Genomic DNA, 57,671 nt, shown 5'->3' on the forward strand with positions numbered 1-57,671 from the left:
CGCACCCTGACTCTCAACGCGAGGAAGCATTCCCATGTCTGAACAAGCCCAGAGCAACTTCATTAACGGCCAATGGCTCGCAGGCCACGGCGCCGAACTGGTCACCATCGATCCGTCCAACGGCCGCCGGACTTGGGCCAGCCGCGAAGCGACCGCCGACGACGTGGCCGCCGCCTGCGCCGCCGCGCGCGGCGCCTTCGAGGCCTGGGCGCTGACGCCGCTGGCCGAGCGCGTGGCCATCGCCGCCCGCTTCCGCGACCTGCTGAAGGAGAACGCCGAGGAGCTGGCGCTGCTGATCGCCGAGGAGGTCGGCAAGCCGCTGTGGGAGGCGCGCACCGAAGTGACCACCATGGCCAACAAGGTCGACATCTCGGTGCAGGCCCATGCCGCGCGCACCGGCGAAACCCGCGGCAAGGTGGCGGATGGCGAGGCGGTGCTGCGCCACCGTCCGCACGGCGTGTTCGGCGTGTTCGGCCCCTACAACTTCCCCGGCCACCTGCCCAACGGCCACATCGTGCCGGCCCTCATCGCCGGCAACACCGTGGTGTTCAAGCCCAGCGAATACGCGCCGCGCACCGCCGTGAAAACCGTGCAGCTGTGGGAAAAGGCGGGCGTGCCGGCCGGCGTGGTCAACCTGGTCAACGGCGGCCGCGACACCGGCGTCGCGCTGGGACAAAACACCGACATCGACGGCGTGCTGTTCACCGGCTCCAGCCAGACCGGCGCCGCGCTGCACCGCCAGTTCGCCGGCCAGACCGGCAAGCTGCTGGCGCTGGAAATGGGCGGCAACAACCCGCTGGTGGTGTGGGACGTGAAGGACATCGACGCGGCCGTGTTCATGGCCGTGTCCTCCGCCTTCATCTCGGCCGGCCAGCGCTGCACCTGCGCGCGCCGCCTGGTGGTGCAAACCGGCGCCGCCGGCGACGCCTTCGTGCAACGCCTGGTGGAGGTGGCCTCCAAGCTGGTGGTGGGCGCCTCCAACGCCGAGCCGCAGCCCTTCATGGGCCCCGTGGTCTCGGCCGCCGTGGCCGCGCGCCTGGTGCAGGCGCAGAACGACATGGTGGCCAAGGGCGGCAAGCTGCTGCTGGAAATGAAGCACCTGCAAGAGGGCACGGGCTTCGTCTCGGCCGGCATCGTCGACACCACCGACGCGCAAGGCATCCCGGACGAGGAATGGTTCGGGCCCCTGCTGCAGATCAAGCGCGTGGCCGATTTCGACAGCGCCATCAAGGTCGCCAACGACACCCAGTACGGCCTGGCCTCCGGCCTGATCTCCAACGACGAGGCGCTGTGGAACAAGTTCCAGGCGCTGGCGCGCGCCGGCATCGTCAACTGGAACCGCCCGACCACCGGCGCGGCCAGCAGCGCGCCGTTCGGCGGCGTCGGCAAGTCCGGCAACCACCGTCCGAGCGCCTACTACGCGGCCGACTACTGCGCCTATCCGGTCGCCTCGATCGAGAACAGCGTCCTTGAAATGCCGGCGAAGCTGTCGCCGGGCATGACCTTCTGAGCCAGCCGAGGATCAACCCATGCGCCCAGCACGCGAGTACAACTTCGATGGCCTGGTAGGCCCGTCCCACAACTACGCCGGCCTTTCGTTCGGCAACGTGGCCTCGTTCAACAACGTCAAGAGCGCGTCCAACCCCCGGCTGGCGGCGCTGCAGGGCCTGGCCAAGATGCGCGCGCTGGCGCAGCGCGGTTTCGCGCAGGCGCTGCTGCCGCCGCAGGACCGTCCCAACTTCCGCCTGCTGCGTAGCCTGGGCTTCACCGGCAGCGACGCCGACGTGCTGGCCAAGGCCTACAAGGAGTCGCCGGTGATCCTGGCCTGCGCGTATTCGGCCTCGCCGATGTGGACCGCCAACGCCGCCACCGTCAGCCCCTCGGCCGACACCGGCGACGGCCGCGTGCATTTCACGCCCGCCAACCTGAACAACAAGCTGCACCGCGCCTTCGAGCACACGCAGTCCGCCCGCAGCCTGCGCGCCATCTTCCACGACGAGCGGCGCTTCGCCGTGCACGACGCGCTGCCCGGCACCCCGGCCTTCGGCGACGAGGGCGCGGCCAACCACACCCGCCTGTGCGCGGCCCACGGCGACCGCGGCGTGGAGATGTTCGTCTACGGCCGCGTCGAGTTCGACCCGTCCGCCCCCGCGCCCAAGCGCTTCCCGGCGCGCCACACGTTGGAGGCGTCCCAGGCGGTGGCCAGGCTGCACGGCCTGGACGCCGGACGCGCCGTCTTCATCCAGCAGAACCCGGACGTGATCGACCAGGGCGTGTTCCACAACGACGTGATCGCGGTCGGCAACGCCAACGTGCTGTTCTACCACGAGCAGGCCTTCGCCGACGAGTCGGCCACGCTGGCCTCGCTGCGCGCGGCCATGGCCGGCGCGGGCGCCGAGCTGCAGGCGGTGCGGGTCGACACCGGCGCCGTGGCCGTGGCGGATGCGGTGCACAGCTATCTGTTCAACAGCCAGCTGCTGTCCAAGCCGACCGGCAAGATGGCGCTGGTGATTCCGCAGGAATGCCGCGAGAACGCCGCCGTGGACAGCTACCTGGCCGGCCTGGTGGCCAGCGGCGGCCCGGTCGATGAACTGATCCACTTCGACCTGCGCCAGTCGATGCGCAACGGCGGCGGCCCGGCTTGCCTGCGCCTGCGCGTGGCGCTGACCGACGAGGAGGCGGGCGCCATGCACCAGGGGGTGGTGATGACCGAGGCGCTGTACCACACGCTGGTGGCCTGGGTGCAAAAGTACTACCGCGACCGCCTGGAGCCGGCCGACCTGGCCGATCCGCGACTGGCGCTGGAGGTGCGCGCCGCGCTGGAGGAATTGACCCGGATTCTGGGCCTGCCCGGACTGTATGAGCTGTAAAATCGCGTATTCATCACCATATGGCCGCGGGGCCAACCCCCGCGCCGCAAACAGCGTCGCCACCGTCCAGCCAAAAGCCTCGCGGTGAGACGGACTCAACGTATTGGAGAAGCAACGATGACACAAATGCCCAAAGACCTGCGCAAACAGACGCTGGACCTGATCAACGCCAGCAAGCAGGCCGACGGCGGCCCGGCTGCCGCGCTGATCGGCGCCTGGCTCGCCGCCATCGACGAGGAGGACCTGTCCGGGGTCGCGCCCGGCAGCCTGGTTCCCGTGCTGTGGGAAGGCTTCGCGCAGGCGGCCAGGCGCGGCGGCGCGGGCTGCCAGATCGCCCGGCTGCGCTACGCGGACGGCCGCGGCGGCATGGCGACGGCGTTGCTGATCCTGAACGACGACATGCCCTACCTGGTGGATTCCATCGTCATGGCCCTGCGCAAGCAGCGCTTGATCGCCAACGGCGTGCTGAACGCGGTGCTGCCGGTGGCGCGCGACGCCGACGGCGTGGCCACAGCCGCCGGCGCCGCCGCCGATCCTTCCGCCAAGATGGAATCGTTCGTGCTGGTCCTGCTGGCGGAAGACCTGGCGGACGGCGACCTGGCGGCCCTGGTGGACCGTTTGCAGCTGGTGGCGAACGACGCCGCCGTGGTGCGCCGCGACCTGCCGGCCATGAACGGCCGCTTCAGCTCCGTGGCCGCCGAGGCGGCGGCCGGAGGCGGGGAGGAGGGCAAGGAGGTCGCGGCCTTCCTGGAATGGGCCAGGACCGAGGGCTTCGAGCCCTTCGGCTACGCCTATTACCAGGTGAAACCGGGCGCGCGCGAATTGGAACGCGACGTCCCCAGCCGCGTCGGCGTGCTGCAGGACACCTCGCACCCGGTCTACGGCACCTGCCTGGCCAACATCCCCGGCGACTTCGACACCCTGTCCAAGCGCCCGCACGCGCTGTCCATCGTCAAGGCCGACGTGGAGGGCACGCTGCACCGCGACCAGCAGCTGGACTTCATCGGCGTGCGCCACACGGACGCGCAGGGCGCCATCCTGGGCGAGCACTGCTTCGTCGGCCTGTTCACCCGCGCCGCCTCCATCACGCCGCTGGCGCGCATGCCGTTCGCGCGCGGCCGCATCGCGCAGGTGCTGCAGATCGCCGGCGTGCGCAAGGAGGGCTTCCGCGCCGAGAAGTTCGTCGAGATCCTGGAATCGCTGCCCCGCACCGAGGCCATGGAGGCCGAACCGCAATGGCTGGCCGACGTGTGCGGCGCGGTCGTGTCGCTGTACAAGCAACCGCGCACCAAGGTGTTCGCGCGCCGCGACGTCTACGCCCGCCACCTGAACGTGCTGGTCTACCTGCCGCGCGAGCGCTACAGCTCCAGCGTGGCGCACGCGCTGGCCAAGACGCTGCAGCAAAGCTCGGGCGCGGCCAGCGTCAGCTCCCAGACCCTGGTGGCCGACGGCCCGCTGGCCCGCGTCTACCTGATCGCGCACGCCGCGCGCTACCCGCTGGACCTGGAAAGCGACATCCAGCGCCCGCTGCTGTCGCTGCTGGACGGCTGGCATAACAGCTTCTCGGCCCTGGCCGACGCCGTCGGCGAGGAGCCGCTGCGTTCCAGCCTGCGCAGGGTGTGCGCGACGCTGCCGGTCGACTATGTCGCCAGCACGGCGCCCGCCGTGGCCTTCCACGACCTGGGCGCGCTGCTGCGCAACGGCGACGGCGGCCACGTCGCCGCCCGCGTCGAACTGGCCGGCGCCGACAGCCCGGTGACCACCATCCGCCTGTACTCGGTGGACCGCGTGCCCTCGCTGTCGACCATCCTGCCGGCGCTGCACAACGCGGGCGTGGCGATCGACCGCGAACACACCCACACCGTCAACACCGGCGACGGCCGCCGCCGTTTCGTCACCAGCCTGCTGGTGGACGCGGACAGCGCCGCCAAGCTGGCGCAGCCCGGCGTGGCCGAGGTGGTGCAGGAACTGGTCACCGCGCTGTTCAACAACGAGGCCGAGGACGGCCGCCTGAACGGCCTGGTGATCGAGGGCGGCCTGTCCACCCGCCAGGTGCAGCTGGTGCGCGCCTACGTGAGCTACTGGCGCCAGGCCGGCAGCCGCTTCTCCGTGCGCTACGCGGCGGAAAGCCTGCGCAAGCAGCCCGCCGTCGTCAAGCAACTGGTGGACGCCTTCGAGCAGCGCTTCAATCCGGCCAACGGCGCCGAGCTGCGCGAAGCGGCCAGGGACAAGCTGGCCGCCATCAAGGCCGGCCTGCCCGCGCTGAACCACGCGGACACCGAGGAGATCGTGGCCGGCATGGTGGACCTGATCGGCGCCACCCTGCGCACCAACTACTACCAGAACGATCAGCGGGGCGACAAGATCATCTTCAAGTTCGACACCAGCAACCTGGCGCTGGTGCCGGAGCCGCGTCCCTTCCGCGAGATCTATGTGTTCTCGCGCCGCTTCGAGGGCGTGCACCTGCGCGGCGGCCCGGTCGCCCGCGGCGGCCTGCGCTGGTCGGACCGCATGGAGGACTACCGCACCGAGGTGCTGGGCCTGGTGAAGGCGCAGATGGTGAAGAACGCCGTGATCGTGCCGGCCGGCGCCAAGGGCGGCTTCGTCTGCAAGATGATGCCCAAGGACGCCGTGCGTGAAACCATCGCCGCCGAGGGCGAGGCCGTGTACCGCCTGTTCATCGCCAGCCTGCTGGAGGTGACCGACAACCGCGTGCTGGGCAATATCGTTCCGCCGGCCGACACCGTCTGCTACGACGGCAGCGACCCCTACCTGGTGGTGGCGGCCGACAAGGGCACCGCGACCTTCTCCGACATCGCCAACGGCATCGCCGTGCAGCGCGGCTTCTGGCTGGGCGACGCCTTCGCGTCCGGCGGCTCGAACGGCTACGACCACAAGAAGATGGGCATCACCGCCAAGGGCGCGTTCGAGGCCGTCAAGCGCCACTTCTACGAGATGGACCACGACATGGAAACCACCCCGTTCACCGTGGTGGGCGTGGGCGACATGTCGGGCGACGTGTTCGGCAACGGCGTGCTGCTGTCGAAGCGGATCAAGCTGCTGGCCGCGTTCGACCACCGCCACATCTTCCTGGACCCGAATCCGGACACCGCCGCCTCCTTCGCCGAACGCCAGCGCATGTTCGCGCTGCCGCGCTCCTCGTGGGAGGACTACGACAAGGCGCTGATCTCGCAGGGCGGCGGCGTGTACCCGCGCAGCGTCCGCTCGATCGAGCTGTCGCCGCGGATCCGCGCCGTGCTGGACATCGAGGAAAGCTCGCTGTCGCCGGAGGAGCTGATGCACCGCATCCTGCTGGCGCCGGTGGACCTGTTCTACAACGGCGGCATCGGCACCTACATCAAGTCGTCGGCCGAGACCCACGCGCAAGTGAAGGACCGCGCCAACGACAACATCCGCGTCAACGGCAACGAGCTGCGCTGCAAGATGGTGGCCGAGGGCGGCAACCTGGGCGCGACCCAGGCCGGCCGCATCGAGTTCGCGCTGGGCGGCGGCCGCATCTTCACCGACGCGATCGACAACTCGGCGGGCGTGGACTGCTCGGACCACGAGGTGAACGCGAAGATGTGGCTGGACGTGGAAATGAACGCCGGCCAGCTGGGCGAGGCGGACCGCAACCGCATCCTGAACGACATGACGGCCGACATCGAACGCCTGGTCCTGCGCGACAACACGCTGCAGACGCACCTGCTGGTGCGCGAGCAGCAGGCCCAGTCCGAGGCGGCGGCGCAGGACGGCTACGCCGCGCTGATCGCCAGCCTGGAGGAGGAGGGCGCGCTGTCGCGCGAACTGGAGCAGCTGCCGACGGTGGCCGAACTGGCGCGCCGCAAGGCCGACAACCGCGGCCTGACCACGCCGGAACTGGCGGTGGTGATCGCCAACGTGAAGAACCGCTACAAGCGCATCCTGTCGGCGTTGCCGCTGACGGACGAGGGCTGGGCCGAGTCGGTGCTGAAGCCGTACTTCCCTGACCTGCTGGTCGCCACCCGCAGCGCGCTGGCGCACCCGCTGGCCAACGCCATCCTGGCCACCGTGCTGGCCAACGAATCGGTGAACCGCTGCGGTCCGCTGATGCTGCGCGAACTGGCCGCCGAGCATGGCGTCGACGAGGCCGACGTGATCCTGGCTTGGGGCCAGGCGTGGTCCGCGCTGAACCTGGCGCCGGTGTTCGAGGCGCTGGACGCGGACGCGCTGAAGGTGCCGCGCGCCGTCTCCATCAGGGTGGACGGCCGCACCCGCGGCCTGCAGCGCGCCGTGATCCAGGGCGTGCTGTCGGTGCCCGCCGAGCAGCTGCGCGCGGCCGGCGGCATCGCCGAGCTGACCCGCCTGTTCGGGCAGCCGGACATGCTGCGCCAGCTGGTGCCGGCCGACGGCCGTTCCGAGGCGGACGGCGTGGCCGGCCTGCGTCCCGGCTTCGCCCACGCCTGGAGGGCGGTCGACGCCATCGAGGCGGTGGCGGCCTTCGTGTTCGCCGCGCTGTCGGTCAAGCGCCCGGCCGGCATGGACCTGCCGGCCTTCCTGCAGGTCGGCCTCGCGCTGCGCCACCAGGCCGGCATCGACACGCTGGAACGCGGCCTGAAGCTGCCCGCGCACAGCCGCTCGCAGGAACAGCTGCGCAGCTACGCGCAGCAGGCGCTGCGCCGCACCCAGCACCGCCTGCTGACGCAAGTGCTGGGCCGCGCCACCAACGGCCATGACGCCGCCGAGGCGGTGGAAGTGGTGACCAACACGCTGGGCCTGTCCGGCTATCCCGCCTCGGCGGACCTGGAACAGGCGATGCTGGACGTGTGGGCGCTGTCCGAGGCGGCCAGCGCCGTGGCGGCGTAAGGCATGGCCGCCGCTGACAACAACGCGCCGCCGGGGCAATTGCCGGCCCCGGTGCGGGCGCTGGCGGAGGCCGATTTCAGCGCCGTCGCGTCGCGCTTCGCGGCGGCCGGCTTCGTCGTGGGGCAACCCGCCGACGGCATCCTGACCATACGCGGCGGCGCCGCCGGCACCGTCCGGCCGGCGGTGCTGGTCTCGGTGGGCGTGCACGGCGACGAGACCGGGCCGATCGAAATCATGGCCTACCTGCTGGACGCGCTGTCGCGCGAGCCGGGGGCGCTGGCGGTGGACCTGATGCTCTGCGTCGGCAACATCGGCGCCATCCGCGCCGGCAAGCGCTTCATCGACGCGGACCTGAACCGCATGTTCCGCGCCGAGCGGGGCACGCTGGCCGGCACCGCCGAAGCGGCGCGCGCCGACGACATGATGGCCGCCACCGACGCCTTCTTCGCCGGCGCCGGCCCGGCGCGCTGGCACCTGGACCTGCACACGGCCATCCGGCCCTCGCACTATCCGGCGTTCGCCATCGTCCCCGAGCTGATCGAGCGGGACGCGCGCGCCACGCTGATAAGCTGGCTGGGCGACGCCGGCATCGGCGCCGTCATCATGAATCCGAAATCGGTGGGCACGTACAGCTATTACGCCGCCGAGCACCACGCGGCGGCGGCGACGACGGTGGAGCTGGGCCGCATCGGCACGCTGGGCCGCAACGACCTGGAGCAGTTCGCCGCCGCCTCGGCGGCGATGGACGCGCTGCTGCGCGGCCGCGCGCCCGCGGTGAAGGGACCGGCGCCGCACGTGTTCAACACGGCGCGGCAAGTGATCAAGCTGAGCGACCAGTTCACCATGGCCTTCGGCAAGGAGACCTGGAACTTCACGCCGCTGCCGCTGGGCGCCGAAATCGCCCGCGACGGCGACACCGTGTACCGGGTCGAGCATGCCGAGGAGCTGGTGGTCTTCCCCAACCCGGACGTTCGCGTCGGCCTGCGCGCCGCGCTGATGGTGGTCCGCGCCGCCTGACATGATCCGGCGCGGCCGCCCGCTGACGGGCCGCCGCGCCGGGTGTATCATCCCCGCACGACTATTCTTCGAAAGGTTGTGCCATGTCCCTAACCATGTACCAGGCTTCCATCCCCGCGTTCGTGCGCGCGCTGAATGTGCTGTCCGCGCTGTTGACGAAAGGCGAGGAGCACGCCGCCGAACACGGCATCGTGCCCGAAATCCTGCTGGGCGCGCGCCTGGCGGACGACATGATGCCGCTGACCGCGCAGGTGCAGCGCGTCAGCGACGCGGCCAAGCTGTGCATCGCGCGCCTGACCGGCGTCGACGCGCCCAAGTTCGAGGACAACGAAACCAGCTTCCAGCAACTGCGGGAGCGCATCGCGAAAACGGTGGCCTTCCTGGAAGGCCTGAGCGAAGCGCAGTTCGAGGGCAGCGATGAGCGCGACGTCACGCTGACCTTCGGCGCCTTCAGCCAGTCCTTCACCGGCCAGGGCTACCTGCTCACCTTCGCGCTGCCGAACTTCTACTTCCACGTCACCACCGCCTACGGCATCCTGCGCGCGCAGGGCGTCAAGATCGGCAAGCTGGATTTCCTCGGCCCCTTCAACTGAGGCCGCGAAGCTCGTCGACCGGCCACACCATCTCCAGCTCCATGCCGATCGACCGCGCCAGGCCGTCCAGGTCCGGAAACAGGGTGGCGTTGGTGATGTTCATGCGGTACAGCGCCTTCATGGCCTCGTCCCGCATGGCCTGCGGCAGCAGGATCTTCTTCAGCAGGGCGCCGCTGTCGCCGTAGTCGAGCAGGATCTCGTCCAGCGGCTTGTCCAGCATGCCGGGCACCACCAGCGTGCCCGATTGCGCCACCAGGCGGCGGTCCATCTCGGTCGGCTCGCCGGTCCAGATGATGGCGTTGGTGTTCGGCTGGAACAGGCGCGTGAAGTTGCCCGGCACGCGCGGGTCGATGCCGTCGCGGTTCATGTCCGGCTTGCCGCGCGGCGCGGCGGCCCACAGCCGCGGCGTGTTGAGCGCGTAGACGGCGGCGTCGCTGGTGGCGTGCTCCAGCGCGAAGAACACCGCCACGAAGGGCGACTTGGTGAAGTCCAGCAGGCGTGTCGGCGCGCCGTGGTGCTGCATCAGCGCCAGGCAGCGCAGCTCGTTGTCCAGCACCGACGGGTCGCCCAGGTAGTTGTGCGCCTTGCGGCGGAAAATGCGGATCGCGCGCTCCTCGCGCAGCCGCCAGCTGTTACGGTCGGGTATGTAGGCGCTCAGGTAGCGCGACAGGGAAGTGAGCAGCGGCCAGCCCGCGTCCTTCTGGCCGCGGAAGGCCCAGCCGTCCAGCTCCGCGATGAGCGTCATGAATTCGTTCCACGTACCGACTTTGACCTCTTCCATTCGCTGTCCTCCCTTGCACCACATTATGCACGGGCCGGGCGTAAAAAAAGGGAAACGCGCCATGCGTTTCCCTTCAGGGGGAGACAACACCGCCGCGCTGACTCGCGGCTGTTGTTGTTATTTGGTCGTCAAGTCGACGAGGTCAGATGCGCGGCGCGGCGCACGCGCGGCTGCCGGGTGGTGGCCGGCACGGCCACCGGCGCGCCGGGCGGCGCCGAACTCAAGGCCGACGTGTCGGGCGCGGTGTAGGGGCTGGGGCCCCGGCCCGGCAACCAGCCCAGGATGGCCGCCGTCGCGACGACGCACAGCAGGATCACGGAGCCCGCCGCGCCGATGGCCAAGGGGTGGATGCGGTTGCTGACGGTCGGGATTTTCTGGATGATCGGCATCTTGGGGCTCCGTATTGATGTGGGTCTTATGCGAGGCTTAAGATTAACGATCAGTCACGCCGCAATCTATACATGGCGCTGTATCAAAAGTAAGCAACTGTAACAGGGGCTCCGGCGCAAAATCCTGCTGGCGGCGCGCGGACAGGCCCTATAATCGCTAGGTTTTTTTGACCGAAACCAAGCAGGGCGCGGCGCTACAAGCGGCGCGCGGCTACACCACCATACAAGGAACGCCTGTGACTCAAACCCTGGTCCAGAAATTGACCCGCACCAAGCCGCTCGTGGCGCACGCCGAGGATGGCGAGACCGGCGGCCTGGCGCGCTCCATCGGCCTGTTTCCGCTGACGATGATCGGCGTCGGCGCCACCATCGGCACCGGCATCTTCTTCACGATGGTGGAAGCGGTGCCCAAGGCCGGTCCGGCGGTGATCCTGTCCTTCCTGCTGGCCGCCATCACGGCCGGCCTGACCGCGCTGTGCTACGCCGAACTGTCGTTCCGCATTCCCGCCGCCGGTTCCTCGTATTCCTTCGCCTACGCCACGGTGGGCGAGTTCATGGCCTTCATCATGGCCGCCTGCCTGCTGCTCGAATACGGCCTGGCGGCCAGCGCCACGGCCATCGGCTGGTCCGATTACCTGAACAACTTCCTCACCAACGCCTTCGGCTGGCACATACCGGACGCGCTGAAAAAGCCCATGATCGTCTCCGGCAAGACCGGCGTGGAGTTCAACCTCGGCCACATCAACCTGCCGCCCATGCTGCTGGTGGGGCTGTGCTGCTTCCTGCTGGCGCGCGGCGCCAGGGAGTCGGCCACCACCAACGCGCTGATGGTGCTGGTCAAGCTGGCCATCCTGGTGTTCTTCGTGGCGATCGCCTTCTCGGGCTTCGACGCGGCCAACTTCACGCCCTTCTTCAATATGGACAACAGCAAGAACATGGCCGGCATGGCCGGCGTGACGGCCGCCGCGGGCACCGTGTTCTTCTCCTTCATCGGCCTGGACACCGTGGCGACGGCGGGCGAGGAGGTGAAGAACCCCAAGCGCAACGTGCCGGTCGGCATACTCAGCGCGCTGCTGATCGTGACCGTGTTCTACCTGCTGGTGGCGGTGGCGGCGGTGGGCGCGCAGCCGGCGGCCATGTTCGAAGGCCAGGAGGCCGGGCTGTCGGTGATCCTCCAGAACGTGACCGGCAAGGCATGGCCCGCGCTGGTGCTGTCGGCCGGGGCGGTGGTGTCGGTGTTCAGCGTGACGCTGGTGACGATCTACGGCCAGACGCGCATCCTGTACGCGATCTCGCGCGACGGGCTGATACCGAGGATCTTCCAGAAGGTGAACCCGCGCACCTCGGCGCCGGTCGGCAACACGGTCATCGTGTCGATCGTGGTCGGCCTGGTGGCCGGGATGGTGGACTCCACCTTCCTGTGGGACATGGTCAGCATGGGCACGCTGACGGCGTTCATCGTGGTGTCGATCGCGGTGCCGGTGATGCGCAACAAGGACAAGATCGCCGGCGTCGTCACCGGCAAGGGCGGCTTCCGCGTGCCCTTCGGCCCCTACGTGATCCCGGGGCTGAGCATTTTCGCCTGCCTGTACATCATGCGCGACCTGTCGGCCACCACCTTCCGCATCTTCTTCATCTGGATGGTGGCCGCGGTGCTGACTTACCTCCTCTACGGCATGCGCAACTCGCGCCTGAACAAGCCGTAGCGGATGGCTTGCGGCGGCTTAGTAGTTGAAGTGCACAGCCCGGCGAACGCCGGGTTTCTTTTTGAGCAGCGACAGCGCTTCCAGGTCGGCCAGGGTGCGGTCCACGGAGGGCATCAGGCAGATACGGGCTGCGATGGCGGCGGCGCCGACGACGGCGGTTAAGAGGGCGATCAGTTCCATGGCTAACTCCTTTTGGCTGGTTGTTGAAGTCAAGTATAGGTGCCCTGACGCCATAACAAAACTTTTCATTTGTGATGCATGGCATTCACAATTTATATAACTAGACTTGCGAATGGCTAGCGATGGCGGTGCTTGCGGTATCATTGATAGCCTTAGAGCAATTGTGATCTGGAGCGGGACATGTCTTTGCGCATCAAACTGATGTTGGCGCTGCTGCTGACGGGCCTGGCGGCCGTGGCGATGGTGGGGGGCCTCACCTATGTCAGCGTCAATTCCAAGTTCGACACGATCCGGCAGAAGCAGGCGGGCGAGCACTTCCACCATTTCATGACGGCCTATCTGGCCAAGTATGGCGACTGGCAAACCGCCATCGCCACCGAATCGTTCGACCGTTTCGTGCAGCGCACGGAGCTTGAGCAGGGCCCGCCGGACGGCGAGCGCGCCAGCGACATGCTGGACCGGATGCCGCCCGCGATCGACATGCAGTCGCATGGCGCGCCGGCGCCCGACGCCGGCCAACCGGCCGCGCAGCCGCCCGCGCAGTCCCCGTCGCGCGGCTATGGCGCGCGTCCCCGGCCACCGGCCGACGAGGCGGCGCGGGACGGCGCTCCACCGCCGCGCCGCGACGGGACGCGGCCGGACCCGCGCGATGGCGCCGGCCCCCAGGACCGTATGCGGCCGCCGCCCAGGGACGGGGACGGCGCCTATTCTCCGCAGGATGGCACGCGGCAGCCGCCATCGGACGGCACGCGCCCCCCGCCGCAGGATGGCACGCGTCCCCCGCCACGGGACGGCGCGTACTCGCCGCAGGATGGCATGCGTCAGCCGCCACCCGACGGCGCGCGGCCTCCGCCGCGCGACGGCATGCGCCAGCCGCCGGAAGGCGGCCGTCCACCGCCGCCGGATGGCATGTACCCGCGGGATGGCGCCCGCCCACGGCCACCCGAGGGCGAGCGGCCGTCGCTGGATGGCCAGCGCGGCGCCGAGGGCCCGCAACAGGCTTTCCCGCGCATCCGGCGCGCCGCCTACGACACGCCGGCCGACACCCGCGCCGCCATCGTCAGCGACACGCCACGCGCCGCGGCCGCGCTGGCCGACAGCCCTCCGCCGCAAGAGCCGCCACGGGCCGGCGACGACCAGCCGCCGCGTGACGGCCGCCCGCCGCGCGACGGCCGGCCTCCCCGCGACGACGGCCGCGATAACCGCCGCGGCCCGCCGCCCTTCCGCTTCGTGCTGGCCGACCAGGACTACAAGGTGCTGCTGGGCGCCGGCCTGTACACTGTCGGCACCGAGCTGCCCGAGGCGGCGCGCGGGAAAACGCGGCCCATCGTCGTCAACGGCAAGCAGGTCGCCCACGTGTCGGCCGAGGGCGTGGTCACGCCGAGCAAGCAGGAACTGGAGTTCCTGGACGCGATGCAGTCCTCGCTGATGGCGGGCGCCGCCAGCGCCGCCGCCCTGGCCCTCGGCCTGGGCCTGCTGCTGAGCCGTGGCCTGAGCGGACGCCTGAGCAGCCTCACGGGCGCGGTGCGCGCCATGCAGGGCGGCTCGCTGCGCCAGCGGGTGCCGGCGCACGGCAAGGACGAGGTGGCCGCGCTGGCCAGCGCCTTCAACGACATGAGCGAACAGCTGGCCCGCAGCCACGAGGAATTGAAGGCCTCGCACCAGACCATCCTGGAACAGGCGGAGCAGCTGAAGGAGCTGAGCATCCGCGACGCGCTCACCAGCCTGTACAACCGCCGCCACTTCGACGAGCATGCCTGCACGCTGTACAACCAGGCGGTGCGCCACAAGCGTCCGCTCAGCCTCGTGATCGGCGACATCGACTTCTTCAAGAAGATCAACGACAACTTCTCGCACGCCACCGGCGACGCCGTGCTGCGCCACGTGGGCGCCATCCTGCGCAAGCACGTGCGCCTGAGCGACCTGGTGGCGCGCTACGGCGGCGAGGAGTTCGTGCTGGCGCTGCCGGAAACCGACTTGCCGCAGGCCGCCGCGCTGTGCGACAAGCTGCGCAAGCTCATCGAGTCCCATCCCTGGCACGAGGTCCATCCGGACCTGAAGGTCACCATGAGCATGGGGGTGTACGCCGACTACGCGGTGGGCACGGCCGAGGCCATGCTGCAAAAGGCCGACGAGCTGCTGTACCGCGCCAAGGAGGCGGGCCGCAACCGCGTCTGCCACGCCTAGCCGCCCGGGGCCCAGCTTGGCCCATGCCCGCCCGCGCGCCCCAACATGGGGCGCCGCGTCAACCTTCTCGATATGAAAAGCACCATCATGGTGCGAAATCCATTCCCCTTATCGTGCCGCTCCCAGCGCCGTCCCCTGGGCGGCCGCTGGCACGCCGTTTGCATGACAAGTCGCAGCGGGAGGCGCAGCGGACCACGGGTCGGCGAGACGCCTCTGAGCATGGAAGCTAGGGTTCCGGTCGCCGTCGCGCGATGCCTGGTCCGAGAGCAGCCGGCTCCGTCCCATTAAGGCGACGGGGCTCCACGGAGGGATAAAAGCCCGGGAGGTCATCACCACGCGTGATGCTCGCCTCCCGTCCTTTTACTCATTCGGGAGCCAACCATGCAATCACGCCTGCAATTCAGCCCATTCCTGCGCATCGCCGCCGCATCGCTGTTATCCCTCACGCTGGGCCTGGGCGCCCCCCGCGCGGCGCACGCCGAAGTCAAGGTGGGCCTGTCCGACTGGCCGGGCTGGGTGGCCTGGTACGTGGCCGACCAGAAGGGCTACTTCAAGAAGCACGGCGCCAAGGTCAAGCTGGTCTGGTTCGCCAACTACACCGACTCCATCGCCGCGCTGTCCGCCGGCCAGCTGGACGCCAATTCGCAAACCTGGTCCGACACCATGACGCCGCTGGCCAAGGGCGTGCCCGTCAAGACCATCCTCGTCAACGACAACTCCGCCGGCAACGACGCGCTGATGGTGAGCGCGAAGATCAAGTCGATCGCGGACCTGAAGGGCAAATCCGTCGCGCTGGAGCAGTTCAGCATCTCGCACTTCGTGCTGGCCAACGCGCTGGCGCGCAACGGCATGGGCATGAAGGACGTGAAGGTGGTCAACCTCACCGCCGGCGACGCCGCCTCCGCCTTCATGGCCGGCCGGGTGGACGCCGCCGTGGTGTGGAACCCCTGGGTCTCGCGCATCGAAACCAGCGGCAAGGGGCGCGCGTTGTTCACCTCCAGGGACATGCCCGGCCTGGTGCCGGACCTGCTGGTCGCGCACGGCAAGGCGCTGGGCGACCCGGCCAAGCGCGCCGAGCTCGTGGGCATGATCCGCGCCTGGCTGGACACCGAACAGTTCATCCGCACCAACCCTGCCGAGGCGGTGCGCATCATGTCCAAGGTGGTCGGCATGAAGCCGGACGAGTACCAGGTCTTCATGCCCGGCACGCGCTTCTTCGGCGCCGCCGACGTCGGCGCGGCGCTGGACGCGGGCAAGCCGCAGTCGCTGGTGGCGGTCGGCCCCGTCATCCACAAATTCCTCAGCGAGAACAAGCTGGTGGATGGCGCGGTCGATTACGCCAAGGGCGTGGACGCCACGCTGCTGGCCGACGCGCTGAAGAAGTAAGCCATGCGCGATTCCCACTCCGACAGCCCGGGCGCGCCCGCGCGCGCGACACGCAACCGCCGCTCGCCGTGGGCGGTGCGCGGCGGCCTGCCGCGTTCCAGCGCGCTGGCGCTGGCGCTGCTCGGCTTCCTGCTGCCCTTCATCGCGTGGACCGCCTTGTCCACCAGCGGCTGGGTCGACCCCGTGTTCCTGCCCACGCCGATGAAGGTGCTGCTGTGCGTGCGGGACTGGCTGTTGGTGGACAACCTGCTGGGCGACATCGGCGTCAGCATGGGCCGCGTGTTCGGCGGCTTCCTGCTGTCCGCCGCCGTGGCCCTGCCGCTGGGCGTGACGCTGGGCGCCTACGCCCCGGTGCGCGCGCTGCTGCAGCCGCTCACGGACTTCAGCCGCTACCTGCCCGCCGTCGCCTTCATCCCGCTCATCATGCTGTGGGTGGGCATCGATGAAAGCGCCAAGGTGGCGGTGGTGGTGGTGGGCGCCTTTTGCCAGATGGTGCTGCTGATCGCCGACGACATCGCCCGCGTGCCCGACGCCCCCATCGAGGCCGCCAAGACCATGGGCGCCACCGACGGCGAGGTGGTGCAGCACGTGCTGATCCCCGCCGCCCGTCCCGCCATGCTGGACACGCTGCGCTCCATGATGGGCCTGTGCTGGACCTACCTGGTGGTGGCCGAACTGGTGGCCGCCAATTCCGGCCTGGGCTACTCCATCCTGAAGGCGCAGCGCTTCCTCCAGACCGACAAGATCTTCGCCGGCATCCTGCTGATCGGCCTGGTGGGCCTGCTCACCGACCAGGCCTTCCGCTGGCTGCACCGGCGCGCCTTCCCCTGGCACCACCTGCGGAGCTGAACATGAAAACCGCCATCGACATCAAGATCGGCATCCGCCATCTCGACAAGCACTACGGCGCCGGCGCGCGCCGCACGCACGCGCTGCGCGACGTCTGCCTGGACATCGCCGCCGGCGAATTCGTCACCCTGGTGGGCGCGTCCGGCTGCGGCAAGTCCACCTTGCTGCGCACCCTGGGCGGCCTGGAGGAATACGCCGAGGGCGACATCGTCTGCAATGGCGCCAGCGTGGACGGCCCCGGCCCGGACCGCGCCATGGTGTTCCAGAGCTACAGCCTGTACCCCTGGCTCACCGTCACGCAGAACATCAAGTTCTGCCGCCGCCTGAAGCACCACCGCGAGGATGCCACCTCGGCCGACGTGGAAATGGCGGCCGGCCGGGCCGAGGCGCTGGTGGCGCTGATGGGCCTGGGCCACGTGGCGCACGCCTATCCGGCCGAACTGTCCGGCGGCATGCGGCAGCGCGTGGCGATCGCCCGCGCGCTGATGATGCGGCCCGACGTGCTGCTGATGGACGAGCCCTTCGGCGCGCTCGACGCGCAAACGCGCGAAGTGATGCACGACCTGATACGCCACGTCTACCTGCTGGAAAAGACCACCGTGGTCTTCGTCACGCACGACGTGGAGGAGGCGATCTACCTCGGCCAGCGCGTGGTGGTGATGGCGCCGCGTCCCGGCCGCATCGACTCCATCATCGACATCCCCTTCGGCGCGCGGCGCACGCAGGAACTCAAGCTGGCGCCGGAATTCACGGACCTCAAGCGCCAGGTGCTGGAGCGCATCCGCGCCACGTCCGGCATGCGGACCGACCTGGAACAGCTGGAAAAACTGACACGCAACATCACCCTATCCGGAGACTGACATGACTGAGAACAAGAACACGCTGTGGACCGAGACGGTGCCCGGCGGCGGCCACTGGTCCTACCGCATACGGCGCGGCACCACGCTGCGCTTCACGGACCTGGAGGGCGGCGCCAACGTCGCCATCCTGCTGTACCGCGCCGACGAGCGCCTGGAGCGCCTGAACCTGCAGGACACGCTGAAAGCCCAGCACACCGCCCACCTCACCGCCGGCAACGTGCTGTACTCGGACATGGGCCGCATCCTGGCCTCCATCGCCGCCGACACCGTGGGCTGGCACGACCCGCTGTGCGGCGTGTCCGACGCGGCGCTGGTGCGCGCCCGCCACGGGGACAAGCGCTACCAGGAACACCGCAACGCCATGCACCGCAACGGCAAGGACAGCCTGCTGATCGAGATCGGCAAATGGGGCCTGGGCCTGCGCGACCTGGTCCCCAACGTGAACCTGTTTTCCAAGGTGACGGTGGATGCAGAGGGCCGCTTCCACTACGTGCCCGGCAACTCGCGCAAGGGCGACAGCGTGGACCTGCGCTTCGAGATGGACACGCTGCTGGCGCTGTCCACCGCGCCGCATCCGCTCGATCCCGCGCCCGAATACGCGCCGAAGAAGGTGTCCATCGAGGCGTGGGAATCCGGCGTCGCGCCGGCGGACGACATCTGCCGCCTGTCCTGCCCCGAGAACGGGCGCGGCTACCACAACACCGAACTCGCCCACCGATAGGAGACCGGCATGACCACACTGCTCGAAAGCCCCCGCGATTCCGCCAGCGCCGTCCTGGACCACTACCTGCCGGCCGGCGAACCATGGCTGCACAAGGTGAAGCGCGGCCAGGTGCTGCGCATCGTCGACCTGGAAGGCAACCAGGCGGTCGACACCATCTTCTACAACGCCGCCGACACCGCCGAGAGCTACAGCGTGACGGACACCCTGCAGCGCCAGGGCGGCATCTACCTGAGCACCGGTTCGGTGCTGTACTCGAACCGCGGCCGCGCCATGCTGAGCATCGTGGCCGACACCTGCGGCCGGCACGACACGCTGGGCGGCGCCTGCGCCGCCGAGAGCAACACGGTGCGCTACGCCGCGCAGAAGAAGTTCATGCACAGCTGCCGCGACAACTACCTGCTGGCGCTGGCGCACGCCGACATCGGCATGGGCAAGCGCGACATCGCGGCCAATGTGAACTTCTTCATGAACGTGCCGGTGACGCCTGAGGGCGGACTGAGTTTCGAGGACGGCCTGTCCGCGCCCGGCAAGTACGTGGAGCTGCGCGCCGAGATGGACGTGCTGGTGCTGGTCTCGAACTGCCCGCAGCTGAACAACCCGTGCAACGCCTACAACCCCACGCCCGTGCGCTTCGTGATCTGGGACGAACAATGACAAAGCTGAACAAGATACTGATCGCCAACCGCGGCGAGATCGCCTGCCGCATCATCCGCACCGCGCGCGGCATGGGCATACGCACGGTGGCGATCTACTCCGAGGCGGACGTGGAGTCGCTGCACGTGCGCCTCGCCGACGAGGCGGTGTGCGTGGGACCGGCCGCGGCGTCGGCCAGCTACCTGGCCACGGAGCGGGTGCTGGAGGCGGCGCGCGCCACCGGCGCGCAGGCCATCCATCCGGGCTATGGCTTCCTGAGCGAGAACGCGGCGTTCGCCGAGGCCTGCGCGGAGGCCGGCATCCGTTTCATCGGCCCCACGCCGCACCAGATGCGCGAGTTCGGCCTGAAGCACACGGCGCGCGCGCTGGCGCAGCGGGCGGACGTGCCGCTGCTGCCCGGCACCGGCCTGCTGGACGACGCGCGGGACGCGCTGGCGCAGGCCGAGCGCATCGGCTATCCGGTGATGTTGAAGAGCACCGCCGGCGGCGGCGGCATCGGCATGCGCCTGTGCCGCGACGCGGCCGAGCTGGAGGCGGCGTACGCGTCGGTGCTGCACCTGTCCGAGAACAACTTCAAGAACAGCGGCATCTACCTGGAAAAGTTCGTGGAGAACGCGCGCCACGTGGAGGTGCAGATCTTCGGCGACGGGCGCGGCAACGTGGTGTCGCTGGGCGAGCGCGATTGCTCGGTGCAGCGCCGCAACCAGAAGGTGATCGAGGAGACGCCGGCGCCGGGACTGGACGACGCCACGCGCGCGGCCCTGGCCTCGACGGCGGTGCGGCTGGCGAGCGCCATCTCCTACCTGTCCGCCGGCACGGTGGAGTACGTGCTGGACGCCGACAGCGGCGCCTTCTACTTCCTGGAGGTGAACACGCGCCTGCAGGTGGAGCACGGCGTGACGGAAGCGGTGTTCGGCGTCGACCTGGTGGAGTGGATGATACGCGCGGCCATGCCGGGCTTCGAGCTGCCGCCGCAGGACAGCCTGCGAAGCAGCGGCCACGCGATGCAGCTGCGCGTGTACGCGGAGGATCCGAACAAGAACTTCCAGCCCTCGTCCGGCGTGCTGACGCAGGCGGCCTTCGCGCCCGGCCTGCGCGTGGACACGTGGATCGAGCGTGGCGTCACCGTGAGCCCGTTCTACGATCCCCTGCTGGCCAAGCTGATCGTGCACACCGCCACGCGCGGCGAGTCCATCGCCGCGCTGTCGTCGGCCTTGCTGGACACGCGCATCGACGGCATCGAAACCAACCTGGGCTACCTCGGCACCATCCTCGCCTATCCGGCGTTCACCGAGGGCAAGCAGATCACGCGCATGCTGGCGGGCATGCCCTACCATCCGCGCACGGTGGAAGTGCTGGAGGGCGGCATCCAGACCACGGTGCAGGACTACCCGGGCCGCCTCGGCCTGTGGGCGGTCGGCATTCCGCCGTCCGGTCCGATGGACTCCTACGCGCACCGCTACGCCAACCGCTTGCTGGGCAACGGCGACGACGCCGCCACGCTGGAGATGACGCTGCAGGGCGCGACGCTGGCGTTCAACTGCGACAGCGTGGTCGCGCTGGCCGGCGCCGACATGAACGCCACCCTGTCCGGGCCGGACGGCAAGCGCCGCCTGGCCAGCTGGCGGGCGCACCCGGTGAAGGCGGGCGAAACGCTGCGCTTCGGCGCCATCGACGGCGCGGGCCTGCGCGGCTACGTCGCCTTCGCGGGCGGCATCGACACGCCGGAATACCTGGGCAGCCGCGCCACCTTCACGCTGGGCCAGTTCGGCGGCCATGGCGGCCGGGCGCTGCGCGGCGGCGATGTGCTGAAGCTGCGTGCGGCGCGGGCGCCGCACGCGCCAGCCGCCGCCATTCCCGCGGCGCTGTCGGCGGCGGTTCCCGCGTACAGCCACGCCTGGGAAATCGCCGTCCACTACGGCCCCCACGGCGCGCCGGACTTCTTCACCGACGACGACATCGCCATGTTCTTCGGCACCGACTGGCAGGTGCACTTCAACTCCAGCCGCACCGGCGTGCGCCTGGTCGGCCCCAAGCCGCGCTGGGCGCGCACGGACGGCGGCGAGGCGGGCCTGCACCCGTCCAACATCCACGACAACGCCTACGCCATCGGCTCGGTCGACTTCACCGGCGACATGCCCGTGATCCTCGGCCCGGACGGCCCCAGCCTGGGCGGCTTCGTCTGCCCGGCCGTGATCGTGTCGGCCGACCTGTGGAAGATGGGCCAGTTGAAACCCGGCGACACCGTGCGCTTCATCCGCGTGACGGTGGAGCAGGCCGCCGCGATGCGCGGCGCGATGGAGGCGGTGTTCGATGATCCCGCCGCCGAAGCCGAAGCCGAAGCGGCCTTGGCCCCCGTATTCGCGCCGCCGAAGACCGCCGCGGGCGAGGCCGCGCCCGCGGTCGCCGGCCGCGCCACGTGCCCGGACGGCACGCCCGTGCTGTACCGCCGCGCCGGCGACGACTATCTGCTGGCCGAATTCGGCGACATGGTGCTCGACATCGAGCTGCGCTTCCGCGTCCACGCGCTGATGCTGGCCATCGAGGCCGCGCGCCTGCCGGGCGTGATCGACCTCACCCCCGGCATCCGCTCGCTGCAAGTCCACTTCGACCACCGCCGCCTGCCGGCCGCGCGGCTGATCGAGCGGATCGACGCCTTGCTCGCCCAGCAGCCGCCGGTGGACGAGATGGTCGTGCCGTCCCGCATCGTGCACCTGCCGCTGGCCTGGAACGACGAGCAAACCCGCCTCGCGATCCAGAAGTACCAGACCACGGTGCGTCCGGACGCGCCCTGGTGCCCCAGCAACATCGAATTCATCCGCCGCATCAATGGCCTGGACAGCGTGCAGGAGGTGTACGACGTGCTGTTCAACGCCAGCTACATGGTGCTGGGCCTGGGCGACGTGTACCTCGGCGCGCCGGTCGCCACGCCGGTCGATCCGCGCCACCGCCTGGTGACGACCAAGTACAACCCGGCCCGCACCTGGACCCCGGAGAACGCGGTCGGCATTGGCGGCGCCTACCTGTGCGTGTACGGCATGGAAGGGCCGGGCGGCTACCAGTTCGTCGGCCGCACGGTGCAAATGTGGAACCGCTACCGCCAGACCGCCAGCTTCCGCGACGGCAAACCGTGGCTGCTGCGCTTCTTCGACCAGATCCGCTTCCACGAGGTGAGCGAGGCGCAGCTGCTGGAGCACCGCCGCGACTTCCCGCTGGGGCGCTTCGACATCCGCATCGAGGAAACCACGTTCTCGCTGGCCGACTACCGGCGCTTCCTGGCCGCCGAGCGGCCGTCCATCTCGGCGTTCAAGCAAAAGCAGCAGGCCGCCTTCGAGGCCGAACGCGAACGCTGGGGCAGCGCGCCGGCCGACTACGTGGGCGAGGCGGTGGCCTCGGCCGACGCCGTGGCCGAGCTGCCGCGGGGCAGCCGCTACATGTCCGCCGTGGTGCCGGGCAGCGTGTGGAAGGTTGTCGCGCAGCCCGGCGACACGCTGGCCGAGGGCGACCTGGTCGCCATCCTGGAATCGATGAAGATGGAAATCCCGCTGCGCGCGCCCGCCGCCGGCGTGCTCAGTTCCTGGCTGGTCAGCGAAGGAAAGCCGGTGGAAGCCGGACAGCACGTGGCCATTTTCGTGGAGGCCGACCAGCCATGAACGCATACCAACACACCGCACACCCACTCAAGGAGCAAGCCATGCCGCATCGCAGCCCTAAACTGAACCCGAGTCATATCGCCCTCGCCGCCGCGGCCCTCGCCGTATGCGCCGGCCTGCACACCGGCGCAGCGCTGGCCGAGGAGGCCGCCGCGCCCGCGCTCACCGCCCACGTGGACCTGGTGAGCCGCTACGTCCTGCGCGGCATCACCTCGACCTACGGGCCGGGCGCGCCGCTGGGCAACGCGGGGGCGGACGCGCCGGAGTCGGACCGCGCCGCCCTGCAGTGGGGCGCGGACTGGAGCCACCCGTCCGGCTACTACCTGGGCTACTTCGGCTCCACCGTCAACTACTCCTACCGCCGCCTGGGCCAGTCCTACTCCGACCGCAGCGTCGCCAGCTTCCAGTCCGCGAAATCGGTCGAGAACGACCTGTATGGCGGCTATAACGGCAAGGCCGGCGACATCGGCTACACCGTCGGCGCGACCGGCTACGTCTACATCAACGGCAAGCACGCCGACGCCATCGAGACCAAGCTGGCGCTGAGCTACGACGCCTTCACGCTGGCCGCGCAAACGCTGCTGGAGGACGTGGTGTGGGGTAACAGCGGCGACACCTACTGGACGCTGAACTTCAGCAAGCCGCTGCCGTACGAGCTGGCGCTGACCGCCTCGCTGGGCTACTACAGCTACGGCAAGGAGGGCAAATACCTGGGCACGCGCGACACCGCCATGGGCGTCAATTGCGCCGCCGGCGAAAGCTTCTTCACCAACGGCTGCCTGGCGGGCGGCCGTCCCGTGTCGGGGGCCTTCCGCCACCTGATCATCGGCGTCACGCGGCCGATCGGCGCGACGGGCCTGACGTGGGGCGTGCAGGCCATCCTGGGCGGCAAGAACCGCTACGGCGTTGAACAGAAGAACCAGCTGCTCGCCACGCTGAGCTACGGCATATAAGGGGATGGACATGGATCTCACGATAGAAGGATTACGCCGCCAGTACGAAGCGGGCACGCTGCTGCCCAGCGAGTGCGTCGAGCGGGTGCTGGCGCGCGTGGCGGACGCGGGCCGCGACGAGGTATGGATTTCGCGCGTTCCGGGGCAGCGCCTGCTCGAGCAGGCGCGCGCGCTGGACCGGCTGCTGGCCGGGGAGGGCGCGGCGGCGCTGGAGCGCCTGCCGCTGTTCGGCGTGCCGTTCGCGGTGAAGGACAATATCGACGTGGCGGGCATGCCCACCACCGCTGCCTGTCCCGCCTTCGCCTACACGCCCGAAGCCTCCGCCACCGTGGTGGAGAAGCTGCTGGCGGCGGGGGCGCTGCTGGTCGGGAAGACCAACCTGGACCAGTTCGCGACCGGCCTGGTGGGCACGCGCTCGCCCTACGGCGCGGTGCGCAACGCGCGCCATCCGGAACACGTGTCCGGCGGCTCAAGCGCCGGTTCCGCCGTGGCGGTGGCGCTGGGCCTGGTGAGCTTTTCGCTGGGGACCGACACGGCGGGCTCGGGCCGCGTGCCGGCGGGCCTGAACAACATCGTGGGCCTCAAGCCCACGCCCGGCCTGCTCAGCACGCGCGGCGTGGTGCCGGCCTGCCGCACGCTCGATTGCGTTTCCGTCTTCGCCGCCACCGTGGCGGACGCGTGGGCGGTCACGCGCGCGGCGGCGGGCTATGACGCCGCGGAGCCTTATTCGCGCAAGGTGCCGATGGCCGGCGTGCGGCGGCGCGGCTACCGCGTCGCGGTGCCCGCCCAGCTGGAGTTCTACGGCGACGCGGCCGCCGAACGGGCGTTCGCCGAGAGTCTGGAACGGCTGGCCGCCCATCCCGGCTGCACGGTCGAGCGCATCGACTACACGCCGTTCCGCGAAGCCGCGCTGCTGCTGTATCAGGGGCCCTGGGTCGCCGAGCGGCGCGCCGCCGTCGGCGACTTCTTCGAGGCGCGCCGCGCGGAGATGGACCCCACCGTGGCCGGCATCATCGCCCAGGCGGACAAGTTCAGCGCTACGGACGCCTTCAACGGCCAATACCGCCTCGCCGAACTGCGCCGCGCGGCGGAAGAGCGGCTGCGGACTTGCGACCTGCTGCTGGTCCCCACCGCGCCGACCATGCCGACGATCGCGGCGGTGCGGGCCGAGCCCGTGCTGCGCAATTCGGAGCTGGGGCACTACACCAACTTCGTCAACTTCTTCGACATGGCGGCCATCGCGGTGCCGGCCGCGGGACGCGACGACGGCCTGCCGTTCGGCGTCACGCTGATCGGCCGCGCGGGGGCGGACCACATGCTGGCCGCGGCGGCGCAGGAACTGATGCCGCTGTGGGCCGGCGCCGAGTCGGGCAGCGCCGGGGCCGGCGCACCGGTCGCGGGATCGCCGCTGCCGCTGTCGGAACCGGGCGTGCTGCTGGCGGTCGTGGGCGCCCACCTGGAAGGCCAGCCGCTGAACTGGCAGCTGCTGGAGCGCGGCGGCCGCAAGGTCGCTTCCACGCGCACGCAGTCGTGCTACCGCCTGTACGCGCTGCCCGGCACCACGCCCCCCAAGCCCGGCCTGGCGCGGGTGGCGGAGCGGGGCGCCGCGATCGAAGTGGAGGTGTGGGAGCTGCCGTTGCGCGCGTTTGGCGCCGTGGTGGCCGAGGTCCCCGCGCCGCTGGGCATAGGCTCGCTGGAACTGGCCGACGGCAGCTGGGTGAAAGGCTTCATCTGCGAACCGCTGGCATTGGAGGGCGCGCAGGACATCACACAACACGGCGGCTGGCGCGCCTATCTGGCCACCCGTTGAAAAGGAGAACAGTCATGACCAGGAACGGCATGCTGCAATCGCTATGGAAGCTGCTGCGCGGCGCGGTGCTGATGATCGCGAGCCACCCGCGCGGACGCAACCCGCGAGACCCGGCTTAAAGGGCGGAGCCGGTCCGCCGCTCGCCATCCGAGCTATCAGGTGCGGACATCGCGCACGATGGCCACGCTATGGACGATGATCTTGTCCGCGTCCGCCTGCAGCAGGCGGATGCGGCGCTGGACCAGGGGCCAGCCTGTCCAGGGCACGGCCGTCTCGCCGGGCGCCGGGCCTTCGGCCGGCAATTCGATGTCGTCGCCGGGCTGCGCGCCGTGCTGCGCCAGGGCGCGCGCCAGCGTGCGGCAAACCCGGCCGTGGCTGTGCGCCAGCATGGCGTTGACCGCCTCCGCCGGAATGTCCCGCGCGTGCCGGCGCAGGATGGCGCGCAGCGCCGCCACGTGCGCCACCAGCAGGTAGTTCTGCACGATGAACAGGTTGATGTCCTCGGCCGCGCGCCGCTTGCTGGCCGGCTCGTCGAGCATGCGCCCCAGCGCGCCGCTCAGCTCGGCGAGGCTGTCCATCAGGCGCTTGCGGTCGATGCGGTAGCGGAAGTCGTTGCGGCATTTCCCCTGCAGCAGCTCGAAGCTGGACTGCATGTAACGCAGGTTCATGGCCAGCACCTGCCGGATCAGCCGCGGCAGCGACTGGTATTCCCAGTTCGGCAGCACGAAGCTGAACACGGTCGCCACCGCCGCGCCGATGAAGGTGTCCACCAGGCGCTCGGTGATCAGGTCCGCGTTCCCGGGCGCCATCAGGTGCATTTGCAGCAGGATCATGATGCTGACCGAGATGGCCGCGTAGCGGTAGCGCAGGTAGATGAAGGTGGGCGTGGCCACGGTGGACAGGATCAGCAGGCCGACGATCACCGGCGTGTAGTTCAGGAAGCGCAGTATCAGCGCCGTGATCACGCAGCCGATGATGGTGCCGACGATGCGGTCGGCGCGGCGCTGCTTGGTCATGCTGAAGCTGGGCTTGAGGATGATCACGATGGTCAGCACGATCCAGTAGCTGTGCGCCGCGTACGGCAGCGTGTTCGCCACCACCAGGCCCGTGGTGATCGCCAACGCCACCCGCAGCGCGAAGCGGAACACGGGCGAATCCGGGCGCAGGTGCGACAACATCAATTGCAGCTCGTAGCGCTGCTGCGACAGGAAGGGCTGCATGTCCGCGTCCACCCAGAACGGCGTGCCCTCGTATTCATTCTGGCTGGCCACGTGCAGTTCGCCCGCCATGCGGATGATGGCGCGGATCTTGTTGCGCTGCGCGCGCAGCACGGCCAGCGCCTCCTGTTTCGGCTTGCCGGTGTCGATCTCCCCCCGCAGCGCGAGGATATGGCCCTCCAGCGCGTCCAGTTCCGCCTCGTAGCCGATGGCGGGGAAGGAGGGCCGCTTGCGCGTGACCGCGTAGCCGACCGACTCGATGTCGCGCGCGGCCTTGTACGCCAGCGCGCGCAGCGTTTGCAGCACGGGCGAGTCGGCGAAGTGCGTCCGCAGCAGGGCGTAGTCGGTGTGGGTGGACAGCACCAGTTCGTACAGGTCCAGCATGCAGACGTGGATCTGCACCACGATCGCGTCCTTGCGGTTCTGGTGGCTGCGCAGTATCAGGTCGCGCGAGGCCTGCTGGCGGTCGGCCAACTGGCCCTGGTGGCGTATCAGCTTGTTGAACTGTTCGGTGAGGTTGTGGCGCGTGTCGTAGAAATCGGCCTTGATGTCGATGTAGGCCGCCAGCTCGAACAGCGCCTCGGCCAGCACCTGCTGCTTGATGCGGTGGCGCAGCAGCCAGGCGATGGCCATCGCGTAGGCGAGATAGGCCACGCCGCCCAGCAGGAACAGGCCGGTGTGGATGAGGGACTCGCGCGCCGTCATCACGTGTTCCATCGACATGGTCATGATGAACAGCGCGGCCAGCTGCAGCGGCATGGACTTCTTCCCGTACACCACCATCATGCAGGCGAGGAAGCTGACCAGCACCAGCATGGCCATCAGCAGCCACGGCACCGGCCCGCACAGGCTGATGACGAGCGTGACGGCGGTGCACAGCAGCACCGAGGCCAGCATCTCGTTGAATTTGTGGCGCAGGGGGCTGGGCATGTCCATCAGCGCGGTGCACAGGGCGCCGATGCAGACGGTCATGGCGGTGGCCATGTCGGCGAATCGCAGGGCGATCAGCGTCACGCCCACCAGGCCGGCGCCGAAGCGCAGGCCGAGGTGGAAGTAATGGCTATGGAAGAAGGTGCGCGGGTTGAGGGCGTAGTGCAAGTCAGAACACCGACAGGACCGGGTAGCGGCGCCATTCCGGCTCCGCGTGGCGTTCGCCGTTGTGGAAAATGAAGTGCAGCACGGCGTCCTGGTCGGACAGCAGCGCAGGGTTGGCCAGCTTCCACGCCCCGAACTTCGCCTTCAGTTCCGGTTCGCTCTCCAGCATGTCCAGCGCCAGGTCCTCGAACACGTAGTCGGAGAAGGCTTCCTTCTTTTCCAGCACGCTGTTGAAGAAACCCCAGCGGAAGAAGCTGTCGTGCGCCAGCGGTTCCAGCGTCTCCACGGCGTAGCGCGCCCGGTCCTGGTCCAGGGACACGATGTAGTCGCCCGCGTTCAGCTGGAACACGCCCCGGCGCGCCTCCAGCTCCACGCCGTCGTGGAACATATGGCCTTCGTAGGCGGTGGGGCGCGAGGTCACGGAGGCGATGTGGTAGTACTGGGCGTCGATGGTTGCGGCGTTATCGACGCGGGTCATACGCACGCCGTTCCATTCCAGGCGCTCGATCACCTCGCGCCACTGCTGCGGCACCACATAGGCCTTGGGCGCGCGCACGGAGACGTCGGCGACGAAGTTGTTGTACCAGGCGATGTCGCGTTCCCAGGGCTGGCCGCGGTCGTAGGACAGGCGGGTGTAGTTGCCGATCACGCTGGGGTGGCGCCTGGCCTCGTAGCCCTTGAAGCGGAAGGTGCCTGGCCGGTCCATGTCCACGGCCCAGCTCACGGGCCATTCGGCGCGGACGCGGCCCTGGGCCTTCGCCTCTGCGCGCAGCCGCTTGATCGCGGCGCCGTTGGCGACCGTGAACGCCAGCACGCTTTCCACCAGCGCGCGCATGGAATCGTAGCGGTCCGCGAAGGGCTTCAGCATGTGCGTCTCGGGCATGAAACCGATCACGTGGTGCAGCGCCGCGAAGCCGGTGGAGAAGCGCGGCACTTCGAGGAAATCGACGATGCCGTCGTCCGGGCTGTCCTTCAGCGGATTCACGTAGGGGCAGGTGGGCCAGCCGCGCCGCTCCATGTCCGCGTAGATCGCGGGCAGCATGGTGTCGCGCAGGAAGGGCCCGAGGCCGCTGCCCAGCTTGTCGGCCTGGGTCTGGATCAGCGTCATCGTGTAGCTGTAGTCGGCGCCGTTGGAGGTGTGGGTGTCCACCATCACGTCCGGGTCCCAGGCCGCGATCAGCTGGTTGAACAGGCGCGCGTTCAGCGAGTCGCACTTGATGAAGTCGCGGTTCAGGTCCAGGTGGCGGCTGTTGGCGCGGAAGCCGAACCGCTCCGGGCCGTCCTGGTTCACGCGCGAGGTGTTGGCGCGGTTCAGGCAGCCGTCCACGTTGTAGACCGGGATGAACAGCAGCACCGTTTCGCCCAGCGCGGCCAGCTTGGCCGGGTCGTGGCAGAAGTCGCGCACCATGGCCATGCAGGCGTCGATGCCTTCCGGTTCGCCCGGGTGGATGCCGTTGTTGTTGAAGAAGACCGTGCGGCCGGCGCCCTTGATGGCCTCGCGCTCGAACACGCCGTCCGCGCTCACCACGCCCTGGTGGATGGGGACGCCGCCGTCGGACACGCCGATGCGCTCGAATCGCAGCACCCGCGGGAAGCGGCGCGCCAGCTCCTCGTAGAAGGCGATGCATTCGGTCCAAAGGGTGGTCTGGTTGCGGTTGCCCTTCTCGTAGGGCGTGAGCGTTTCTGGGTGCATGGCGTCTGGATCTCAGAGGGTCTGTCGGTCGAAGGCGCGCCGGATAGGCGCGGTATCAAGGGGACGATTGTATCATTCCGCGCACTTTCCCCCGCGTCCCGCCGGGGGCTTGATCCGCTTCATGGGGCGCCGCGCCGGCCCATGCTATCACTGCCTTTTCCAAGCGATTCAGGAGGCGGTCATGGGGAAAACGTGGTTGGCTGGAGTGTGCCTGGCGCTGGCCGGCGGCGTCGCGGCGGGCCAGGAGGCGCCGGATTCGGTGCGGATGGAGGGCGGCCAGGTGCTGGTGCGCTTCAGGACCATGACCGTGCTGCTCGACCCGTCCGGGGACGCGGCGTCCATGCCGCCGGTGGACCTGGTGCTGCTGCGCGGCTGCGGCGAGCGGCAGCGGGCCTGGCTGGCGCGGCAGACGCTGGACCGCTCGGTGGTGGTGGCGGCGGGCCGTCCCTGCGCGGCCGAGTTGCGCGGCCAGGGCGTGCGCCGCGCGCAGGTGCTGGGACTGTGGGGCGCCTACGCGTTGCGGCGCGGCGCCGTCAGCGTGCGGCTGACCGTGATGCCGGGCGCGGGACCGCGCGCCGCCGCCTGGCTGGGCGACGCGGCGCCGGAGGACGCGGCGCAGGATCAATCGCTGGGTGTGATGCTGGACTTCTCGGACGGCGCCCACGGCGCGCTCCGCCTGTACGCGGGCGGCGACGCGGACGACGTGGACCTGGCCGCGATTCCCCAGCGCTTCCCCGGCGCGGACCTGGCCGTGGTGCGCCGGGACGGGGAGCCGCTGCTGGGCGCCGTCGAGACCCGGCGCGACGGCAGCCGCGTGATGCGCATGGTGGCGCTGGCGCCGGACGCGGCCTACCGGATACCGGCGGCGCGCGCCGCCGGCGCCAAGCCGCGCTGAGCGGCGTTTTGCCCGCTTACGCGGACGGCGCGTTCTTCCCGACCCAGGCCGCGAAGGCGGTGATGAACTTGGTCAGCACCTGGCGGGTCTGGTCGTTGGAGACCTTGCCGTCCTCGCCCAGCAGTTTTTCGGCGCTGCCGATGTAGGCTTCCGGCGCGGGCATGGTGGCCACGTTCAGCGCCACCAGCGACTGGCGCACGTTGTGGTTGGCGCCGAAGCCGCCCACCGCGCCCGGCGACACCGTCACCACGCCGGCGGCCTTGCCGTCCCAAATGCTCTTGCCCCAGGGGCGCGAACCGACGTCGATCGCGTTCTTGATGGAGGCCGGCATGGCGCGGTTGTACTCGGGCGTGACGAACAGCACGCCGTCCACCCTGGCCAGCTTGTCGCGGAAGGCGGTCCACGCGGCAGGCGGCGCGCCGGCGTCGTCCAGGTCCTGGTTGTACAGGGCCAGGTCGCCGATCTCCACCACCTCGAACTCCAGCGTGGCGGGCGCCAGCGCGATGAGTTCGTGCGCGAATTTGCGGTTCAGGGACTCCTTGCGCAGGCTGCCGATCAGCACGGCGATTTTTTTCGCAGACATTGGATACTCCGGTTGTTGTTGAAGGAACAAACTTTAATGTACATCAACCGGGAAAAACGCGCGCAAATCCTCGTACAGGAAGAGCGTGAGCGCCTTGACGCGGGCGGTGTCCTTCAGGTCGCGGTGGGTCAGCAGCCAAACGTCGGTGTCGAACCGCGCGGCGTCGAACGAGGGATCGGGCGGCGCCACGCGCCGCAGGCGGCGCTCCTGGTCCGCCAGCAGGCAAAGCAGGGGCGCCATGCCCATGCCTTCGCGCGCCGCGTCCACCATCGTCAGCAGGCTGTCGACGCGCGTCGTCACGCGGTGCGCCGGCACCGCCGCGGCCAGCCAGCGGCTCTGCGCCAGATGGGCCAGCGTGTCGTCCAGCCCTATCCAGTCGTGCGCCGGCCAGTCGTCGGCCGCGACGCCGCGTTTCGCGGCGGCCCTCAGGTAGGCGTGCGAGGCGTAGATGGCGCTGCCGAGCGCGCCCAGGCGGCGGCCCACCAGCGTCTCCGGCGGCGCGTTCGAGGGCCGCAGCGCCACGTCGGCCTCGCGCCGGTTCAGGTTGAGGAAGGAGTTGTTCACCACCAGTTGCAGCCGCACGTCCGGATGCCGCTGCTGGAAGCGCGCCAGGCTGGGCATCAGCATGCCGCGCGCCAGCGTGTCCGTGGTGGTGACGCGGATCTCGCCGCTGAGCGACTGGTCGCGGCCGCCCACGGCCCGCCGCGCCGCGTCTATCCGCTCCTCCACGCCGCCCAGGCCCTGCCTCAGCGCTTCGCCGGCCGCCGTCATCACATAGCCGGACTGGAAGCGCTCGAACAGCCGCACGCCCAGCGCGCGTTCCAGGCCGTCGACGCGGCGCAGCACCGTCGAATGGTTCACGCCGAGCCGGCGCGCGGCGGCCGAGACGCTGCCGCCCCGGCAGATGGCGGAAAAGTAGCGCAGGTCTTCCCAGTCGAGGTTATGCATATTTGCAAAATGATTGTCGAATTCCAGTCAATTCTAATGCGTTTTCGCCGAGCCTATACTGGACGCGTCAACCACAAGGAGCACACCATGACCACCCTCTACACGGCCAATACACCCAACGGCCAGAAGATCACCATCGCCTTGCAGGAACTGGAGATGGCTTACGAACTGCGCATGGTCGACCTGGGCGCGGGCGAGCAACGCCAGGCGCCGTTCAGCGACATGAGCCCCAATCACAAGATTCCGCTGCTGGTGGACGATGGCCGGCCCATCTTCGAATCCGGCGCGATCCTGATCCACCTGGCCGACAAGGCGGGACGCCTGCTGGCCGCCGACGGCGCGGCGCGCGGCGAGGCGCTGCAATGGCTGTTCATGCAGGTGGGCAGCGTGGGGCCGATGCTGGGCCAACTATGGTGGTTCCGCCACGCGTCCGGCACGCGCAACGAGCAGGCGCTGGAGCGCTACGGGCGCGAGGTGGCGCGGCTGTACGGCGTCTATGAAAAAAGGCTGGCGGGGCGCGACTGGCTGGCGGGGGACGGCTACGGCGTCGCCGACATCGCCACCTTCCCGTGGCTGGCCGCGCACCACGAGGTGGGCGTGGACATGGCCGCGTTTCCGGCGGTGGCGCGCTGGCTGGAGCGCATCGCCGCGCGGCCGGCGACGATGCGCGGACTGGCGCAGCTGAAGTCGCCCAAGGAGTAGCGGCCGGCGCCGGCGTGAGAAAAAGCCACGCGGGCCGCCGGGGCGCGCGTGGCTTCGGAAGGGGGCGTGCGGCTTACTCCGCGCCCATCTCCCTCAGCAGGTTGTCCGCCTTGTCCACGTGCCGCATGTTCCACAGCATGTAGCGCAGGTCGACCTGGATCGAGCGGGTGTTGGCCTTGTTGTAGTCCCAGTCGGAGATGATGGAGTCCAGCGTGCCGTCGAAGGCCAGGCCGATGAATTCACCCTTGGCGTTCAGCGCGGCCGAGCCGGAGTTGCCGCCGGTGATGTCCAGCGTCGCCAGGTAGTTCACCGGCACGCTCTTCAGCTTGGGATCGACGTAGTGGCCGAAGTCCTTGGCCTTGATCGCGTCCAGCTGCGCCTTCGGCGCGTTGAACTCGCCCGTGCCGGTGGCCTTGGCGGCCACGCCCTTCACGGTGGTGAAGGCGGTCCAGGCGGTGCCGTCAGCGCCCCATGGGCGGCCGGTGATGTTGCCGAAGGTGACGCGCAGCGTGCCGTTGGCGTCCGGGTACACGGCCTGGCCCTTGGACTTCATGTGGGCCATCTTCGCCTTCATGTAGCTCGAGTAGGCCTGCTGCAGGTTGCCCGCCAGTTCCTCCTCCTCGGCCTCCTCCTTCAGCGCGATGTCGTACATCGCCACGGCGGCCTTGATGAAGCTGTCGCCGCTGGCCTTGAAGTCCTCGGGCTTCCTGTCCAGCCAGGCCTCGCGCGCGGCGGCGTCGCCCAGCTTGCTGCCGGCGTACAGCCTGTCCATCGCGGCCTTCAGTTCGGCCGCCGGCATGCCGGCGGCCACGCCGACGGCGGCGTCCCAGTTCGCGTTGTGCTCGGCCTGGGGCTGCGCGGCGTACTTCTGCAGGTGGTGCATGACCAGCGCCTTGTCCACCTTCTCGTCGTAGCTGCGCGCCAGCGCGGCGATGCTGGCCTTCAGGCGCGGCAGGTCGCGGGTCTGGTAGCCGGCCTTGCGCTCGGCGTCCGGCTTTTGCGACTCGTTCGCCAGGCGCAGCATCAGGCGCGCCGCGTTCAGCAGGCGCGGCTGCGAGTAGTTCAGTTCGAAGTCGCGCTTCACGTCGGCGTCGCGCTTGGCGATCAGCTGCTCGACCCGGGTGATGGCGGCGGCGAATTCCCGCTGGCGCTTGGCGTCGCCGTTGACCCAGGCTTTCAGCTCCTCGTGCTCCCTGGTCTTGCGGGCCAGGAAGTCGCTGCCGGCGTAGGAGTCCAGCATGCCCTGGCGGTTCTTGTAGTAGTTATTGTTGTTGGCCACCTGGGCCGCGTATTTCAGCGCGGTGTCGCGGTCGTCCTTGGTTTCGCGCTCGATGATGGCCAGGTTGTCGCCGGTCGCCTTCACGTAGTTCGGGTAGTTCCAGTCGAAGGTGAACGCCACCTCGGACGGCAGGCGGTGGCGGTTGGTGCGGCCGGGATAGCCCAGCGCCATGACGAAATCGCCCTCCTTCACGCCCTCCCTGGCCAGCTTCAGGTGGTGCTTGGGCAGGTAGGGCACGTTGTCCTTGCTGTAGTCGGCGGCCTTGCCGTCCTTGCTCACGTAGGCGCGGTAGAAGCCGTAGTCGCCGGTGTGGCGCGGCCACATCCAGTTGTCGGTGTCGCCGCCGAACTTGCCCACGCCGGACGGCGGCGCGTGCACCAGGCGCACGTCGCGGATCTCCAGCTGCTTGATCTGGTAGAACTCCAGGCCGCCGTAGAACGACGACACGGTGCAGCGGTGGCCCTCGTCCTTCTCGCAGGCCGATTGCAGCGCCTTCTGGTTCTTCTCGATCGCGTCGCTGCGCGCCTTGCCGGCCAGCTTGGCCACCTCGGGCGTGATGATACGGTCGCTCACGTTCAGCACCTCCTTGGTGACGAACACGCGGCTGCCCGGCTTGGCCGGCACTTCCTCGGCCAGGGTCCTGGCCAGGAAGCCGTTGGTCAGCAGGTCGTTGGCGGCGGTGGAATTGTGCGCCACGCTGTCGTATACGCAGTGGTGGTTGGTGGCGACCAGGCCTTGCGGCGAGACGAAGGAGGCCGAGCAGCCGCCCAGGCTGACGATGGCGCCCATGGGGAACTCGGTCAGCTTGGTCAGGGTGGCCGGGTCCAGCTTCAGGCCGGCGGCTTTCAGTTGCTTGGCTACTTGTGGCAGCTGCTGCGGCATCCACATGCCTTCTTCGGCGTGGGCGGCGGTGCTCAGGATGGCGAGCGCGATCAGGGATTTTTTCATGGGGAGGGATACTCTCGAGGGCCGAAAAAAGGCGAGTATCCGCATGGTTGACGTGTTCGTCAACCGGAATGTGGCGGCGCATAAAAAAAGCCAACGCCGCGGCGTTGGCTGGCACGTTCCGGCGCATAAAGTTCAGCGTATCCGGCCCCGGAAGATCAGATTGACGATGCCCAGCAGGACCACGGCGCCCAGGAAGGACACCACCAGTGACATCGGACTGAAATCGTCGGCGTTGATCGTGCCTGCGCCGAACATCGGCGCCAACAGCCAGCCGCCCAGCAGTGCGCCGACGATGCCGACCACCATGTTCAGGAAGATACCCTGTTGCGCATCGGTCTTCATCACCATGCTGGCGAGCCAGCCCAGGATGCCGCCTATCACTATCCAAAGTACGAAGCTCATATTGCCTCCTATCGCGGGTTGAAACGATAGACCAGCCCGGCCGGGCGGCCATCTGGAATCCATTGTCTCTGCGCGCCGGGGGCCGGTCCGTGCGCCAGCGTACGCAAATGTTGCAAATTTAATGCGCAAAATTAACATTTCACCGGGGACACGCGACATCGCGCCGCGCGTCGCGCAGCGTGCGTGAACGCACCGAAGACATGCTCATGGGGGATTAAGGTGAAGCTCCGTTAGTTCCAAACCCAACGAAAAAGGGAGATACCTCATGAGCAACTACGACAGTTCCCGCCTGGTCACCGGGCTTTTCAATGACCGCGACAGCGCCGAGCGCGCGTACAACAGGGCCGCCGAGCGCGGCTACACCAAGGACGACGTCAACCTGGTGCTGACGGAGGACGCCCGCAAGCGCCACTTCGCCGACACCGTCGTTGACACCGAACTGGGCAGTAAAGCCGCCGAGGGCGCCGGCATCGGCGCCGGCGTGGGCGGCACCGTGGGCGCCGTGCTGGCGGCCATCGCCGCCATCGGCACCACCGTCGTGATGCCGGGCCTGGGCCTGGTGGTGGCCGGCCCGATCGCCGCCGCCGTCGCGGGCGCGGCGGGCGGCGCCGTCACCGGCGGCGTGCTGGGCGCGCTGGTCGGGGCCGGCATCCCCGAGGACCGCGTGGCCCGTTACGAGGAGGGCGTGAAGAGCGGCGGCATCCTGATGGGCGTGAACGCGCGCTCGGACGAGGACGCGGCCTATCTGGAGAAAAGCTGGACCGAGGAGGCCGGCCAGCACGTGATCGGCACCGGCGTCGGCGCCGGTGCCGGCGCGCTGGCGGGCATCGCCGCCGGTTCGGTGGGCGGCCCGATCGGCATGGCGGCCGGCGCGGCGATCGGCGGCATCGCCGGCGGCCTGGCCGGCAAGGGCGCGGCCGAGGTGGTCAACCCGAAACGCGGCGATGACCTCGAGGACCACCACCTGGCCGAGGGCGTGGGCGCGGGCGGCGGCGCGATGGCCGGCGCGGCGATCGGCGCGGCGGGCGGTCCGGTGGGCATGGCGGCGGGCGCTGCCATCGGCGCGCTGGCCGGCGGCGCGGTGGGCCTGGGCGTGGGCGCGGCGGTCAATCCGGCCGAGGAGCGTCTGTACTGGCAGGACAACTTCCGCAACCAGAACCACTATGTGCCGGGCTATGACTTCGACGACTACGATCCGGCCTACGCGCTGGGTTACAACAGCCGCAGCCGTTACAACGACTGGGCCACCGCCGAACCCAACCTGCGCAACGAGTGGGACCGCACCAAGGCCAAATCGCGCCTGAGCTGGGAACAGGCCAAGGGCGCCACCCGCGCCGCCTGGGACAAGGTGGAGCGCGCCATTCCGGGCGACTCGGACCGCGACGGCAAGTAAGCCGCGGCGCTAAAGTAAAAGGCCAGGGTCGTCCGACGACCCTGGCCTTTTCGCTTGGAAAAAGTGGAAAAGGGGTCGGGTTCGGTATTTTTTAATACCGACCCCGACCCCTTTTTCTTTTTGCGCGGCGCGGTGTTACTCGGCCTTGATGGCTTCCACCTGGATCGCCAGTTTGACTTCCGGCGAGAAGGCCGGGGTGGCGTAGCCCAGGCCGAAATCGGTGCGCTTGAATTCGGCCGAGGCGTCGGCGCCGCACACTTCGCGCTTCAGGCGCGGGTGCATGATGCACTTGAACTTGTTGATCGTCAGCGTGACCGGCTTGGTCACTCCCAGCAGCGTCAGCTCGCCGTCGACCGACACCAGGCGGTCGCCGTCGAACTTCAGCGACTTGCTCTTGTAGGTCACCTCGGGGAACTTCTCCACGTTGAACATGTCGGCCTTGCGCGCGTGCGCGTTCATCGCCTCCAGGCCGAAGTCGATGGACTTGGCGTCGATCACGATGTCCAGCGCGCCGCTTTTCGCCGCGCGGTCCAGCTTGACCGTGCCGGTGGTCTTGCCGAACTTGCCGCGCCATACCGACAGGCCCATGTGGTCGGCCTCGAAACTGGGGAAGGTGTGGCTGGGGTCGATGTTGTAGGTGTCGGCCATGGCGGCGCCGGACGTGGCGGCGACCAGTGCGGCGATCAGGAACTTGAATTTCATTGCGTCTCCGTGCGTGGGTGGGGTTGCTTATTGTGCTGCGACTACGTGGAATTTGATCGTGACCTCGTCGGCCACCATGCCGGTGTCCTTCCATTCGCCTTCGCCGATGTTGAAGGCCAGCCGCTTGATCGGCAGCGCGCCCTCGAACACCTGGTTCTTGCCTTCGGTTTTCACGGCCAGCGGGAAGCTCACGTCGGCCACCTTGCCCTTGATGGTCAGCTTGCCGGACACGGTGAGCTTGCCGGCGCCGGCGCTCTTGATGGCGGTGGAGGCGAAGCTGGCCTTGGGGAACTGGGCCGAGTTGAACCATTCCTTCTTCGCCACCTCCTTGTTCATGTCGGCGTCGCCCAGGTCCAGGCTGGCGGTGTCGATGTCGACCGTGGCCTTGGAGGCGTCCGGCGTGGCGGCGTTGTAGTCGATCACGATGTTGTGCTTCTTGAACTTGGCTTCGACCGGCACGTTCATCTGCTTGAACGTGGCCGAGACGCTGGACTTGGCGGGGTCCGTCTTGAGGACGGCGGCGCCGGCGGCCAGGGACAGGCCCAGCAGGGAGACGAGCAGGGCGCGTTGCGTGGTTTTCATGGTGGGGCTCCGGGAGTGGCGGGGGAATGGATCAGGGCAGCATGCGCTTGAGCACGCCGTCGCGGTCGATGAACTGGTGTTTCAGCGCGGCGCCCACGTGGGCTACGACGGCGGCGGCCATGGCCATGGTCAGCCAGTAATGGACGGACTTGAACAGCGCCTTCAGTTCCGGCGTGCCCTCGAACAGCGCGGGGATCTGCCACAGGCCCAGGTAGACCACCGGCACGTTGGCCGCCGTGGTGTACAGGTAGCCGGACAGGGGCACGGCGAAGATGAAGACATACAGGGCGGCGTGCATCAGGTCGGCGGCCCTGGCCTGCCAGCGCGGCAGGCTGGCCGGATGCGGCGGCGGCTTGTTCGCGCCGCGCCACAGCACGCGCACGGCGGCCAGCAGCAGCACCGTCACGCCCATCCATTTATGCCAGGAATAGTATTTGAGCTTGGTGGGCGTGAAGCCCTTGATGTCCACCATCGTCAGCCCCAGGAAGAAGGCGGCGATGACCAGGATGGCGACCAGCCAGTGCAGCAGCATCGCGGTTTTGGTGTAGCGTTCCATGGCGGGCCTCTCAGAAAATTAGTACGTGTTAGGACTAATATAGCAAAGAAAAGCCAACCGTGCTGGGGTTGGCTTGCTTTCCCGCCGATGGGATGGGGCGGGCAGGACATCATGCCCGCCCGGCCTTAAGCGTGGCTTAGAAGCTTGGCTTAGATCGCCTTGGCCAGCCGGTCGGCGACGCCGATGTAGTTGGCCGGGGTCATGGCCAGCAGCAGGTCCTTGGCTTCCTGCGGGATCGCCAGGCCGGTGATGAAGTCGCGCAGCGCCTCCTTGGAGATGCCCTTGCCGCGGGTCAGTTCCTTCAGCTGCTCGTACGGGTTCTCGATGGCGTAGCGGCGCATCACGGTCTGCACCGGCTCGGCCAGCACTTCCCAGCTCGCGTCCAGGTCGGCCGCCAGGCGGGCCGGGTTCACCTCCAGCTTGTTCAGGCCGCGCAGGCAGCTGTCGTAGGCCAGCAGGGTGTAGCCCAGGCCGACGCCGATGTTGCGCAGCACGGTCGAGTCGGTCAGGTCGCGCTGCATGCGCGACACCGGCAGCTTCTCGGACAGGTGCTTGAGCACGGCGTTGGCCAGGCCCAGGTTGCCCTCCGAGTTTTCGAAGTCGATCGGGTTGACCTTGTGCGGCATGGTCGAGGAACCGATCTCGCCGGCCTTCAGCTTTTGCTTGAAGTAGCCCAGCGACACGTAGGTCCAGATGTCGCGGTTCAGGTCCAGCAGGATGGTGTTGGCGCGCGCGAAGGCGTCGAACAGCTCGGCCATGTAGTCGTGCGGCTCGATCTGGATGGTGTAGGGGTTGAACACCAGGCCCAGGCGCTGCTCGATGACGGCCTTGGAGAAGGCCGGCCAGTCGAACGACGGGTAGGCCGACAGGTGGGCGTTGTAGTTGCCGACCGCGCCGTTCATCTTGCCCAGGATTTCCACCTGCTCGATGCGCTTGACGGCGCGCTGCAGGCGGGCCACCACGTTGGCGAACTCCTTGCCCAGCGTGGTCGGGCTGGCGGTCTGGCCGTGGGTGCGCGACAGCATCGGCAGCTCGGCGTTGACGTGGGCGATCTCGGTCAGCCTGGCCACCAGGCCGTTCAGGGCCGGCACCATCACGCCGTCGCGGGCCGCCTTCAGCATCATGCCGTGCGAGGTGTTGTTGATGTCTTCCGAGGTGCAGGCGAAGTGGATGAACTCGGAGGCGGCCACCAGCTCCGGCACGTCCTTGACCTGTTCCTTGAGCCAGTATTCCACCGCCTTCACGTCGTGGTTGGTGACGGCTTCGATTTCCTTGATGCGGGCCGCGTCGGCCTCCGTGAATTCCGCCGCCAGCTTGTCCAGCAGCGCGGTGCCCTCGGCGGAGAAGGGCTTGATCTCGGCGAAACCGGCTTGCGACAGCGCTTGCAGCCACGAGATCTCGACTTTCACGCGGTGGTGCATGAAGCCGGACTCGGACAGGATGGGGCGCAGCTTGTCGGTCTTGGAGGCGTAACGGCCGTCGAGCGGGGACAGGGCCGACAAGGTGGAGTAGGGCGTAGTAGTCATGGAGGCGGGTTGCTAGGTTGATAATGAAGGAGCGCGGCCTGCGTGGCGCGGAAACCACGGAAAATCCGGTCTGCGCGCGGCGTAGGGGGCAGGCAAATCAAGCGAATCCGAATTTTACCATTGACGGCGGGCGTGCCGCCCGCCGCGTGGCCGGCGCGCCATCCCCCTCGGAAGAGCCTACGGGGCGGGCGCCGATGCTATACTGCCATCTAATCTTCCATTGTTGGCTTCTATGAAACTTATCGGTTCCCTTGCCAGTCCTTATGTCCGCAAAGTGCGCGTGGTGTTAGCGGAGAAAAAGCTGGACTACCAATTCGAGCTGGAAAACGTGTGGGTGTCCGAAACCCGCATCAACGACGTGAATCCGCTCGGCAAAGTGCCTTGCCTGATCATGGAAGACGGCCACAGCATGATCGACTCGCGCGTGATGGTCGAATACCTGGACACCCTGACCCCCGTGTGCAAGCTGCTGCCGCCCAACGGCCGCGACCGCGCCGACATCAAGTGCTGGGAGGCGCTGGCCGACGGCGTGACCGACGCGGCCGTGCTGGTGCGCCTGGAGCGCACCCAGCGCCCGCCCGAGCAGCAGAGCGAGGCCTGGGTGCAGCGCCAGTTGCACAAGGTGCACCTGGGCCTGGCCTCGCTGGCCGAGAAGCTGGGCGACTCGCCCTACTGCGCGGGCAACCACTACTCGCTGGCCGACGTGGCGGTCGGCTGCACCGTCGGCTGGCTTTCGTTCCGCTTCCCCGAGATCGACTGGCGCGGCGACTACCCCAACCTGGCCCGCCTGTACGACAAGCTGTCCGAGCGCCCGTCCTTCCGCGACACCGCTCCCCAGTAAGCGGCGGGCATGGCGAAATCCCCGGCCGACAACGGCGCCAGCGCGCAGCAGCGCCGTCTGCAGATGGCCGACATCGCCCGCCTGGCGGGCGTGTCCACCTCCACCGTCTCGCGCGCGCTGGCCGGCAGCAAGCTGGTCAATGAAGAGACGCGCCAGCGCGTCATGGAACTGGCGCGCTCGCTCAAGTACAGCATCAACATCGGCGCGCAAAACCTGCGCCTGAAGCAGAACCGCACGGTGGGCGTGGTGGTGCCGTTCGACACCAACACCCGCCAGCACCTGACCGACCCCTTCTTCCTCGGCATGCTGGGCAGCCTGGCCGACGCGCTCACCGAGCAGGGCTTCGACATGCTGCTGTCGCGCGTGGACGCCGAGGAACTGGACGCCGCCGCCCAGCCATTCGACACCGGCCGCGTGATCGGCGTGATCCTGATCGGCCAGTGGCGCCACCACGACCAGCTCAACCAGCTGGCCGCGCGCCACGTGCCCATCGTCGTGTGGGGCGCGCAGCTGCCGCAGCAGCTGTACTGCACCGTCGGCGGCGACAACGTGTCCGGCGGCCTGCTGGCCACGCGCCACCTGCTGGAACGGGGCCGCAAGCGCATCGCCTTCCTGGGCGACGTCAACCTGCCGGAGGTGGCGCAGCGCTACCGCGGCTATTGCAACGCGCTCGAGGAGGCCGGCATGGCGCCGGACGCGCAGCTGTGCGTGCCGGTATCCTTCCTGCCCGAGGGCGGCGCCGACGGCGTGCGCGAATTGGCGCGCCGCGGCTGCGATTACGACGCGCTGTTCGCCAGCAGCGACCTGCTGGCCATGACGGCGATCAACACCCTTCGCGCGCAGGGCCGCGAGGTGCCGCGCGACGTGGCCGTGGCCGGCTACGACGACATCGAACTGTCCACCTATTTCCATCCCCCCTTGACGACGGTGCGCCAGCCCATCGCCGCGGCCGGCCGCGCGCTGGTGGCGGCGCTGCTGGAGCAGGCCGAAGGCCGCGCCGTTGTATCCCAACAACTCCCCACCGAACTGATCGTCCGCGCCAGCAGCGTCTGAGCGGGTGTACTGCAACCGATTGCAGTGAAAATCCATCGCCGACGTAAATACTCCTAAAAATGTTATTGCAATCGATTGCAATAATTTTTTAGCTGGTGAATAATGAGGCATCTGCACAGCAGAAACCGCCGCCGGAAGAGCGGCCCCATTCAAGTACAGGAGACGTTATGGAAATTCGCACCGCCAAACTCGGCTGCATGGCCGCCGCCGTCGCAGCAGCACTGATGCACCTGGGCGCGCAGGCCCAGCAAACGCAACAAGCCCCGCAGGAAAGCGCCGCCGAAGCCCCGGCCGCCCCGGCCGCGGCCGCCCCCGCCGCCGCCGCCAAATCCGACGGCCTGAACATGGAACGCGTGGTCGTCACCGGCACCGCGCGCGGCAGCTCCAAGATGAAATCCAGCGTCTCCATCAGCACCATGGACGCCGACACCATCGCCCTGTCCGCGCCCACCAGCGCCGCCGAGGTGCTGCGCTCGGTGCCGGGCCTGCGCTCGGAGTCGTCCGGCGGCGAGGGCAACGCCAACATCACCGTGCGCGGCGTGCCGATCTCGGCCGGCGGCTCGCGCTACGTGCAGATGCAGGAGGACGGCCTGCCCGTGCTGCAATCGGGCGACTTCAACTTCATCACGCCGGACAGCTATGTGAAGATCGACGGCACCCTGGACCACCTGGAAGTGGTGCGCGGCGGCTCGGCCTCCACGCTGGCCAGCAATTCGCCGGGCGGCATCATCAACTTCATCAGCAAGACCGGCGAGGCCAAGGGCGGCAACATCGGCATCTCGCGCGGCCTGGGCTACGACCAGACCCGCTACGACTTCAGCTACGGCGCCCCGCTCACCGAGAAGACCCGCTTCTTCATCGGCGGCCACTACCGCACGGGCGAGGGCATCCGCCGCACCGGCATGAGCACGGAGGAGGGCGGCCAGATCCGGGGCAACCTGACGCACGAATTCGACCGCGGCTACATCCGCCTGTCCTTCAAGCACCTGGACGACAAGTCGCCGACCGCGCTGCCGGTGCCGGTGCAGGTCACCAACGGCCGCATCTCGGAGATTCCGGGCATCGACCCGCGCACGGTCAGCTTCTACTCGCCGTACTGGGTGCGCGACGTGTCGCTGGCCAAGGGCAACGGCCAGGTGTCGAGCAACGTCAACGACGGCCTTGCCGTGAAGAGCGACAGCTTCGGCATCGCCCTGTCGCTGGACCTGGGCAATGGCGTGACGCTGAGCGAGAACTTCCGCAAGAGCGACAACAGCGGCCGCTTCATCGGCGTGTTCCCGGCCAATAACGGCATGACGGGCGCCTACACCATCGCCACCGGTCCGCAGAAGGGCCAGCCCTACAACGGCCGCGCCTTCAACGCCGTGGTGTTCAACACCTCGATCGACGACGCCGGCAACACGCTGAACGACGTCAAGCTGTCGAAAACCTTGAACCTGGGCGGCGGCAAGCTGACCGGCACGGCCGGCCTGTACAACTCCCTGCAGACGCTGGGCCTGACCTGGAACTTCAACGAGTACCTGATGCAGGCCAAGGCGGACAGCCCGGCGCTGCTGCAGACCTCCACCGCCGCCGGCGCCACCCCGGGCCTGATCGGTCCCGCCTGGGGCGGCTGCTGCTCGCGCGCCGTGGACATGGAATACAAGCTCACCTCGCCCTACGTGAACCTGGGCTGGGAAAGCGGCCCGCTGAACATCGACGCCAGCGTGCGCAAGGACAACCAGCGCGCCACCGGCACCGGCAATATCGCCACCGGCGGCCTGCGCTACGAGGCGGCCACGCAGCAACTGGTCAACTACAAGGTCGACCACACCTCGTATTCGGTGGGCGGCAACTACCAGCTGCAGCGCAACCTGGCGCTGTTCGCCCGGGGCAGCGACGGCGTGTCCTTCAACGCGGACCGCATCCTGTTCGGCACCCCGCTGGACGGCAGCGCGCCGATCAGCCTGAACACTGTCAAGCAGGTCGAGGGCGGCCTGAAATGGCGCCAGGGCGGCGCCAGCGCCTTCCTCACGCTGTTCCAGGCCAAGACCAGCGAAAGCAATTACGAGGCGACCACGCGCATCAGCACCGCCAACCGCTACGACGCCAAGGGCGCCGAGCTGGAAGCGGCATGGAGCCTGGGCGAGTTCCGCGTCACCGGCGGCCTGACCTACACCGACGCCGAGATCACCGGCACCGCGCCGGGCCAGGAGTCCGTGATCGGCAACACGCCGCGCCGCCAGGCCAAGGTGGTATACCAGCTGGCGCCCAGCTATGAGATCGGCGCCGCCACCATCGGCGCCAGCATCATCGGCACCGGCCGCTCCTGGGCGGACGACGCGCACACCATCGTGATGCCGGCCTACCGCGTGGTGCACGCCTTCGTGAAGTACCAGGTCAATCCGCAGACCGTGGTGTCGCTGACGGCCAACAACCTGTTCAACAAACTGGGCTACACCGAGGTGGAGGGCGACGGCCACGCCGCGCGCGCCATCACCGGCCGCGCCATCAAGGCCAGCCTGGGTTATTCGTTCTAAACGCGCTTTAACGGTATCTAAATCAATATGACTGCTACACCCTTGTCCCTGCTGCTGGCCGCGTTGCCGGAATCCTCCCCGGCCTCGCTGCGCGCGGACGCGGCCCGCCGCTACGCCGCCCAGGAGCGCACGCTGCACGCGCGCCTGGAAGGCCTGTACGGCGACCGTCCCGGCTACGCGCAGTGGTACGCGGGACTGATGGGCACCGTGGGCGCGCTGCTGGCGGCGCGCCCGCCGGAGCTGCTGGCGCTGGATTCCCGGCGCGAGGCGCGGCCGGACTGGTTCCTGGGCGAGCGGATGCTGGGCTACTGCGCCTATGTGGACCGCTTCGGCGGCAGCCTGCGCGGGGTGGCGGAGCGCATCCCGCACCTGCGCGAGCTGGGCGTGAGCTATCTGCATCTGCTGCCGTTCCTGCGGCCGCGCGAGGGCGAGAACGACGGCGGCTTCGCCGTCGCCAGCTTCGACGACGTCGACCCGCGGCTGGGGAGCGTGGCCGACCTGGAGGCGCTGACGGCGCGACTGCGCGCCGCCGGCATCAGCCTGTGCTCGGACTTCATCCTCAACCACGTGGCGGACGACCACGCGTGGGCGCAAGGGGCCAGGCGGGGCGACCCGGCCCTGCGCGACTACTTCCACGTGTTCCCGGACCGCGACATGCCGGACCGCCACGAGCGCACGCTGGGCCAGGTGTTCCCGCAGGTCGCGCCGGGCAATTTCAGCCACGTGGAAGAGATGGGCGGCTGGGTGTGGACCACCTTCTACCCCTACCAGTGGGACCTGAACTACGCCAACCCGGCGGTGTTCGCGGAGATGGCGGCGGCGCTGCTGCGGCTGGCGAACCGGGGCATCGAGGTGTTCCGGCTCGACTCCACGGCCTTCCTGTGGAAGCGCGAGGGCACCAACAGCATGAACCAGCCGGAGGCGCACGCGCTGCTGCAGGCGCTGCGCGCCATCGTCGCCATCGCCGCGCCGGGCGTGCTGCTGAAGGCCGAGGCCATCGTGCCAACGCGCGAACTGCCCGCCTATTTCGGCAGCGAGCAAGCGCCCGAATGCCACATCGCCTACCACAGCAGCCTGATGGCGGCCGGCTGGGGCGCCGTGGCCGAGCAGGACGCGTCGCTGCTGCGCGCGGTGGCCGCCGGCACGCCGCCGCTGCCGCCCGCCGCTGGATGGCTGAGCTACGTGCGCTGCCACGACGACATCGGCTGGAACGTGCTGCGCGCGGAGGCGGGGCGGGACGCGCCCGCGCGGCTGGCCCGGATCGCCCGCTTCTACAGCGGCGCCGAGGGCAGCTTCGCCTCCGGCGCCGCCTTCCAGAGCAGCGACCCGAACGCCGCGCACGGCAGCAACGGCATGGCCGCGTCCCTGCTCGGCCTGGAAACGGCGGCCACCGACGCGGAGCGGGACGCCGCGCTGGACCGCGTGCTGCTGCTGCACGGCCTGGCGCTGGCCTTCGGCGCCTTGCCCGTGCTGTACATGGGCGACGAGCTGGCGCAGCAAAACGACTACGGCTACCGCGGCCGTCCCGAGCACGCGATGGACAGCCGCTGGCTGCAGCGCCCCTGGTTCGACGAGGCCGCGCTGGCGCGCCGCCACGACGGGTCCACGCCGTCCGGCCGCATGTACATGGGCTTGCGCGCGCTGATCGACGCGCGGCGCCGGCTGCCGGCGCTGGCGGCGGGCGAGCCGCGCGCGGTGCTGCCGTCGGCGCCGGCGGTGCTGGCGCTGGCGCGCGGCGAGCGCTTCCTCTGCCTGTGCAACTTCTCGGCGCTGGCGCAGGTCCACGCCCTCGACGGAACCTGGAAAGCCAGCTTGACCGGCCAGGCGTTTTCGGGTGAAGTGGCGCTGGCGCCGTGGGCTCTGCTTTGGCTGGAGCGCGCGGCATGACAGGCAAAGCGTTGAGGAGCAGGCATATGGGCACGGGGATGAGCAAGGTCGTGGTGTTCGGCGAGGCGCTGGTGGACGACTTCGGCACGGAGCGGATCGTCGGCGGCGCGCCCTTCAACGCGGCGCGTCACCTGGCCGGCTTCGGCATGCCGCCGCTGATGGTCACCTGCGTCGCCGACGACGCCAACGGCCAGCTGGTGCGCGGCGAGTTCGCCCGCTACGGCATGGACACGGCCGGCCTGCAGACGACGGACGCGGCGCCCACCGGCCGCGTGGTGGTCGAGCGCGACGGCCGCGGCGGCCACACCTTCGACATCCTGCCGCGGCAGGCGTACGACCACATCGCCGTCCAGCCCGCGCTGGAGGCCATGCGCCAGGCGCGGCCGACGGTGCTGTACTTCGGCACCCTGGCCCAGCGCGCCGAGGAACCGAAAGCCGCGCTCAAGGCCATGCTGGACGGCGCCACCACGCGGCGCTACCTGGACCTGAACCTGCGCGACGGCCAGTTCTCCGAACGGGTGGTGTTCGACTCGCTGTCGCAGGCGGACATCCTCAAGGTCAACGAGGAGGAACTGGCGCAGCTGCTGGACTGGTACAGCCACACCTGTCCGCCGCTGGACGACATGGCCAGCCTGGACGTGCGCATGGCCTGCGCCGAGCTGATCGCCAACTTCACGCTGCAAGGCATCATTGTCACGCTGGGCGCGCGCGGCGCCGGCCACTACGGCCCGGACGGCACATTGACCACCATCGCCGCCGAGCCGGTGCCGGAGCTGGTCGACACCGTCGGCGCCGGCGACGCCTTTTCCGCCGTCTACCTGTACGGCCAGGCGCTGGGCTGGCCGCTGACGCAAACGCTGGAACGCGCCAACGCGTTCGCGGGCGCGGTCTGCGGCATCGCCGGCGCTGTGCCGGGGGACATGGCGTTCTACCAAACCTGGATCAGGCGCTGGCAAGGCGGCTGATCCCAAACGACGCACAGTCACGGAGTATCCGCATGGCGCTGCACAAACCCCACCTCTCGTTCTGGCAGATCGTCAACATGAACATCGGCTTCTTCGGAATCCAGTTCAGTTTCGGCCTGCAGCAGAGCAGCATGAGCCCCATCTACAAATACCTCGGGGCCGACGAGGCCAGCCTGCCCTACCTGTGGCTGGCGGGCCCCGTCACCGGCCTGCTGGTGCAGCCGCTGATCGGCGCGATGAGCGACCGCACCACCAGCCGCTGGGGACGGCGCACGCCGTACTTCCTGATCGGCGCCATCCTGTGCAGCCTGGGCCTGCTGGCCATGCCCTTCAGCCCCGTGCTGTGGATGGCGGCCGGCCTGCTGTGGATACTGGACGCGGCCAACAACGTCACCATGGAACCCTACCGCGCCTTCGTCAGCGACCGCCTGGCGCCGGCGCAGCACTCGCTGGGCTTCCTCACGCAGAGCGCCTTCACGGGGCTGGGGCAGACGCTGGCCTACCTGACGCCGTCGCTGCTGGTGGGCATGGGCCTGAGCCGCGACGCCGTCAACAGCCACCACATCCCCTACACGGTGATCGCGGCCTTCCTGATCGGCGCCGTGTTCTCGCTGGCGACGGTGCTGTGGACGGTGCGCACCACGCCCGAGCTGCCTTTGGAGCCGGCCGAACTGGAACGCATGCGCGCCCAGCCCAAGGGCTGGCGCCACACGCTGGCCGAGATCGGCGACGCCATCCGCCACATGCCGCCCACCATGCGCCAGCTGGCGCTGGTCAAGCTGTTCCAGTGGTACGCCATGTTCTGCTATTGGCAGTACATCATGCTGTCGCTGTCGACCACGCTGTTCCACACCACCGACCCGGCCTCCGAGGGCTTCCGCGAAGCGGGGCTGCTGAACGGGCAGATCGGCGCGTTCTACAACTTCATCGCCTTCGTCGCCGCGTTCGCGCTGGTGCCGTTCACGCGCCGCTACGGCCCCAAGCTGATGCACAGCGTGTGCCTGGCGCTGGCCGGCGCGGGCATGCTGTGCATCCCGCTGGTGCAGACTCCCGCGCTGCTGTTCCTGCCGATGGTGGGCATAGGGCTGGCGTGGGCCAGCATGATGGGCAATCCGTACGTGATGCTGGCGGGGAGCATTCCGCCCGAGCGCACGGGCGTCTACATGGGCATCTTCAACATGTTCATCGTGATCCCGATGATCATCCAGATCCTGACCCTGCCGCTGTACTACCACGCCTGGCTGGACGGCAATCCGGAAAACGTGATCAGGCTGGCGGGGGGCTTGCTGCTGTGCGGCGCGGTGGCCGTGCTGTTCGTGAAGGTGACGGCCGCGAAGGCGCAACCCGAGGCGGGCGCCGCCATGGTGGCGGCGCCGCATTGAGGCCGAATTACTCGGCGCCGCCCATCTGGCTCTGCAGGTAGTTCTGCAGGCCGATCTTGGCGATCAGGTCGATCTGGGTTTCCAGCCACTCGATGTGTTCCTCGGTGTCGTCCAGGATCATCACCAGCAGTTCGCGCGACACGAAGTCGCCCGCCTTTTCGGCCGTGACGATGCCTTCCTTGATCGTCACGTGCGCGGCGCGCTCCAGCTTCAGGTCGCATTCCAGCATTTCCTGGGTCGACTCGCCGATCAGCAGCTTGTGCAGCGCCTGCAGGTTGGGCAGGCCGTCCAGCATCAAGATGCGGTCGATCAGCTTGTCGGCGTGCTTCATCTCGCCGATCGATTCCTCGTATTCCTTCTTCGCCAGTTTCTCGAAGCCCCAGTGGCGGTACATGCGCGAATGCAGGAAGTACTGGTTGATGGCGGTCAGTTCATTGGTCAGCTGCGCGTTCAGCAGACGGATAACGTCTTTATCACCCTTCATGGGAAGCTCTCTTTATCTTGGGGTTGGGTGGGAATTTCCGCCATTTTGCCACGAACGACCCAATATCTGTAAGTAAATGATGAAAAAATAGCCAGATAACATTGGTGGTGAAAGCGCTGTTGATAGTGCTGGCGAGGGCGCGAATAATTATCGTTCTCATTCTGCGCCGGCTGATGGATAATGACGGCTGGATACTCGCAGGGGATCGCCTCATGATGTTGCACATACCCGGCATTTTGACGCCGGATCAAGTCAAACATTTCCGCCAGCGGCTGGGTTCGACGGACTGGATAGACGGCCGCGCCAGTGTGGGCGCGCAGGGCGCGCAAGTGAAGCGCAACCGGCAACTGGCCGAAGGCACCCCGCTGGCGTTGGAATTGGGCGACATCGTCACCCGCGCGCTGACGGCCAACCCGCTATTCTTCTCGTCGGTGCTGCCGCTGCGCATCCTGCCGCCGTACTTCAACAGCTACGCCGGCGGCGAGCACTACGGCCTGCACATCGACGGCGCCGTGCGCACCAACGGCGTCAACCTGCAAAACATGCGCGCCGACGTCTCCACCACGGTCTTCCTCAGCGAGCCGGACGAATACGACGGCGGCGAGCTGATCGTGATGGACTCCTACGGCTCGCACGAAGTGAAGCTGGCGGCGGGCGACGCCATCGTCTACCCGTCGAGCAGCGTGCACCGTGTCGCCCCGGTGACGCGCGGCGAGCGCCTGGCCTCCTTCCTGTGGACCCAGAGCATGGTGCGCGACGACTGGCGCCGCGCCATGCTGTTCGACCTCGACCAGAACATCCAGAAACTGCGCGCCCAGCACGGCGACAACGAAGCCGTGGTCGGCCTCACCGGCCACTACCACAACCTGCTGCGCATGTGGGCCGACATCTAAGTTGCCCGCAGGCGAAAATAGCCCAGGGCGCTTATTCCCGCCGAGGAATAAACGCCCTGGGCTATTTATGGCAGAGGCTCGCAGGCCGCCGGGCGGTGGTCGGCCTCGCCGGCCCGGCACCGCGCCTTCCCCCGCGTGCGCGGCCGACATCCCACGTTGCCGTGCAGCGAAAATAGCCCTGGGCGCTTATTTCCACGGTGGAATAAGCGCCCAGGGCTATTTATGGCGGCGAAAAAAAGGCTGCCGGCGGTGGGCTGGGCGGGACTGAAGGGTGGAACTCTGATTCGGTGGGCCGGTCAGGACAGCTGGAAGTTGATCGGGACCAGCGCGTAGACCGGGATCGCCTTGCCGTCTTCCATATAGGGCTTGAACAGGGTGCGCATCACTGCTTGGCGGCCGGCCTCGTCGAGGTTGCCGGAACCGGACGATTTCTGCACCGTCGCCTGTTCGGGCAGGCCGCGCTCGCTGATCAGCACGCGCAGCATGACGACGCCGGTCTCGCCCAGGCGCCGCGAGATCGACGGGTACACGGGCGCGGGCGCACGCATGTATTCCACGCCCTGCACGGTGCGCGGCGTCGACGGCGCGGCCACCACGGCCGGGGCCGGAGGCGCGGGCGGCGCGGCCACCGGCGCGGGGGCGGCCTCGGCGTGCACGCGGGCCGGGGCCGGCGGCACGGTGATGGTGTTTTCCACGGTGATGTTGAGCAGGGGCGGCGGCGGCGGCACGATGGCGGGCGCCGGTTGCGTCAGCGGCACGGCCTTCGGCGGCGGCGCCTGCTCGGCGGCGGGAGGCTGGACGAAGGTGACGTTGACCACCTTCGGCGCCACGGCCTCGACGGCCCGGTGCAGCATGCCCGACTGCAGCATATAGAAGGCGCCGGCGTGCAGCGCGATGATGAGCGATACCGGAAGGAGCTTGCCGCGCCGTTCGCCATATGGCCGGCTGCCGCTTTTTTGCCACAGGCTGGGCAATTTCAGGCCCGGTCCCGACAGGTCGGGACGGGGTATCGTCATCGTGTTCATCGCATCCTCAAGCTGTGAAGGATGGGCGCTTCAGTACGGTTTCGTTGAGGCGGCCCAGGTGTTCATTCAGGATGTCGGCGGCGGTGTCGGCGCATTGGCCACAGCAAGTGGCCAGGCCCAGGTCGCGGCGCAGTTCATCCAGGGAAGTGATACCCAGTTCGATGGCTTGACGGACTTCGCGGTCGGAGATGTTGTTGCAGACACAAACGATCATTGCGGTACCTTCTGGCTAAGGGTTCTGTTCAGTAGCGATCAGTCATCATTAACGGAACATTAATGAGAATCGTTATCATTACGTTTCCTATTCTGCCGCAGTCCAGCGTACAATGCAAGAAATTCCTGCGAATACAAACCATTCCCATTTACGCTTTATAATGGCTGCTAGAAATTTCCTCACAGAACCGATCGGAACCCCCATGACCCTAGCCCCCTCCCTGATCCAGCTCGACGCCTTGGCGGTCGGGAAAAGCGGCACGGTCGTCACGGTGGCGCCGGCCGATCCGCGCGATATCGAGGACGGCGCCGACCTGGCGCGCCGCCTGATGGAGCTGGGCTTCGTGCCCGGCGAGCGCATCCGCATGCTGAAGCGCGGCATGCCGGGCGGCGAGCCGCTGGCCATCAAGGTGGGCAACTCCACGTTCGCCCTGCGCCGCTTCGAAGCCGCGCTGATCTCGATTCAACCGGAATAGACGACATGGGTGCAGTGGAAAAACCGGCGCAAGCCGTGGCGCAGGCGCCGATGGTGGCCCTGCTGGGCAATCCGAATTGCGGCAAGACCGCGCTGTTCAACCGCATCACGGGCGCGCGCCAGAAGGTGGCCAATTACGCCGGCGTGACGATCGAACGCAAGGAGGGCCAGTTCACGTCGCCGGACGGCCATCCCTTCCGCCTGCTGGACCTGCCCGGCGCCTACAGCCTGTCCGCCCACACGCCGGACGAGGAGATCACGCGCGACGTGGTGGCCGGCCTGCGCGCCGGCGAGGCCTCGCCGGACGTGGTGGTGTGCGTGGTCGACGCCACCAACCTGCGCCTGAACCTGCGCCTGGTGCTGGAGATCCAGCGCCTCGGCCTGCCGATGATCCTCGCGCTGAACATGGTGGACGTGGCCAAGAAGCGCGGCATCGTCATCGACGCCGACCTGCTGGCGCGGGAGCTTGGCATGACGGTGGTGGAGACCGTGGCGGTGCAGGGCGGCGGCGAGAAGTCGCTGCTGCGCGCGCTGGACGGCATGTGGCCGCTGCACGAGACCAAGGCGCGGCCGCTGGCGGCGATCGACGCGGTGCCGGTGGAGGAGACGCAGCGCGAGGTGCGCCGCATCCTCGCGCTGGTCAGCAACGACAGCCGCGACACCGGCAACCTCAGTGAAAAGATAGACGACGTGGTGCTGCACCCGGTGCTCGGTCCCGCCATCCTGGCGGTGCTGATGTTCCTGGTGTTCCAGGCCGTGTTCAGCTGGGCCGCCGTGCCGATGGAGGCCATCTCCGGCGGCGTCGAGGCGCTGGGCGAGATGGTCAAGGCCGGCATGGCCGATGGCGTGCTGCGCAGCCTGCTGGTGGACGGCATCCTGGGCGGCGTCGGCAGCGTGCTGGTGTTCCTGCCGCAGATCCTGATCCTGTTCTTCTTCATCCTGGTGCTGGAGGACTGCGGCTACCTGCCGCGCGCGGCCTTCCTGCTGGACCGCCTGATGGGCGGCGTGGGCCTGTCCGGCCGCGCCTTCATCCCGCTGCTGTCCAGCTTCGCCTGCGCCATTCCCGGCGTGATGGCGGCGCGCACCATCCAGAACCCGCGCGACCGCCTGGTCACCATCATGATCGCGCCGCTGATGACGTGCTCCGCGCGCCTGCCGGTGTACGCGCTGATCATCGCCGCCTTCATTCCCAACCGCGAGGTGGGCGGCTTCATGAACCTGCAGGGACTGGTGCTGTTCTGCCTCTATTTCGCCGGCATCATCTCGGCGATGGCGGTGGCCTGGTTCATGAAGCGCACGCTGGGCTCGAACCGCCAGCAGCCGCTGATGCTGGAACTGCCCAGCTACCACTGGCCGCACCTGCGCAACCTGGCCATCGGCCTGTGGGAGCGCGCCAAGATCTTCCTGTCGCGCGTCGGCACCGTGATCCTGACCCTGATGGTGCTGCTCTGGTTCCTCAGCAGCTTCCCCGGCGCGCCGGAGGGCGCGACGCATCCGCCCATCTATTACAGCGTGGCCGGCATGCTGGGACGCGGCCTCGAATACATCTTCGCGCCCATCGGCTTCAACTGGCAGATCTGCATCGCGCTGGTGCCGGGCATGGCGGCGCGCGAAGTGGCGGTGGGCGCGCTGGGCACCGTGTACGCGCTGTCGCAGACCGGCGACGAGCTGGCCACGCAGCTGGAACCCATCCTGTCGCAGACCTGGTCGATGGCGACCGCGCTGTCGCTGATGGCGTGGTACGTGTTCGCGCCGCAGTGCCTGTCCACGCTGTCGGTGGTGCGCCGCGAGACCAACAGCATCCGCTACCCGCTGATGATGGCCGGCTACATGTTCGCGCTGGCCTACGTGGCGTCGTTCCTCACTTACCGCATCGCGCTGGCGTTTGGCGGCTGATCCTGGAGACTGACATGTGGCAGCAGATTATCGTGGGTGTGATCGTGGCGGCGGCGTTGCTGCATGCCTGCACCAAGTACCTGCCCGCGGCCTGGCGCCGCCGCGTCGTCCACGCCCTGTCGCGGCGCGGCTTCGACCAGGACAAGCTGGCCAAACTGTTCAAGACCCAGTCCAGTTGCGGCGACGGCTGCGGCAGCTGCGGTTCCTGCGACACCCCGGCGCCGCCATCCCCGCCCGACATCCCCGGCGCCCGCCGCGTCATCAAGCTGCACGTGCAGCGCTAGGCGGGTCACGCCAGCGGATGAAACGACTCCGCCTGCGCCATCGGCCAATACAGTCCGAACACCGGAGGCAGCCGCGATAGCTGCGACGGGTCCAGCAGCTCGCCCGGCTCCAGGTAGGGCAGCAGCGCCGACGCCAGCTTGACCTGGTTGGGCGATATCCTCCTCACGATATGGTGCGGCTTCAGCTGCGACGGGTGCGTCAGCCCCGCCGCCGCGATCAATTCGGCCAGCGCCTTCAGCGTGTTCTGGTGGAAGTGCGCGACCCGGCTGGTCTTGTCCGGCACCACCAGCGCGCGCTGGCGCAGCGGGTCCTGGGTGGCGACGCCGGTCGGGCAGTGGTCGGTGTGGCAGCTCTGCGACTGGATGCAGCCCAGCGCGAACATGAAGCCGCGCGCCGAGTTGCACCAGTCCGCGCCCAGCGCGATGGTGCGGGCGATGTCGAAGGCGGTGATGATCTTGCCGGACGCGCCGATCTTGATCCGCTCCCGCAGCCCGGCCCCCACCAGCGTGTTGTGCACCAGCAGCAGCGCTTCCTGCAGCGGCGTGCCGACATGGTCGGTGAACTCCACCGGCGCGGCGCCGGTGCCGCCCTCGCTGCCGTCCACCACGATGAAGTCCGGCGTGATGCCGGTCGCCAGCATGGCCTTGACGATGCCGAAGAACTCCCACGGGTGGCCGATGGCCAGTTTGAAGCCGGTCGGCTTGCCGCCGGACAGGTTGCGCAACCGCTCGATGAAGGCCAGCATTTCCAGCGGCGTGGAGAAGGCCGAATGGTTGGACGGCGAGATGCAGTCCACGCCCGGCGTCACGTGCCGGGCCGCCGCGATCTCCGTCGTCACCTTGGCGCCGGGCAGCACGCCGCCATGCCCCGGCTTGGCGCCCTGCGACAGCTTCAGCTCTATCATCTTGACCTGCGGCGTGCGCGCGTTGGCCACGAAGCGCTCTTCGGAGAAGCCGCCGTCGGCGTCGCGGCAGCCGAAATAGCCGGAGCCGATTTCCCAAACCAGGTCGCCGCCGTTCTGCCGGTGGTGGGCGCTGATACTGCCTTCGCCGGTGTCGTGCATGAAGCCGCCGGCGCGCGCGCCGCCGTTCAGCGCCAGGATTGCGTTGGCCGACAGCGCCCCGAAGCTCATCGCCGACACGTTGAACACGCTGGCCGAATATGGCTGCGCGCGCGGGCAGTCCGGGTGGTTGCCGATCTCGATGCGGAAGTCGTGCGGCTGCACCTTGGCCGGCTGGATCGAGTGGTTGATCCATTCATAGCCGGCCTCGTAGACGTCGAGCTGGGTGCCGAAGGGGCGCTTGTCTGTCTCCACCTTGGCGCGCTGGTAGACGATGCTGCGCTGGTTGCGCGAGAAGGGCGCGGCCTCGCGGTCTCCCTCCAGGAAGTACTGGCGGATCTCGGGGCGTATCGATTCGAAGAAGAAGCGGAAGTGCGCCAGGATGGGGTAGTTGCGGCGCAGCGCGCGGCGCGTCTGCAGCAGGTCGCCCACGCCGACGGCGGTGAGGAAGCCGGACAGGATGGGCAGCCAGTAGCCGTCCGACAGCGGCAGCGACAACAGGAAGGTGGCAACGGCGGCGGCGAAGGCCGCATAGCGCAACAGGGGCATGGACGCTCCGGGATCGGCGGGGGTGTCCGATTGTAGGGGCGGGCCAAAAAAAACGCCACCGGAAACCGGTGGCGGGCGTGAAGCGAACTGAGCCCCATTTAGTGGCTCGGCGTCCCCGCCATGCCCCAAATGGGGCTCAGGCTGCTTGCGGATGTTTAGAAGCGGATGTTGGCGGTCAGGCTGGCCGAGCGCGGGGCGCCCGGGGTGTAGCGGTAGCCGGACTTGTTGATGGCCTGGATGTACTGCTCGTCGAAGATGTTGTTCACGTTCAGCTGCAGCTCGACGTTGCGCGCCACCTGGTAGGCGGCCATGGCGTTGACGACCCAGTAGGCGTCGGCGTAGGCCGGGGTGCCGACCGCGCCGTCGGTGCCGCGCAGCAGCTTGCCGACGTAGTTGGCGCCGCCGCCCAGCTTCACGCCCATCGGCAGCGTGTACGAGGTCCACACGGTGAAGGAATCCTTCGGCGTGTAGGTCAGGCTGTTCTGGCCGTTGGCGGTCATCGCGCGGCCCGCTTCCACGCTGGTCTTCATGTGGGCGTAGCCACCGCTGATCAGCCAGCCGCGCGCCAGTTCGCCCGTCAGGCTGATTTCGACGCCGTCCACGCGCTTCTTGCCGGTCTGGTAGTACAGCAGGTCGGTCGGGTCCTGTTCGATCTCGTTCTTGACGTCGGTGCGGTAGATGGCCGCGTTCAGCGCCAGCTTCTGCTTCAGCAGGTCCCATTTGCCGCCGATTTCCTTGGTGTTGGTGACCTGCGGGTCGAACTTGGGATTGGCCGCGCTGCTGGCCGAGGTGCTCAGCGTGTAGGTGCCGCCGCCGGGCGGCTGCTTGGAGCTGGCCACGGTGGCGTACACGCTGCTGTTGGCGGTCGGCTTGAACAGCACCGACAGCTTGCCGTTGACCAGGGTGTCGGCCAGGTCCAGGTTCACCGGCAGGAACACGCCGGCCGGGACGCCGGGCGCCGTGGTCGCGGTGGTCAGCACCACGGACTCGTAGTTGGTCTTGTAGTGATCCACGCGCACGCCGCCGCTGAACATCCAGCGCTCGCCCAGTTTGGCCGTGTCGAACAGGTAGGCGCTCTGGGTGTTGGTGGTCCAGTCGCTGCGCACGCTGTTGCGCTTGGGCGCGGCCGGGGTCTTGAACGCGGCCGACGGGTCCGGGTGGTACAGGTTGGCGTCCGGCAGCACGCCCAGGCTGGCGACGTCGTAGCCGTGGTTCAGCTGCTTCTCGCTGGTGAACTCCAGCCCGGCCACGGCGGTGTGCTTCATGCCGGCGCCGTCGAAGTCGAAGGTCAGCGTGGTCTGGTTGGTCAGGATCTGGTTTTCCTGGTCCTTGATGGTGCGCAGGTCGGGGCGCTTGAGTGTCCACGCGGACGGGTCCAGCACCGCGCCGGCGGCCGTTTCGGTCACCAGGTTGGCGGCGGTGCCGCGGAAGGCGCTCAGCAGGTAATCCTGCTGGGTCTTGCCGTAGCGGGCGGTGTTCTGCAACTTCACGTCCGGCGCGAAGTCGTGCTCGACGCGCACGGTCATCATGTCGGCCTTGACCTTGTCGTAGTCGCTGGTGGAGCCGTAGAAGCCGCGCGGATCGACCGGCAGGGCGTCGTTCAGGTACAGGCGGCGCTTGGCCACCACCGTGTTGGCGCTGTCCGGGCTGGTGTAGCCGGGCAGGCCGATGGTGGGCACGCCGCCGTCGGGGATGTTGTCCTGGTCCACGTGCAGATAGCTCAGCGTGAAGCGGGTGGGGCTGCCGATGCCGAAGCCGACGGTCGGCGCCACGGCCCAGCGCTTGTTCTTCACCACGTGGCGCGCGGGGTTGCCGCTGTCCTGGGCCAGCGCGTTCAGGCGGAAGGCGATGCCGTGGTCGTTGCTGAGCACCTGGTTCAGGTCGGCGGTGGCGCGCTTCTGCTTGCCGCTGCCGGCGGTCACGATGGACGAGAACGCGTTTTGCAGGTGGGCCTGCTTGGAGCCCAGGTTGATCGAACCGGTCGGCGAGCCGCGGCCGCCGTCGGTGCCGGCCGGGCCCTTGACGATGTCGATCTGTTCGATGTTGAACACGTCGCGCGAGATCGAGCCGATGTCGCGCACGCCGTCCACGTAGATGCTGCTGGAGGCGTCGAAGCCGCGCATGAAGATGGCGTCGCCGGTGTTGGTGTTGCCGTTTTCGCCCAGG

General features: G+C 68.5%; 47 protein-coding genes and 1 riboswitch (2 of these 48 running past the window's edge). Of the genes, 29 read left to right on the top strand and 18 right to left on the bottom strand.

Going from position 1 to position 57,671, the window contains the following annotated elements; genetic code table 11:
- The 6 genes from astA to BM436_RS23325 all read left to right on the top strand — a co-directional run.
- Nucleotides 1-42, top strand: the 3' portion of a protein-coding gene (gene astA, locus BM436_RS23300) for an arginine N-succinyltransferase (protein WP_093557932.1). The gene continues 1,008 nt to the left of window position 1, outside the view; the window shows 42 of its 1,050 coding nt (coding positions 1,009-1,050); the start codon falls outside the window, past its left edge; the stop codon is at nt 40-42.
- Complete coding sequence (astD, locus tag BM436_RS23305) at nt 35-1,510, top strand: succinylglutamate-semialdehyde dehydrogenase (protein ID WP_093557933.1); 1,476 nt, start codon at nt 35-37, stop codon at nt 1,508-1,510. The genes astA and astD overlap by 8 nt, the downstream gene beginning before the upstream one ends.
- A 19-nt stretch (nt 1,511-1,529) precedes the next feature.
- Nucleotides 1,530-2,870 carry an N-succinylarginine dihydrolase gene (gene astB, locus BM436_RS23310; protein WP_093557934.1) on the top strand — a complete coding sequence of 447 codons (1,341 nt, stop codon included), beginning with the start codon at nt 1,530-1,532 and terminating at the stop codon, nt 2,868-2,870.
- A 117-nt stretch (nt 2,871-2,987) separates the two neighbouring features.
- Nucleotides 2,988-7,715 (top strand): NAD-glutamate dehydrogenase domain-containing protein, encoded by a 4,728-nt coding sequence (locus BM436_RS23315; protein WP_093557935.1) that lies wholly within the window; start codon nt 2,988-2,990, stop codon nt 7,713-7,715.
- A 3-nt stretch (nt 7,716-7,718) separates the two neighbouring features.
- Complete coding sequence (locus tag BM436_RS23320; RefSeq protein ID WP_093557936.1) at nt 7,719-8,732, top strand: succinylglutamate desuccinylase; 1,014 nt, start codon at nt 7,719-7,721, stop codon at nt 8,730-8,732.
- A gap of 83 nt (nt 8,733-8,815) precedes the next feature.
- On the top strand, nt 8,816-9,325 hold the full coding sequence (locus BM436_RS23325; RefSeq protein WP_093557937.1) for a DUF1993 domain-containing protein: 510 nt from the start codon (nt 8,816-8,818) through the stop codon (nt 9,323-9,325).
- On the opposite strand, the gene BM436_RS23330 is transcribed toward BM436_RS23325, so the two are convergent.
- Together BM436_RS23330 and BM436_RS23335 are read right to left on the bottom strand one after the other, a co-directional pair.
- Complete coding sequence (locus BM436_RS23330) at nt 9,318-10,106, bottom strand: FRG domain-containing protein (protein ID WP_093557938.1); 789 nt, start codon at nt 10,104-10,106, stop codon at nt 9,318-9,320. The genes BM436_RS23325 and BM436_RS23330 overlap by 8 nt on opposite strands.
- Nucleotides 10,107-10,234: 128 nt before the next feature.
- Nucleotides 10,235-10,495, bottom strand: a complete 261-nt coding sequence (locus BM436_RS23335; RefSeq protein ID WP_093557939.1) for a hypothetical protein — start codon at nt 10,493-10,495, stop codon at nt 10,235-10,237.
- Between the two features lie 236 nt (nt 10,496-10,731).
- Here BM436_RS23335 and BM436_RS23340 point away from each other — a divergent pair, with 236 nt between their 5' ends.
- On the top strand, nt 10,732-12,201 hold the full coding sequence (locus BM436_RS23340; protein ID WP_093557984.1) for an APC family permease: 1,470 nt from the start codon (nt 10,732-10,734) through the stop codon (nt 12,199-12,201).
- Between the two features lie 18 nt (nt 12,202-12,219).
- On the opposite strand, the gene BM436_RS37205 is transcribed toward BM436_RS23340, so the two are convergent.
- Nucleotides 12,220-12,381, bottom strand: coding sequence for a hypothetical protein (locus BM436_RS37205; protein WP_177307449.1), 162 nt, complete (start codon nt 12,379-12,381; stop codon nt 12,220-12,222).
- A gap of 180 nt (nt 12,382-12,561) precedes the next feature.
- On the opposite strand from BM436_RS37205, the gene BM436_RS23345 reads away from it, so the two are divergent.
- The 9 genes from BM436_RS23345 (at nt 12,562) to atzF (ending at nt 25,457) form a co-directional block, all read left to right on the top strand.
- Complete coding sequence (locus BM436_RS23345; protein WP_229490637.1) at nt 12,562-14,568, top strand: sensor domain-containing diguanylate cyclase; 2,007 nt, start codon at nt 12,562-12,564, stop codon at nt 14,566-14,568.
- A 215-nt stretch (nt 14,569-14,783) separates the two neighbouring features.
- A riboswitch (guanidine-I (ykkC/yxkD leader) is annotated at nt 14,784-14,895 on the top strand.
- A 54-nt stretch (nt 14,896-14,949) separates the two neighbouring features.
- On the top strand, nt 14,950-15,954 hold the full coding sequence (locus tag BM436_RS23350; RefSeq protein ID WP_093557940.1) for an ABC transporter substrate-binding protein: 1,005 nt from the start codon (nt 14,950-14,952) through the stop codon (nt 15,952-15,954).
- A gap of 3 nt (nt 15,955-15,957) precedes the next feature.
- Complete coding sequence (locus BM436_RS23355) at nt 15,958-16,803, top strand: ABC transporter permease (RefSeq protein ID WP_093557941.1); 846 nt, start codon at nt 15,958-15,960, stop codon at nt 16,801-16,803.
- A gap of 2 nt (nt 16,804-16,805) precedes the next feature.
- Nucleotides 16,806-17,663 (top strand): ABC transporter ATP-binding protein, encoded by an 858-nt coding sequence (locus tag BM436_RS23360; RefSeq protein WP_093557942.1) that lies wholly within the window; start codon nt 16,806-16,808, stop codon nt 17,661-17,663.
- Nucleotide 17,664: 1 nt separating this feature from the next.
- Nucleotides 17,665-18,384 (top strand): urea amidolyase associated protein UAAP1, encoded by a 720-nt coding sequence (locus tag BM436_RS23365; RefSeq protein WP_093557943.1) that lies wholly within the window; start codon nt 17,665-17,667, stop codon nt 18,382-18,384.
- A 9-nt stretch (nt 18,385-18,393) separates the two neighbouring features.
- The gene (locus tag BM436_RS23370) at nt 18,394-19,041 is read left to right on the top strand and encodes an urea amidolyase associated protein UAAP2 (protein WP_093557944.1); all 648 of its coding nucleotides are present in this window, start codon (nt 18,394-18,396) and stop codon (nt 19,039-19,041) included.
- A complete protein-coding gene (uca, locus tag BM436_RS23375; protein ID WP_093557945.1) occupies nt 19,038-22,694 on the top strand; it encodes an urea carboxylase in 3,657 nt (1,218 codons plus the stop codon). The genes BM436_RS23370 and uca overlap by 4 nt, the downstream gene beginning before the upstream one ends.
- A 41-nt stretch (nt 22,695-22,735) precedes the next feature.
- Nucleotides 22,736-23,647, top strand: a complete 912-nt coding sequence (locus BM436_RS23380) for a TorF family putative porin (protein WP_093557946.1) — start codon at nt 22,736-22,738, stop codon at nt 23,645-23,647.
- 10 nt (nt 23,648-23,657) lie between these two features.
- A complete protein-coding gene (gene atzF / locus BM436_RS23385; RefSeq protein ID WP_093557986.1) occupies nt 23,658-25,457 on the top strand; it encodes an allophanate hydrolase in 1,800 nt (599 codons plus the stop codon).
- Nucleotides 25,458-25,612: 155 nt separating this feature from the next.
- Here the strand turns inward: atzF and BM436_RS23390 are convergent, their stop codons facing one another.
- On the bottom strand, nt 25,613-27,772 hold the full coding sequence (locus BM436_RS23390) for an FUSC family protein (protein WP_093557947.1): 2,160 nt from the start codon (nt 27,770-27,772) through the stop codon (nt 25,613-25,615).
- A gap of 1 nt (nt 27,773) precedes the next feature.
- Nucleotides 27,774-29,462 carry a M14 family zinc carboxypeptidase gene (locus BM436_RS23395; RefSeq protein ID WP_093557948.1) on the bottom strand — a complete coding sequence of 563 codons (1,689 nt, stop codon included), beginning with the start codon at nt 29,460-29,462 and terminating at the stop codon, nt 27,774-27,776.
- A 181-nt stretch (nt 29,463-29,643) separates the two neighbouring features.
- Here BM436_RS23395 and BM436_RS23400 point away from each other — a divergent pair, with 181 nt between their 5' ends.
- Entirely contained in the window at nt 29,644-30,357 is a 714-nt protein-coding gene (locus BM436_RS23400; RefSeq protein WP_143133288.1) for a hypothetical protein, read from the top strand.
- A 16-nt stretch (nt 30,358-30,373) separates the two neighbouring features.
- On the opposite strand, the gene BM436_RS23405 is transcribed toward BM436_RS23400, so the two are convergent.
- Nucleotides 30,374-30,940 carry an NADPH-dependent FMN reductase gene (locus BM436_RS23405; protein WP_093557950.1) on the bottom strand — a complete coding sequence of 189 codons (567 nt, stop codon included), beginning with the start codon at nt 30,938-30,940 and terminating at the stop codon, nt 30,374-30,376.
- Between the two features lie 33 nt (nt 30,941-30,973).
- Nucleotides 30,974-31,888, bottom strand: a complete 915-nt coding sequence (locus BM436_RS23410; RefSeq protein WP_093557951.1) for a LysR family transcriptional regulator — start codon at nt 31,886-31,888, stop codon at nt 30,974-30,976.
- A gap of 87 nt (nt 31,889-31,975) precedes the next feature.
- Between BM436_RS23410 and BM436_RS23415 the strand changes: the two genes are divergently transcribed.
- Nucleotides 31,976-32,590, top strand: a complete 615-nt coding sequence (locus BM436_RS23415) for a glutathione S-transferase family protein (protein WP_093557952.1) — start codon at nt 31,976-31,978, stop codon at nt 32,588-32,590.
- Nucleotides 32,591-32,663: 73 nt separating this feature from the next.
- On the opposite strand, the gene BM436_RS23420 is transcribed toward BM436_RS23415, so the two are convergent.
- Both BM436_RS23420 and BM436_RS23425 read right to left on the bottom strand, forming a co-directional pair.
- The gene (locus BM436_RS23420; RefSeq protein WP_093557953.1) at nt 32,664-34,817 is read right to left on the bottom strand and encodes a S46 family peptidase; all 2,154 of its coding nucleotides are present in this window, start codon (nt 34,815-34,817) and stop codon (nt 32,664-32,666) included.
- Nucleotides 34,818-34,949: 132 nt separating this feature from the next.
- Nucleotides 34,950-35,219 carry a GlsB/YeaQ/YmgE family stress response membrane protein gene (locus BM436_RS23425; protein ID WP_093557954.1) on the bottom strand — a complete coding sequence of 90 codons (270 nt, stop codon included), beginning with the start codon at nt 35,217-35,219 and terminating at the stop codon, nt 34,950-34,952.
- A gap of 265 nt (nt 35,220-35,484) precedes the next feature.
- Between BM436_RS23425 and BM436_RS23430 the strand changes: the two genes are divergently transcribed.
- Nucleotides 35,485-36,612, top strand: a complete 1,128-nt coding sequence (locus BM436_RS23430; protein ID WP_093557955.1) for a hypothetical protein — start codon at nt 35,485-35,487, stop codon at nt 36,610-36,612.
- 135 nt (nt 36,613-36,747) lie between these two features.
- Here the strand turns inward: BM436_RS23430 and BM436_RS23435 are convergent, their stop codons facing one another.
- The 4 genes from BM436_RS23435 to purB form a co-directional block, all read right to left on the bottom strand.
- Nucleotides 36,748-37,314, bottom strand: coding sequence for a YceI family protein (locus BM436_RS23435; RefSeq protein WP_093557956.1), 567 nt, complete (start codon nt 37,312-37,314; stop codon nt 36,748-36,750).
- A gap of 27 nt (nt 37,315-37,341) precedes the next feature.
- Nucleotides 37,342-37,896: a YceI family protein gene (locus BM436_RS23440; RefSeq protein ID WP_093557957.1), complete on the bottom strand. Its 555-nt coding sequence runs from the start codon at nt 37,894-37,896 to the stop codon at nt 37,342-37,344.
- Between the two features lie 31 nt (nt 37,897-37,927).
- Complete coding sequence (locus BM436_RS23445; protein ID WP_093557958.1) at nt 37,928-38,452, bottom strand: cytochrome b; 525 nt, start codon at nt 38,450-38,452, stop codon at nt 37,928-37,930.
- Between the two features lie 149 nt (nt 38,453-38,601).
- On the bottom strand, nt 38,602-39,978 hold the full coding sequence (gene purB, locus BM436_RS23450; RefSeq protein ID WP_093557959.1) for an adenylosuccinate lyase: 1,377 nt from the start codon (nt 39,976-39,978) through the stop codon (nt 38,602-38,604).
- A 232-nt stretch (nt 39,979-40,210) separates the two neighbouring features.
- On the opposite strand from purB, the gene BM436_RS23455 reads away from it, so the two are divergent.
- The 6 genes from BM436_RS23455 (at nt 40,211) to BM436_RS23480 (ending at nt 48,625) form a co-directional block, all read left to right on the top strand.
- Nucleotides 40,211-40,819: a glutathione S-transferase N-terminal domain-containing protein gene (locus BM436_RS23455; protein WP_093557960.1), complete on the top strand. Its 609-nt coding sequence runs from the start codon at nt 40,211-40,213 to the stop codon at nt 40,817-40,819.
- A 9-nt stretch (nt 40,820-40,828) separates the two neighbouring features.
- The gene (locus BM436_RS23460) at nt 40,829-41,872 is read left to right on the top strand and encodes a LacI family DNA-binding transcriptional regulator (protein WP_093557961.1); all 1,044 of its coding nucleotides are present in this window, start codon (nt 40,829-40,831) and stop codon (nt 41,870-41,872) included.
- A 167-nt stretch (nt 41,873-42,039) separates the two neighbouring features.
- A complete protein-coding gene (locus tag BM436_RS23465) occupies nt 42,040-44,391 on the top strand; it encodes a TonB-dependent receptor domain-containing protein (RefSeq protein WP_093557962.1) in 2,352 nt (783 codons plus the stop codon).
- A gap of 27 nt (nt 44,392-44,418) precedes the next feature.
- A complete protein-coding gene (locus BM436_RS23470; protein ID WP_093557963.1) occupies nt 44,419-46,278 on the top strand; it encodes an alpha-amylase family protein in 1,860 nt (619 codons plus the stop codon).
- Between the two features lie 26 nt (nt 46,279-46,304).
- Complete coding sequence (locus BM436_RS23475) at nt 46,305-47,243, top strand: PfkB family carbohydrate kinase (RefSeq protein WP_093557964.1); 939 nt, start codon at nt 46,305-46,307, stop codon at nt 47,241-47,243.
- 32 nt (nt 47,244-47,275) lie between these two features.
- A complete protein-coding gene (locus BM436_RS23480; protein ID WP_093557965.1) occupies nt 47,276-48,625 on the top strand; it encodes an MFS transporter in 1,350 nt (449 codons plus the stop codon).
- A gap of 7 nt (nt 48,626-48,632) precedes the next feature.
- Here BM436_RS23480 and bfr read toward each other — a convergent pair whose 3' ends face one another.
- Nucleotides 48,633-49,109, bottom strand: a complete 477-nt coding sequence (bfr, locus tag BM436_RS23485) for a bacterioferritin (RefSeq protein ID WP_093557966.1) — start codon at nt 49,107-49,109, stop codon at nt 48,633-48,635.
- 212 nt (nt 49,110-49,321) lie between these two features.
- On the opposite strand from bfr, the gene BM436_RS23490 reads away from it, so the two are divergent.
- Nucleotides 49,322-50,002 (top strand): Fe2+-dependent dioxygenase, encoded by a 681-nt coding sequence (locus BM436_RS23490; RefSeq protein WP_093557967.1) that lies wholly within the window; start codon nt 49,322-49,324, stop codon nt 50,000-50,002.
- A 296-nt stretch (nt 50,003-50,298) separates the two neighbouring features.
- On the opposite strand, the gene BM436_RS23495 is transcribed toward BM436_RS23490, so the two are convergent.
- Together BM436_RS23495 and BM436_RS23500 are read right to left on the bottom strand one after the other, a co-directional pair.
- Nucleotides 50,299-51,027, bottom strand: coding sequence for an energy transducer TonB (locus tag BM436_RS23495; protein ID WP_093557968.1), 729 nt, complete (start codon nt 51,025-51,027; stop codon nt 50,299-50,301).
- A gap of 7 nt (nt 51,028-51,034) precedes the next feature.
- Complete coding sequence (locus tag BM436_RS23500; RefSeq protein ID WP_093557969.1) at nt 51,035-51,241, bottom strand: (2Fe-2S)-binding protein; 207 nt, start codon at nt 51,239-51,241, stop codon at nt 51,035-51,037.
- Between the two features lie 202 nt (nt 51,242-51,443).
- Between BM436_RS23500 and BM436_RS23505 the strand changes: the two genes are divergently transcribed.
- The 3 genes from BM436_RS23505 to BM436_RS23515 are packed head-to-tail and all read left to right on the top strand — an operon-like array spanning nt 51,444 to nt 53,895.
- Entirely contained in the window at nt 51,444-51,716 is a 273-nt protein-coding gene (locus tag BM436_RS23505) for a FeoA family protein (protein WP_093557970.1), read from the top strand.
- A gap of 5 nt (nt 51,717-51,721) precedes the next feature.
- The gene (gene feoB, locus BM436_RS23510; RefSeq protein WP_093557971.1) at nt 51,722-53,611 is read left to right on the top strand and encodes a ferrous iron transporter B; all 1,890 of its coding nucleotides are present in this window, start codon (nt 51,722-51,724) and stop codon (nt 53,609-53,611) included.
- A gap of 14 nt (nt 53,612-53,625) precedes the next feature.
- Nucleotides 53,626-53,895 (top strand): DUF6587 family protein, encoded by a 270-nt coding sequence (locus BM436_RS23515; protein WP_093557972.1) that lies wholly within the window; start codon nt 53,626-53,628, stop codon nt 53,893-53,895.
- A gap of 5 nt (nt 53,896-53,900) precedes the next feature.
- Here BM436_RS23515 and BM436_RS23520 read toward each other — a convergent pair whose 3' ends face one another.
- Complete coding sequence (locus BM436_RS23520; RefSeq protein ID WP_093557973.1) at nt 53,901-55,505, bottom strand: FMN-binding glutamate synthase family protein; 1,605 nt, start codon at nt 55,503-55,505, stop codon at nt 53,901-53,903.
- A gap of 155 nt (nt 55,506-55,660) precedes the next feature.
- Nucleotides 55,661-57,671, bottom strand: partial view of a catecholate siderophore receptor Fiu gene (locus BM436_RS23525; protein WP_229490640.1) — the 3' portion only. It continues 302 nt past the right edge of the window; the window shows 2,011 of its 2,313 coding nt (coding positions 303-2,313); its start codon lies off the right edge, out of view — the gene reads right to left on this strand; its stop codon occupies nt 55,661-55,663.

This window comes from Pseudoduganella namucuonensis, assembly GCF_900116645.1.
GTDB lineage: Bacteria > Pseudomonadota > Gammaproteobacteria > Burkholderiales > Burkholderiaceae_D > Rugamonas > Rugamonas namucuonensis.

Bases quoted from the DNA above. Each gene is read 5' to 3' on its own strand.
- astD (WP_093557933.1), top strand. From the start codon at position 35: ATGTCTGAACAAGCCCAGAGCAACTTCATTAACGGCCAATGGCTCGCA.
- astB (WP_093557934.1), top strand. From the start codon at position 1,530: ATGCGCCCAGCACGCGAGTACAACTTCGATGGCCTGGTAGGCCCGTCC.
- BM436_RS23315 (WP_093557935.1), top strand. From the start codon at position 2,988: ATGACACAAATGCCCAAAGACCTGCGCAAACAGACGCTGGACCTGATC.
- BM436_RS23320 (WP_093557936.1), top strand. From the start codon at position 7,719: ATGGCCGCCGCTGACAACAACGCGCCGCCGGGGCAATTGCCGGCCCCG.
- BM436_RS23325 (WP_093557937.1), top strand. From the start codon at position 8,816: ATGTCCCTAACCATGTACCAGGCTTCCATCCCCGCGTTCGTGCGCGCG.
- BM436_RS23330 (WP_093557938.1), bottom strand. From the start codon at position 10,106: ATGGAAGAGGTCAAAGTCGGTACGTGGAACGAATTCATGACGCTCATC.
- BM436_RS23335 (WP_093557939.1), bottom strand. From the start codon at position 10,495: ATGCCGATCATCCAGAAAATCCCGACCGTCAGCAACCGCATCCACCCC.
- BM436_RS37205 (WP_177307449.1), bottom strand. From the start codon at position 12,381: ATGGAACTGATCGCCCTCTTAACCGCCGTCGTCGGCGCCGCCGCCATC.
- BM436_RS23345 (WP_229490637.1), top strand. From the start codon at position 12,562: ATGTCTTTGCGCATCAAACTGATGTTGGCGCTGCTGCTGACGGGCCTG.
- BM436_RS23350 (WP_093557940.1), top strand. From the start codon at position 14,950: ATGCAATCACGCCTGCAATTCAGCCCATTCCTGCGCATCGCCGCCGCA.
- BM436_RS23355 (WP_093557941.1), top strand. From the start codon at position 15,958: ATGCGCGATTCCCACTCCGACAGCCCGGGCGCGCCCGCGCGCGCGACA.
- BM436_RS23360 (WP_093557942.1), top strand. From the start codon at position 16,806: ATGAAAACCGCCATCGACATCAAGATCGGCATCCGCCATCTCGACAAG.
- BM436_RS23365 (WP_093557943.1), top strand. From the start codon at position 17,665: ATGACTGAGAACAAGAACACGCTGTGGACCGAGACGGTGCCCGGCGGC.
- BM436_RS23370 (WP_093557944.1), top strand. From the start codon at position 18,394: ATGACCACACTGCTCGAAAGCCCCCGCGATTCCGCCAGCGCCGTCCTG.
- uca (WP_093557945.1), top strand. From the start codon at position 19,038: ATGACAAAGCTGAACAAGATACTGATCGCCAACCGCGGCGAGATCGCC.
- BM436_RS23380 (WP_093557946.1), top strand. From the start codon at position 22,736: ATGCCGCATCGCAGCCCTAAACTGAACCCGAGTCATATCGCCCTCGCC.
- atzF (WP_093557986.1), top strand. From the start codon at position 23,658: ATGGATCTCACGATAGAAGGATTACGCCGCCAGTACGAAGCGGGCACG.
- BM436_RS23395 (WP_093557948.1), bottom strand. From the start codon at position 29,462: ATGCACCCAGAAACGCTCACGCCCTACGAGAAGGGCAACCGCAACCAG.
- BM436_RS23400 (WP_143133288.1), top strand. From the start codon at position 29,644: ATGGGGAAAACGTGGTTGGCTGGAGTGTGCCTGGCGCTGGCCGGCGGC.
- BM436_RS23405 (WP_093557950.1), bottom strand. From the start codon at position 30,940: ATGTCTGCGAAAAAAATCGCCGTGCTGATCGGCAGCCTGCGCAAGGAG.
- BM436_RS23410 (WP_093557951.1), bottom strand. From the start codon at position 31,888: ATGCATAACCTCGACTGGGAAGACCTGCGCTACTTTTCCGCCATCTGC.
- BM436_RS23415 (WP_093557952.1), top strand. From the start codon at position 31,976: ATGACCACCCTCTACACGGCCAATACACCCAACGGCCAGAAGATCACC.
- BM436_RS23420 (WP_093557953.1), bottom strand. From the start codon at position 34,817: ATGAAAAAATCCCTGATCGCGCTCGCCATCCTGAGCACCGCCGCCCAC.
- BM436_RS23425 (WP_093557954.1), bottom strand. From the start codon at position 35,219: ATGAGCTTCGTACTTTGGATAGTGATAGGCGGCATCCTGGGCTGGCTC.
- BM436_RS23430 (WP_093557955.1), top strand. From the start codon at position 35,485: ATGAGCAACTACGACAGTTCCCGCCTGGTCACCGGGCTTTTCAATGAC.
- BM436_RS23435 (WP_093557956.1), bottom strand. From the start codon at position 37,314: ATGAAATTCAAGTTCCTGATCGCCGCACTGGTCGCCGCCACGTCCGGC.
- BM436_RS23440 (WP_093557957.1), bottom strand. From the start codon at position 37,896: ATGAAAACCACGCAACGCGCCCTGCTCGTCTCCCTGCTGGGCCTGTCC.
- BM436_RS23445 (WP_093557958.1), bottom strand. From the start codon at position 38,452: ATGGAACGCTACACCAAAACCGCGATGCTGCTGCACTGGCTGGTCGCC.
- purB (WP_093557959.1), bottom strand. From the start codon at position 39,978: ATGACTACTACGCCCTACTCCACCTTGTCGGCCCTGTCCCCGCTCGAC.
- BM436_RS23455 (WP_093557960.1), top strand. From the start codon at position 40,211: ATGAAACTTATCGGTTCCCTTGCCAGTCCTTATGTCCGCAAAGTGCGC.
- BM436_RS23460 (WP_093557961.1), top strand. From the start codon at position 40,829: ATGGCGAAATCCCCGGCCGACAACGGCGCCAGCGCGCAGCAGCGCCGT.
- BM436_RS23465 (WP_093557962.1), top strand. From the start codon at position 42,040: ATGGAAATTCGCACCGCCAAACTCGGCTGCATGGCCGCCGCCGTCGCA.
- BM436_RS23470 (WP_093557963.1), top strand. From the start codon at position 44,419: ATGACTGCTACACCCTTGTCCCTGCTGCTGGCCGCGTTGCCGGAATCC.
- BM436_RS23475 (WP_093557964.1), top strand. From the start codon at position 46,305: ATGGGCACGGGGATGAGCAAGGTCGTGGTGTTCGGCGAGGCGCTGGTG.
- BM436_RS23480 (WP_093557965.1), top strand. From the start codon at position 47,276: ATGGCGCTGCACAAACCCCACCTCTCGTTCTGGCAGATCGTCAACATG.
- bfr (WP_093557966.1), bottom strand. From the start codon at position 49,109: ATGAAGGGTGATAAAGACGTTATCCGTCTGCTGAACGCGCAGCTGACC.
- BM436_RS23490 (WP_093557967.1), top strand. From the start codon at position 49,322: ATGATGTTGCACATACCCGGCATTTTGACGCCGGATCAAGTCAAACAT.
- BM436_RS23495 (WP_093557968.1), bottom strand. From the start codon at position 51,027: ATGAACACGATGACGATACCCCGTCCCGACCTGTCGGGACCGGGCCTG.
- BM436_RS23500 (WP_093557969.1), bottom strand. From the start codon at position 51,241: ATGATCGTTTGTGTCTGCAACAACATCTCCGACCGCGAAGTCCGTCAA.
- BM436_RS23505 (WP_093557970.1), top strand. From the start codon at position 51,444: ATGACCCTAGCCCCCTCCCTGATCCAGCTCGACGCCTTGGCGGTCGGG.
- feoB (WP_093557971.1), top strand. From the start codon at position 51,722: ATGGGTGCAGTGGAAAAACCGGCGCAAGCCGTGGCGCAGGCGCCGATG.
- BM436_RS23515 (WP_093557972.1), top strand. From the start codon at position 53,626: ATGTGGCAGCAGATTATCGTGGGTGTGATCGTGGCGGCGGCGTTGCTG.
- BM436_RS23520 (WP_093557973.1), bottom strand. From the start codon at position 55,505: ATGCCCCTGTTGCGCTATGCGGCCTTCGCCGCCGCCGTTGCCACCTTC.